At 68.1% G+C, this 55008-nt stretch carries 58 protein-coding genes and 2 tRNA genes (1 of these 60 only partly in view); 23 read left to right on the top strand and 37 right to left on the bottom strand.

Going from position 1 to position 55008, the window contains the following annotated elements; translation table 11 throughout:
• From OXI49_11355 to OXI49_11370, 4 genes are all read right to left on the bottom strand, one after another.
• The coding region (locus tag OXI49_11355) for an HlyD family efflux transporter periplasmic adaptor subunit (protein ID MDE2691102.1) at positions 1-1162 on the bottom strand (1162 nt) is incomplete at its 3' end.
• Positions 1159-2358, bottom strand: a complete 1200-nt coding sequence (locus OXI49_11360) for a TolC family protein (GenBank protein MDE2691103.1) — start codon at positions 2356-2358, stop codon at positions 1159-1161. The genes OXI49_11360 and OXI49_11355, both read right to left, overlap by 4 nt.
• A gap of 61 nt (positions 2359-2419) precedes the next feature.
• Positions 2420-2797 carry a hypothetical protein gene (locus OXI49_11365; GenBank protein ID MDE2691104.1) on the bottom strand — a complete coding sequence of 126 codons (378 nt, stop codon included), beginning with the start codon at positions 2795-2797 and terminating at the stop codon, positions 2420-2422.
• A 32-nt stretch (positions 2798-2829) separates the two neighbouring features.
• The gene (locus OXI49_11370; GenBank protein MDE2691105.1) at positions 2830-3060 is read right to left on the bottom strand and encodes a type II toxin-antitoxin system HicB family antitoxin; all 231 of its coding nucleotides are present in this window, start codon (positions 3058-3060) and stop codon (positions 2830-2832) included.
• A gap of 183 nt (positions 3061-3243) precedes the next feature.
• Here OXI49_11370 and OXI49_11375 point away from each other — a divergent pair, with 183 nt between their 5' ends.
• Positions 3244-5394: a prolyl oligopeptidase family serine peptidase gene (locus OXI49_11375; protein ID MDE2691106.1), complete on the top strand. Its 2151-nt coding sequence runs from the start codon at positions 3244-3246 to the stop codon at positions 5392-5394.
• A gap of 12 nt (positions 5395-5406) precedes the next feature.
• On the opposite strand, the gene OXI49_11380 is transcribed toward OXI49_11375, so the two are convergent.
• From OXI49_11380 to OXI49_11400, 5 genes are all read right to left on the bottom strand, one after another.
• Positions 5407-7521, bottom strand: coding sequence for a TonB-dependent receptor (locus OXI49_11380; GenBank protein MDE2691107.1), 2115 nt, complete (start codon positions 7519-7521; stop codon positions 5407-5409).
• A 107-nt stretch (positions 7522-7628) separates the two neighbouring features.
• Complete coding sequence (locus tag OXI49_11385) at positions 7629-9026, bottom strand: DUF3526 domain-containing protein (protein ID MDE2691108.1); 1398 nt, start codon at positions 9024-9026, stop codon at positions 7629-7631.
• Positions 9023-10471 carry a DUF3526 domain-containing protein gene (locus tag OXI49_11390; GenBank protein ID MDE2691109.1) on the bottom strand — a complete coding sequence of 483 codons (1449 nt, stop codon included), beginning with the start codon at positions 10469-10471 and terminating at the stop codon, positions 9023-9025. Before OXI49_11390 ends, OXI49_11385 begins: the two co-directional genes overlap by 4 nt.
• Complete coding sequence (locus tag OXI49_11395; protein ID MDE2691110.1) at positions 10468-11187, bottom strand: ABC transporter ATP-binding protein; 720 nt, start codon at positions 11185-11187, stop codon at positions 10468-10470. The genes OXI49_11390 and OXI49_11395 overlap by 4 nt, the downstream gene beginning before the upstream one ends.
• A 178-nt stretch (positions 11188-11365) precedes the next feature.
• Complete coding sequence (locus tag OXI49_11400) at positions 11366-11671, bottom strand: hypothetical protein (protein ID MDE2691111.1); 306 nt, start codon at positions 11669-11671, stop codon at positions 11366-11368.
• Between the two features lie 119 nt (positions 11672-11790).
• Here OXI49_11400 and OXI49_11405 point away from each other — a divergent pair, with 119 nt between their 5' ends.
• The gene (locus OXI49_11405; GenBank protein MDE2691112.1) at positions 11791-12591 is read left to right on the top strand and encodes a hypothetical protein; all 801 of its coding nucleotides are present in this window, start codon (positions 11791-11793) and stop codon (positions 12589-12591) included.
• Entirely contained in the window at positions 12581-13465 is an 885-nt protein-coding gene (locus tag OXI49_11410) for a hypothetical protein (protein ID MDE2691113.1), read from the top strand. The genes OXI49_11405 and OXI49_11410 overlap by 11 nt, the downstream gene beginning before the upstream one ends.
• Before the next feature lie 173 nt (positions 13466-13638).
• Here OXI49_11410 and OXI49_11415 read toward each other — a convergent pair whose 3' ends face one another.
• From OXI49_11415 to OXI49_11430, 4 genes are all read right to left on the bottom strand, one after another.
• Positions 13639-14157 carry an RES family NAD+ phosphorylase gene (locus OXI49_11415; protein MDE2691114.1) on the bottom strand — a complete coding sequence of 173 codons (519 nt, stop codon included), beginning with the start codon at positions 14155-14157 and terminating at the stop codon, positions 13639-13641.
• 75 nt (positions 14158-14232) lie between these two features.
• Positions 14233-14592: a DUF2384 domain-containing protein gene (locus OXI49_11420; protein MDE2691115.1), complete on the bottom strand. Its 360-nt coding sequence runs from the start codon at positions 14590-14592 to the stop codon at positions 14233-14235.
• 333 nt (positions 14593-14925) lie between these two features.
• Positions 14926-15192 carry a hypothetical protein gene (locus OXI49_11425; GenBank protein MDE2691116.1) on the bottom strand — a complete coding sequence of 89 codons (267 nt, stop codon included), beginning with the start codon at positions 15190-15192 and terminating at the stop codon, positions 14926-14928.
• Positions 15189-15605 (bottom strand): hypothetical protein, encoded by a 417-nt coding sequence (locus tag OXI49_11430; GenBank protein ID MDE2691117.1) that lies wholly within the window; start codon positions 15603-15605, stop codon positions 15189-15191. The genes OXI49_11425 and OXI49_11430 overlap by 4 nt, the downstream gene beginning before the upstream one ends.
• A 156-nt stretch (positions 15606-15761) precedes the next feature.
• Here OXI49_11430 and OXI49_11435 point away from each other — a divergent pair, with 156 nt between their 5' ends.
• Complete coding sequence (locus tag OXI49_11435) at positions 15762-16553, top strand: nucleotide-binding protein (protein MDE2691118.1); 792 nt, start codon at positions 15762-15764, stop codon at positions 16551-16553.
• A 46-nt stretch (positions 16554-16599) separates the two neighbouring features.
• Here the strand turns inward: OXI49_11435 and OXI49_11440 are convergent, their stop codons facing one another.
• Genes OXI49_11440 through OXI49_11455 form a run of 4 tightly spaced genes read right to left on the bottom strand, consistent with a single transcriptional unit; the run spans position 16600 to position 20116 of the window.
• Positions 16600-17139, bottom strand: a complete 540-nt coding sequence (locus OXI49_11440; protein ID MDE2691119.1) for a carboxymuconolactone decarboxylase family protein — start codon at positions 17137-17139, stop codon at positions 16600-16602.
• A gap of 47 nt (positions 17140-17186) precedes the next feature.
• Entirely contained in the window at positions 17187-18002 is an 816-nt protein-coding gene (locus OXI49_11445; GenBank protein MDE2691120.1) for an SDR family oxidoreductase, read from the bottom strand.
• Positions 18003-18012: 10 nt separating this feature from the next.
• Positions 18013-18552, bottom strand: coding sequence for a carboxymuconolactone decarboxylase family protein (locus tag OXI49_11450; protein MDE2691121.1), 540 nt, complete (start codon positions 18550-18552; stop codon positions 18013-18015).
• A gap of 19 nt (positions 18553-18571) precedes the next feature.
• Entirely contained in the window at positions 18572-20116 is a 1545-nt protein-coding gene (locus tag OXI49_11455) for a tannase/feruloyl esterase family alpha/beta hydrolase (GenBank protein MDE2691122.1), read from the bottom strand.
• Positions 20117-20266: 150 nt separating this feature from the next.
• Here OXI49_11455 and OXI49_11460 point away from each other — a divergent pair, with 150 nt between their 5' ends.
• The gene (locus OXI49_11460) at positions 20267-21343 is read left to right on the top strand and encodes an alpha/beta hydrolase (GenBank protein ID MDE2691123.1); all 1077 of its coding nucleotides are present in this window, start codon (positions 20267-20269) and stop codon (positions 21341-21343) included.
• 33 nt (positions 21344-21376) lie between these two features.
• On the opposite strand, the gene OXI49_11465 is transcribed toward OXI49_11460, so the two are convergent.
• Positions 21377-21748: a hypothetical protein gene (locus tag OXI49_11465; protein MDE2691124.1), complete on the bottom strand. Its 372-nt coding sequence runs from the start codon at positions 21746-21748 to the stop codon at positions 21377-21379.
• Positions 21749-21914: 166 nt separating this feature from the next.
• Between OXI49_11465 and OXI49_11470 the strand changes: the two genes are divergently transcribed.
• Genes OXI49_11470 through OXI49_11485 form a run of 4 tightly spaced genes read left to right on the top strand, consistent with a single transcriptional unit; the run spans position 21915 to position 25463 of the window.
• A complete protein-coding gene (locus tag OXI49_11470) occupies positions 21915-22559 on the top strand; it encodes a VOC family protein (protein MDE2691125.1) in 645 nt (214 codons plus the stop codon).
• Between the two features lie 34 nt (positions 22560-22593).
• Complete coding sequence (locus OXI49_11475) at positions 22594-23556, top strand: MBL fold metallo-hydrolase (protein MDE2691126.1); 963 nt, start codon at positions 22594-22596, stop codon at positions 23554-23556.
• Positions 23557-23572: 16 nt separating this feature from the next.
• Positions 23573-24334 carry an ABC transporter ATP-binding protein gene (locus OXI49_11480; GenBank protein MDE2691127.1) on the top strand — a complete coding sequence of 254 codons (762 nt, stop codon included), beginning with the start codon at positions 23573-23575 and terminating at the stop codon, positions 24332-24334.
• Between the two features lie 10 nt (positions 24335-24344).
• On the top strand, positions 24345-25463 hold the full coding sequence (locus tag OXI49_11485; protein MDE2691128.1) for an ABC transporter permease: 1119 nt from the start codon (positions 24345-24347) through the stop codon (positions 25461-25463).
• A gap of 63 nt (positions 25464-25526) precedes the next feature.
• Here the strand turns inward: OXI49_11485 and OXI49_11490 are convergent, their stop codons facing one another.
• Positions 25527-26600 (bottom strand): hypothetical protein, encoded by a 1074-nt coding sequence (locus OXI49_11490; GenBank protein ID MDE2691129.1) that lies wholly within the window; start codon positions 26598-26600, stop codon positions 25527-25529.
• 86 nt (positions 26601-26686) lie between these two features.
• Between OXI49_11490 and OXI49_11495 the strand changes: the two genes are divergently transcribed.
• Genes OXI49_11495 through OXI49_11505 form a run of 3 tightly spaced genes read left to right on the top strand, consistent with a single transcriptional unit; the run spans position 26687 to position 29317 of the window.
• Complete coding sequence (locus OXI49_11495; protein MDE2691130.1) at positions 26687-27271, top strand: M15 family metallopeptidase; 585 nt, start codon at positions 26687-26689, stop codon at positions 27269-27271.
• A gap of 54 nt (positions 27272-27325) precedes the next feature.
• Positions 27326-27769 (top strand): DUF1330 domain-containing protein, encoded by a 444-nt coding sequence (locus OXI49_11500; protein MDE2691131.1) that lies wholly within the window; start codon positions 27326-27328, stop codon positions 27767-27769.
• A 60-nt stretch (positions 27770-27829) separates the two neighbouring features.
• Entirely contained in the window at positions 27830-29317 is a 1488-nt protein-coding gene (locus tag OXI49_11505; protein MDE2691132.1) for a CoA-acylating methylmalonate-semialdehyde dehydrogenase, read from the top strand.
• A 217-nt stretch (positions 29318-29534) separates the two neighbouring features.
• Here OXI49_11505 and OXI49_11510 read toward each other — a convergent pair whose 3' ends face one another.
• From OXI49_11510 to OXI49_11520, 3 genes are read right to left on the bottom strand one after another with little or no spacing between them, the layout of a single operon-like run.
• A complete protein-coding gene (locus OXI49_11510) occupies positions 29535-29921 on the bottom strand; it encodes a hypothetical protein (protein MDE2691133.1) in 387 nt (128 codons plus the stop codon).
• Entirely contained in the window at positions 29918-31519 is a 1602-nt protein-coding gene (locus tag OXI49_11515) for a carboxylesterase family protein (GenBank protein ID MDE2691134.1), read from the bottom strand. The genes OXI49_11510 and OXI49_11515 overlap by 4 nt, the downstream gene beginning before the upstream one ends.
• 22 nt (positions 31520-31541) lie before the next feature.
• Positions 31542-32795, bottom strand: a complete 1254-nt coding sequence (locus OXI49_11520) for a PQQ-like beta-propeller repeat protein (protein ID MDE2691135.1) — start codon at positions 32793-32795, stop codon at positions 31542-31544.
• 142 nt (positions 32796-32937) lie between these two features.
• Between OXI49_11520 and OXI49_11525 the strand changes: the two genes are divergently transcribed.
• From OXI49_11525 to OXI49_11535, 3 genes are read left to right on the top strand one after another with little or no spacing between them, the layout of a single operon-like run.
• Positions 32938-33630 (top strand): epimerase, encoded by a 693-nt coding sequence (locus OXI49_11525; GenBank protein ID MDE2691136.1) that lies wholly within the window; start codon positions 32938-32940, stop codon positions 33628-33630.
• A gap of 19 nt (positions 33631-33649) precedes the next feature.
• Positions 33650-34717 carry an LLM class flavin-dependent oxidoreductase gene (locus OXI49_11530; protein MDE2691137.1) on the top strand — a complete coding sequence of 356 codons (1068 nt, stop codon included), beginning with the start codon at positions 33650-33652 and terminating at the stop codon, positions 34715-34717.
• A 12-nt stretch (positions 34718-34729) separates the two neighbouring features.
• A complete protein-coding gene (locus OXI49_11535; GenBank protein ID MDE2691138.1) occupies positions 34730-35608 on the top strand; it encodes an SDR family NAD(P)-dependent oxidoreductase in 879 nt (292 codons plus the stop codon).
• Here OXI49_11535 and OXI49_11540 read toward each other — a convergent pair.
• From OXI49_11540 to OXI49_11560, 5 genes are all read right to left on the bottom strand, one after another.
• The gene (locus tag OXI49_11540) at positions 35605-36681 is read right to left on the bottom strand and encodes a TIGR03857 family LLM class F420-dependent oxidoreductase (protein MDE2691139.1); all 1077 of its coding nucleotides are present in this window, start codon (positions 36679-36681) and stop codon (positions 35605-35607) included. The genes OXI49_11535 and OXI49_11540 overlap by 4 nt on opposite strands.
• An 82-nt stretch (positions 36682-36763) precedes the next feature.
• On the bottom strand, positions 36764-37840 hold the full coding sequence (locus tag OXI49_11545) for a phosphotransferase (GenBank protein ID MDE2691140.1): 1077 nt from the start codon (positions 37838-37840) through the stop codon (positions 36764-36766).
• Positions 37837-39642, bottom strand: a complete 1806-nt coding sequence (locus OXI49_11550) for an ABC transporter substrate-binding protein (GenBank protein MDE2691141.1) — start codon at positions 39640-39642, stop codon at positions 37837-37839. Before OXI49_11550 ends, OXI49_11545 begins: the two co-directional genes overlap by 4 nt.
• Positions 39639-40883: an acyl-CoA dehydrogenase family protein gene (locus OXI49_11555; GenBank protein MDE2691142.1), complete on the bottom strand. Its 1245-nt coding sequence runs from the start codon at positions 40881-40883 to the stop codon at positions 39639-39641. Before OXI49_11555 ends, OXI49_11550 begins: the two co-directional genes overlap by 4 nt.
• Complete coding sequence (locus OXI49_11560) at positions 40880-41980, bottom strand: acyl-CoA/acyl-ACP dehydrogenase (protein ID MDE2691143.1); 1101 nt, start codon at positions 41978-41980, stop codon at positions 40880-40882. The genes OXI49_11555 and OXI49_11560 overlap by 4 nt, the downstream gene beginning before the upstream one ends.
• 143 nt (positions 41981-42123) lie before the next feature.
• On the opposite strand from OXI49_11560, the gene OXI49_11565 reads away from it, so the two are divergent.
• Positions 42124-42762 (top strand): TetR/AcrR family transcriptional regulator, encoded by a 639-nt coding sequence (locus OXI49_11565; GenBank protein ID MDE2691144.1) that lies wholly within the window; start codon positions 42124-42126, stop codon positions 42760-42762.
• Between the two features lie 29 nt (positions 42763-42791).
• On the opposite strand, the gene yghU is transcribed toward OXI49_11565, so the two are convergent.
• The 3 genes from yghU to OXI49_11580 all read right to left on the bottom strand — a co-directional run bounded on the left by yghU (position 42792) and on the right by OXI49_11580 (position 44504).
• Positions 42792-43664: a glutathione-dependent disulfide-bond oxidoreductase gene (yghU, locus tag OXI49_11570; GenBank protein MDE2691145.1), complete on the bottom strand. Its 873-nt coding sequence runs from the start codon at positions 43662-43664 to the stop codon at positions 42792-42794.
• Between the two features lie 21 nt (positions 43665-43685).
• Positions 43686-43762: transfer RNA gene (locus OXI49_11575), tRNA-Arg, on the bottom strand.
• A 73-nt stretch (positions 43763-43835) separates the two neighbouring features.
• Complete coding sequence (locus OXI49_11580) at positions 43836-44504, bottom strand: NYN domain-containing protein (protein MDE2691146.1); 669 nt, start codon at positions 44502-44504, stop codon at positions 43836-43838.
• A gap of 273 nt (positions 44505-44777) precedes the next feature.
• On the opposite strand from OXI49_11580, the gene OXI49_11585 reads away from it, so the two are divergent.
• Entirely contained in the window at positions 44778-45422 is a 645-nt protein-coding gene (locus OXI49_11585; GenBank protein ID MDE2691147.1) for a deoxynucleoside kinase, read from the top strand.
• 12 nt (positions 45423-45434) lie between these two features.
• Positions 45435-46214, top strand: a complete 780-nt coding sequence (locus OXI49_11590) for a thiazole synthase (protein MDE2691148.1) — start codon at positions 45435-45437, stop codon at positions 46212-46214.
• 73 nt (positions 46215-46287) lie between these two features.
• Here OXI49_11590 and OXI49_11595 read toward each other — a convergent pair whose 3' ends face one another.
• A complete protein-coding gene (locus OXI49_11595) occupies positions 46288-47436 on the bottom strand; it encodes a tRNA (adenosine(37)-N6)-threonylcarbamoyltransferase complex transferase subunit TsaD (GenBank protein MDE2691149.1) in 1149 nt (382 codons plus the stop codon).
• 68 nt (positions 47437-47504) lie between these two features.
• On the opposite strand from OXI49_11595, the gene OXI49_11600 reads away from it, so the two are divergent.
• The 4 genes from OXI49_11600 (at position 47505) to OXI49_11615 (ending at position 50039) form a co-directional block, all read left to right on the top strand.
• Entirely contained in the window at positions 47505-48722 is a 1218-nt protein-coding gene (locus OXI49_11600; protein ID MDE2691150.1) for a phosphoglycerate kinase, read from the top strand.
• On the top strand, positions 48719-49495 hold the full coding sequence (tpiA, locus tag OXI49_11605) for a triose-phosphate isomerase (GenBank protein ID MDE2691151.1): 777 nt from the start codon (positions 48719-48721) through the stop codon (positions 49493-49495). Before OXI49_11600 ends, tpiA begins: the two co-directional genes overlap by 4 nt.
• A 64-nt stretch (positions 49496-49559) precedes the next feature.
• Complete coding sequence (secG, locus tag OXI49_11610; GenBank protein MDE2691152.1) at positions 49560-49931, top strand: preprotein translocase subunit SecG; 372 nt, start codon at positions 49560-49562, stop codon at positions 49929-49931.
• Positions 49932-49954: 23 nt separating this feature from the next.
• Positions 49955-50039: transfer RNA gene (locus tag OXI49_11615), tRNA-Leu, on the top strand.
• A 64-nt stretch (positions 50040-50103) separates the two neighbouring features.
• Here the strand turns inward: OXI49_11615 and OXI49_11620 are convergent.
• Positions 50104-50685 (bottom strand): peptidylprolyl isomerase, encoded by a 582-nt coding sequence (locus OXI49_11620; protein MDE2691153.1) that lies wholly within the window; start codon positions 50683-50685, stop codon positions 50104-50106.
• A 17-nt stretch (positions 50686-50702) separates the two neighbouring features.
• Between OXI49_11620 and OXI49_11625 the strand changes: the two genes are divergently transcribed.
• Positions 50703-51392, top strand: a complete 690-nt coding sequence (locus tag OXI49_11625; protein ID MDE2691154.1) for a molybdenum cofactor guanylyltransferase — start codon at positions 50703-50705, stop codon at positions 51390-51392.
• On the opposite strand, the gene OXI49_11630 is transcribed toward OXI49_11625, so the two are convergent.
• The 5 genes in view from OXI49_11630 to bshC are tightly spaced (at most 41 nt apart) and all read right to left on the bottom strand, a layout consistent with a single transcriptional unit that may run on beyond the window.
• Positions 51393-51737, bottom strand: a complete 345-nt coding sequence (locus OXI49_11630) for a DUF971 domain-containing protein (GenBank protein MDE2691155.1) — start codon at positions 51735-51737, stop codon at positions 51393-51395.
• Between the two features lies 1 nt (position 51738).
• The gene (gene yidD / locus OXI49_11635; protein ID MDE2691156.1) at positions 51739-52074 is read right to left on the bottom strand and encodes a membrane protein insertion efficiency factor YidD; all 336 of its coding nucleotides are present in this window, start codon (positions 52072-52074) and stop codon (positions 51739-51741) included.
• Positions 52075-52115: 41 nt separating this feature from the next.
• Entirely contained in the window at positions 52116-52493 is a 378-nt protein-coding gene (locus tag OXI49_11640) for a hypothetical protein (GenBank protein MDE2691157.1), read from the bottom strand.
• Positions 52490-53671 (bottom strand): N-acetyl-alpha-D-glucosaminyl L-malate synthase BshA, encoded by a 1182-nt coding sequence (gene bshA, locus OXI49_11645; protein MDE2691158.1) that lies wholly within the window; start codon positions 53669-53671, stop codon positions 52490-52492. The genes OXI49_11640 and bshA overlap by 4 nt, the downstream gene beginning before the upstream one ends.
• An 11-nt stretch (positions 53672-53682) precedes the next feature.
• Positions 53683-55008, bottom strand: partial view of a bacillithiol biosynthesis cysteine-adding enzyme BshC gene (bshC, locus tag OXI49_11650; GenBank protein ID MDE2691159.1) — the 3' portion only. It continues 366 nt past the right edge of the window; the window shows 1326 of its 1692 coding nt (coding positions 367-1692); the start codon falls outside the window, past its right edge; its stop codon occupies positions 53683-53685.

Below are 55008 nucleotides of genomic sequence, written 5' to 3' on the forward strand. Positions count from 1 at the left end.
GCCCGCTCTCCGGGTCGTCGAGCACCAGACCGCGCAGGCCCGCGTCCATGAGCCGCCGCGCATCCTGCGGGGGCAGGGCGACCTCGATCCACACGACGTCCGTCCGCACGAGGCGGGCGAGGGCTTCCCCGGCAGAGACCGTCGCCCCGGGCGTCGTGGTCACGGCGGCGATCCGGCCGGAGAACGGCGCCCGCGGCGAGATGCCGGCGCTGTCCGCTCCGCCTTCGCGCGAGGCACGTGCCGATTCGAGGTCCCGTTCCGCCGCCCGGTGCCGCGCCTCGAGCATGCGTGCGCGGACCCCGGCCTCCTCGACCTCCCGCTCGCTGACCGCTTCGAGAGCCAGGAGTTCCCGGAGTCGGGAGCTGCGCGACCGCGCGCTCTCCAGCTCCGTCGCCAGCGCCTCGAGCTCGCCTTCCAGAGTCGCCAGACTCCGCTCGGAGGCGACCAGCGGAACCACCCGGAACAGGGCATCGTTCCGTTCGACGCGGCGGCCGACGAACGGCCAGGAACGGGCTCCCGCTGGTGGCTGGACGACCCCGTCCACCTGCGCGGTGATGGTGCTCTCGCCGCCGGCCGGCGGGCGGAAGGAGGCGACGCCGGCGACGCTCCGGGCGAGGCGGCCCTCCCGCACCCAGGCGGCCGCGAAGCCGCCCTGCCACTGTTGTTCCTTCAGGAAGGAAACGGGCTCGCCGCCGTCGGACCCAACGGGGAGCGACCGTACCTTCAGGAGGCCTTCCGCGTGGTCCGCCGTGCCAACGCGGAGCCCGCCTCCCGGGATCTCCTCGACTCCGTTCCCGTCGTCGATCCGGAAGAGCAGGTCCGCCTCGCCGGCACGTTGGGGCGTCACCTCGATGTCGAAGACCCCAGGAGCGGCGGGCTGGTCCGCGCGGAAGATCTGCTCGCCGGACCCATCGACAAGGACGATCTCGACCGTTCCCCGTAACAGCGGTGCGAAATCGGCCAGGCGCGTGACGTGCGTGTGGGCCATCGCCGTGTGACCTGCCGCCAGCGCGTCGATCTCGGGGAAGACCTCGAACCGCTCCCCGAGAGCCGTGACCGACCAGCTTTCGTGGGAATGATCGTGCTCTTCGGCGGGCGGCGAGCCAACGCAGGCCGTCAGCAACAACGCCGCCAAGGCAATCCGCGCTTCGCCCCACCTCATGACCCCGGCCCTCCCTCCCGGCTAGCCGCCAGCCGTTCCAGCTCCCGGTGCGCCGCCAGCGCCGCCTCGTGCAGATCGAGCACCGCCAGCTCCGCCTCGGTCACCGAGCGGTGTGTCTCGAGCAGATCGGTCAGCCCGGCCTCACCCTGGCGAAAGGCTGCCTCCGCGCTGTCCAGCATCCGTTCCGTGGCGCCGAGTTCCTCGCGGGCCTCGGCGAGGGAGGCCGCGAGTCGTGCGAAGTTCGTGCTGGCCGCGTTCCGCGCGGCCGCGGACTCCCGCTCCGCGAGTTCGAGCCGCGCCCGAGCGGCCTCCAGGCCGGCGCCGGCGCTCTGCCGCGCCGCTTGCCGCCGGTCGAAGAGCGGAACGGACCACGCGACACCGAAGATCGGCCCGTCGACGGCGCCGGGAGTCAGATCCTGCCGGCGCCAGCCCACTGTGACCTCCGGCGAGGCCACGATCGGCCGGGTCGCAAGCTGGGCCAGCTCGGCCGCCGCCAGGTCCGCCTCCGCGGCACGCACGCGGATGTCCGCACCATCCAGCGACGGCGCAGCCGGCAGTTCGGGCAGAACCGGCCGCGCGTTCGCCGGCAAACCGGGATGCCAGGCTGCCGCTTCGGCTCTAGCCCGTTCGCTCGCCCCGGCGGCGAGCGCGACGCGGGACCGCAGCGTAGCGGCGGCCAAACCCAGCCGGCGGGCTTCGAGTCCGGACGCTTCCCCCCTCTCCGCGCGAACGGCCTCGCGTTGCGCAAGCGACCCGACCCGCTCGGCCTGGAGCGTCAGTCGTTGCCGCCGCGCGTCGGCCACCGCCCAGCCAGCGTAGGCCTCCCTCATCGCCAGGCGGTAGCCCAGCAGGTCGTACGCCAGGCGACGACGGGCAGCCCCGATCTCGCCTTCGCGGGCCTCGATCTCCGGGGCGCGGGCGGCGTCCGGCATCTTCCAGGAAACGAGAACGTCCGTCTGGCCGATCGGACCGTCAGGATCCTCCCGCACAGCCTCGACGACGGGATTGTCGAGTGTCCGGGCCGCCAGCAGACGGGCCTCGGCGAGCCCTACGACCCCGGCGCTCTCGCGAACGGCGGGGTGCGTCTCGTCGAGGACCGAGAGGAACTCAGCCTCGGTGACGACAGGCCGGTCCTGTGCCGCTCCGGCGACGGCGAAGAAGCCTCCAAAGAGGCCGATCAGGATGGAACGATGCATGCTGACTCCTTTCCACGTCCAGGTTCCGGGCGCGAATCGCACCCGGGCCTAAGGCCGCGGATCAGAGCAGCAGTGCGCAGTGAGACCGGAAGAGTGGCGCCGGCGGTCCGCGTCGTGAGGCCGCTTCGTAGAGCGATCCCTCGGCGAACGTCACCGACGACGAGAGCGGCGCGGCAAGGACAGCCGACGACGACGGGCAGAGACGCAGCAAGCCGGCGTCGGCGTCCAGCGTGACGTCGTGGTCGTGGTCGGGCACGACCTCGTCGTCGTGGTGGTGCCCGTGCGTCGCCGACCTGGCGAGGGCAGCGGTGTCGTGCTCGTGCTCAGACGCGAAGAGATGAGCCGCCAGGTCCACCCCGGCGGTGAGCGCGAAGGCACCCGGCGTCTGGCATCCGAGCAGGACGGCGACCGCGACGACACGCTTGAGCGGAGTGCTCACGCTGATCACTGTGCCAGACGCGCGGCTGTTGGTCAACGAGACGCGGGCGTCACTCCTCGTTCCTCGAGGAAGGCCATCCACCGGTTCTCTTCGAGGCAGTGCTCCATCACCAATTGGAGCGCCTCTTTCAGCATCTTGATGGCGTCCTCCGGATCGTCTCCCTGGCTGGCGATGTCCAGGGCCGGGCAGTTCGCCACCCAAACGTCGTTCTCTTCATGGGTCTGGATCGCCAGCTTCAACGTCCAGACGCAGTCGACGCCCATCGTCCCTTCCTTCCTCCAAGTCCGCGGTTCCACACCGCGATGGGGCACGAACGGCAGTTACCCGCCTGGACGACATTCTACGGAATGCCCGTCGAGACCGTCTTGCTGACGTCCGTCTCATGGTCGAGTCTCCCGAAGGTAGGGTGAACGACCTCGACGAACCCACCAAGGATCGTACTCACCATGATGCCAAGCCCCCTGTGTTCGCCAAAGCTCCGGTCCTTGACCTGTGCCGCCCTGCTTCTCCTCGGCCTCGCTGCCTGCGGCGGGGACTATCCGCCACCCCCGGAGACGGAGCAGATTGCCTTCACCGAGACGCTCCACGGCGTCGAGTTCGAGGATCCCTACCGCTGGCTGGAGGACCAGGACAGCCCGGAGACCCGCGCATTCATCGACCGGCAGAACGAGTACGCCGAGCTGATCGTCGGCGAGCCGCCGGAGCGAGACTGGGCGCGGCGGCGGTTGAGTGAGCTGATCGATACGCCGGCCGTCGGCTCGCCGAACAAGGCCGGCGAGTACGAGCTCTTCACCCTGCGCCGGACGGGCGAAGAGCTGGCGGCCATCGTGCGTCGTCCGGCGCCCGAGGATGCCGACGCCGGGCCCGCGAAGATCGACCCGGCCGGTGAGTACGAGGTCGTGATCGACCCGGCGGAAGTCGGCAGCGAGTACGCGCACCTCGGGATCGTCTCCGTTTCGCCCGACGGGAAGCTCCTGCTCTACAACGTCCGCATCGGCGGCGAGGACGAGACGACGGTCCGCCTGCGGGACCTCGAACAGAACGTCGACCTGGACTTCGAGATGCCCAGGGCGCTGAACGACCAGGCGTTCTTCGCGAAGGATGGCAGCGGCATCTACTACACCGTCCGCGACCGGATGGAAGGACCGCGCGTCCGCTTCCACCGGTTCGGCACCGAGCGGGCAGAGGACGCCCTCGTGTTCGGCGAGGGGATCGGACCGCGGGCCTTCGTTCGCGCCGAACAGCTCGACGAGGAGAAGCTGCTCGTCGGGGTCCAGCACGGTTGGGCCCGGAGCGACCTCTACCTGGTCGAGGTCGGAACCTGGCGCGCGACGCCGATCGTCGAAGGCATGGAGGCCCGCTTCAACACCCACCACAACGACGGCCGTCTGTTCGTGCGCACGAACCTGGGCGCGCCGCTCAACCGGCTGATGGAGATCGATCTCGACCAACCCGAGGTCGCCAACTGGAACGAGGTCGTGCCGGAAGCCGACGACGTGCTCCAAGGCGTGTCGGTGATCAACGGCAAGCTCTACCTGACCTACCTGCACCACGTCGCGAGCCGGATCCGCGTCTTCGAACTCGACGGCACGCCGGCCGGCGAGATCGAGGTGCCAGAGCACCACAACGCCAGCATTCGGGGGGCCGGCGAGGGCAAGGCGCTGCTATCGCTCGTCTCCTACCTCCAGCCGTCCGTGACCTGGCTGCTCGACCTCGAGACGGGCACGCGGGAGGTCTTCCGGGAAGCGCAACTGCCTTTCGACGGCACCGGCTACGTGCTGAAGCAGGTGCGCTACACCTCGAAGGACGGCACGTCAGCGCCGATGTACATCGCCCACAGGGAGGACTTCGAGCCCGACGGTACGACCCCGGCCCTGCTCAACGGCTACGGCGGCTTCAACGTCTCCCTGACTCCGCGGTTCAACCCGCTGGCCGCTCTATGGCTCGAGGCCGGCGGCGTTTACGCCGTCGCCACACTGCGCGGCGGCAGCGAGTACGGCGAGGAGTGGCACCAGGCCGGAATGCTCCACAACAAGCAGACCGTCTTCGACGACTTCATCTCGGCCGGCGAGTGGCTGATCGCGGAGGGCTACAGCGACCCGGACCGTCTGGCGATCCACGGCGCCAGCAACGGCGGACTGCTCGTGGGCGCCTCCCTGACCCAGCGCCCCGATCTCTACCGCGCCGTCCTCTGCGGCTTCCCCGAACTCGACCTGATCCGCTTCTACACCTTCTCCGAAACGAACAACATGCCCGCCCTGCTCGAGTACGGCGACGGCGAGATCCCCGACCAGTTCGAGTCACTGCGCGGCTTCTCGCCGTACCAGGCGATCCGCGACGGCGTCGCGTACCCCGCGGTCATGCTGACCCAGGGCGATCTGGACACGCGGGTGCCGCCGCTGCAGGCCCGCAAGGTCGCTGCCCGGTTGCAGGCGGCCTCGTCATCGGGACTGCCGGTGATCATGCGCTACCACCCGTATGCCGGTCATGCCGCCAGCCGCGGTCTGCCGATGTCGGAGCGGGTCGAGTTCGTCGCCGCGGAGGCTACGTTCCTGCTGACTCAGACGGGGTTGACGGCACCGGGCGGTCAGAGCTGAAGAAGCCGCCTCTCAGAAGTTGTAGCTCACGCCAACGCCGACTCTGCGTCCGCGGGCAATCGTGCTTGCCGGAGCATTGAACACGATGCCGGACATGTAGATGTCCTCGTCCAGCAGATTGTCGCCCCAGAAGTAGATCTCGCGCGGGCCCATCCCAAGACCCACACGCAGACCCACCCTGTCGTATGCGTCGAACAGGAGACGGTTGGCCGGGTCCGCGAAGCGTTCCCCCAGGTGGTTGTAGTTGAGGTGGCTCCGGAGCTCCAGGCCACCCGGGCGAGTCGAACCCAGCGGCTGGATGTGCGTGAGTGCCAGTGAACCGCTGAAGTGGGCGCTGTTTGGCACCCTGCTTCCGACGGGCACCCGCGCGAAGCTGTTCGCCGGCACGCCCGTGATCTCCGCCTCCGTGTAGTTGAGGCCGGACCGCAGAGTGAGCGTGTTCGTGATTCTCCAATCCAGCTCCAGTTCGGCTCCGCTCGTCTCGGTGTCGAAGTTCTCGGGCGCCGTTTCCTGGGTGAAGAAGTTGAAGGTGAAGATGTGATCGTCCTTGACGTCGTTGAAGTACACGGCCCCGGTCAGGAGGACGTCGCCGCTCCCCACGCCGCTCTTGAATCCAACCTCGTAGGAGTTCACCCTGGATGGCGCATACGGCGCGTCCAGCCGGCCCCGCGTGACGTTGGCGCCTCGGTCGGCAAAGCCACCGGCCTTGTAACCCCGGCTGTAGATCCCGTACAACGACACACGTTCACTGACGTGCAGGTTGAGGCCGGTACGTCCGGTGAGGTAGTCGTCGCTCAGGTCCTGCTCCAGTTCGACGAAGCGAAGCGGGTTCGGATTGAACCGGTTGGGTGCCCAGACGATGTGGAAGTCCTTCTTCTCCCAGGTGTGGCGAACGCCGGCGGTCAACTCCAGTCGATCCGTCAACGGATACGTCATCTCGCCGAAGACGGCGTTCGTCGTCGTATTGAAGTCACGCTCGTTGATGTCCGCGTTCAGGGCGACAAAGGGGAAGAAGAACGGGTCCTCGTAATCGAACGACGCTGACTTGCTGGTGTCGTCGTAGTAGTGCGCGCCTGCAACCCAGAACAGATCGCTCGTTCCCCTTGAGTTCAAACGGAACTCCTGGTTGAAGAACTCGCGTTCGAAGCTGTTGTTGACGACGCCGTAGTTGGCGGGGACGAAGCCCAACTGGGGCAGGAAGATCCTGCCTTCGTAGAGAATCCCGGTCGACCGATTCGCGGTCTCGTCGTACGCCGAGATCGAGGTGAAGTCGAACCCGCCAAGGTTGGCGGTCACCCTCATCGTCCACTGATCGACGTCCTTGTCGCCATCGACGGCGCCGGGAGGGGCATCCATCTGCGGCGGATCGGTCTGAGGATGGAGCGAGTAGATGAAGGGGGAGTCGCGCAGGCGGGCGTGGCTGCTCGTCAGATTGAGCGCAACCCTGTCGGTCACGTCCCAGCGGAGCTTCCCTCGGGCATTCAGACTGCTCGGCGTGGTAATCGGCTCGGAGTCGTTGGGGTTGATGATGTGGTTGTCCTCACTCCGGTAGTTTCCGGCGAAGCGCAGGGCCACCCTGTCCGAAACCGCGGCGTTGAACGCGCCTTCCACCCGGTACTGGGCCTCCTCCCCGTACTCGGCGCGGGCGTAGCCTCCATTCTCGAAGACCGCCGGATTCGTCACGATCTGGATCGCCCCGGCCTCACTGTTGCGACCGAACAGGGTGCCCTGAGGACCCTTGAGGACCTGGGCCGATTCGAAGTCCAGCGTGCCGAGGGTCGAAGCGCCGATCGGCTGCGGCACTCCGTCGATGTAGATCACCACGGAACTGTCGTCACGACTCGTCTTGTTGATTGCGCCCACGCCCCGGATCCGGACATTGGCATTCGAGGTGTCGTTGAAACTCGTGATTTCCACTCCCGGCACGCTGAGGAACAGGTCCTCGAGAGAGAGGAGGCGGTTGAGCCGAATCTCCTCCGCATCGACGACGTTCACCGTGAAGGGTACGTCGCTGATGTCCTCTTCGACGAAGCGGGCCGTCACGACGATGTCGTCGAACACGACGACATCCTGCGAGCGCGCCGCGTCGTCCTCCGAAGCCGCAGCGGCGTCATCGCTCGCGGACACCTGAGCCGCCGGAAGCCAGGAGAAGAGGAGAGCAAGTCCAAGAGAAGCGAGACCGACACGTCGGGAGCTAGAGGTCATGGTCTTCGGGATTTCCTTTCTTTCGTCCGCTAGGCGAACGGGGAGTATCTGTTCCCCGGACGGCCCAGGGCTACGAACAGGCAGAGGCACGCGACCAGAAAGGCCACCGGTATGGAGATCTGCCCAAGGACAGTGGCCGGACTGTTCGACTCGAACTCGAATCCCGAGAGCGCGGCGAAGTCCTCGGTCGACATGCGGTTGCTCGCGAGAATGACCGGCCGCAGTTCGTCGTTGAGATTGGTCAGCGCGGCACGAGCCTGTGTCAGGAACGAGAGCGTCCGGTCGAAGTCGGAACCGGCGATTCTGAACAGGGCGCGCTGCGCGACAATCGCCGGAGATGTGAACTGCAGTCTGTCGACGAAGGCAGATCGACGGGCGTGACTCTCTTCGAAGGCCGCGACGATCGGCGCCGTGCTCTCGATCTCCATCACGTTCGCCAGGAAGTAGGCGTGAGCAAACTCCGGTGCTTCCATCTCGTTGGCGACCAGCTCGGGATGGTCGCTCAGATACTTGGCAGTCAGTTCAGGACGACGCTTCCAGGCATCGTTCTGCGCCACTCGCGCATCCGACAGATAGTCGAGATTCGAGGGAAGCGGGTACAGGGCTTCGCCCGCACTGTTGGCCAGAGCCGGTGCGGCGAAGGTGAACAGGGCCCACAGGCTGACGAGAACGGCGGCCGACGTTTCACTGCGGCTCGTTCTGCCCACGACCAGGTAGATGAGCCCGAGCCAGAAGAGGCTGTAGGCGAGGAACACGAGAGACCAGAGCAGCCCGAACGCCGCGGCGCCCTCGGGCGCCATCGCGATGCCGAAAACGACGGCGAGCGCGACGATGCCGCCCAGGATTCCGTTGCGAACCAGCAATCTCGTCGCGATGACTCGCTGCTTGCTGGCCCGGCTGGCGAGAAGAAGGCTGATCGTGCCGCGCGACCGATCGGCGGCGATCACGTCGAATGACAGCGCGATCATCAGGAGCGGGAGCACGACGACGATGAGGAATGCCAGGTCGAACCTGCCGAGGGTCAGCGTCGTCGGGTTCTCGAATCCATAGCGCTCCACCATCAGGTTCTGGTTCTTCAGAGGCCCGATGTTCGCGCGCGCCGGCAGCAACTCCGCGCTGCCCACCGCCAAATGTCCCAGGGGCCCCACGGGATGGGTCGCAGCGAACTCCACCTGGGAGGGGCGCGCGTCGAAGGGCGTGGCGAAGCGCTCCCCGGACTCGATTGCCACGAGCGTCTCGAGCCAAACGTCCATCTTCGCCTCGATTGCAGCCTCGTAGGCGACGAGGGACGCGGAATGAGACGCTCGCCAGGAGACTCCCGACCACACGGAGTAGAAGGACGCGAAGAGTGCGAAGGCCAGGATGGCCCACGCGGCCCTGGATCGACGGAGCCGTAAGAGCTCGAGCTTGACCAGGGCGCTGGTCATACTGCGGTCTCCATGTTCGCGGCCCGAAACGCCGCCCAACGTGCGAACAGGAAGGCCCCGCTCGCCCAGAGCACCATGACGAGCAGATAGGGGAGATAGCTCCCCGTGAAGTTCGTCAGCGGCGGCGGACCGGCTTGGTAGTCGGCAACCTCGCCCCAGAAGCTGGTCGGCGACTCGTAGACCATCGGATCGGCCCCGGAGTTGTAGAGCAGGTCTTCGTTGAGCTGCCTGATCACGACCCGCCGGTGTTCTTCAGCGCTCTTCACGAAGTCGTAGTGGTGGAGGCGGTCGGAGCCGGAGAGACCTGAGGAGAGCGCCATGACCGAAATCGTCGGGGACAACGCAGTGAGCCAGAACCGGGTGTCCTCCTGGCGGCCGTACAGGTCGTTCAGGCCGGCGTAGTAGGCGTCGTAGAGCGGGTCGGAGTACTCCTCGCTCGCCTGCAGCTCCCAGGCGCTCCACGGCACCGGCGCGTCTTCCACGTTGGCAACCTGGAACTTCTCGAGAAAGCTGGCCATTTCCCGCTTTCTGATGTCGGTGAGCGGAATGCCGAAGGCGGGAATGACTCCCCAGTACTCGGCCTTGATCTCCTCGAGGTCCTTCCACGTCTGGTAGCTGTCGGGCTGGGGCGTCGCAGTGACCGCGGCATCGTTGGCGAAGCGCGGCAGGAGCACGGTGACCAGACACCAGATGGCGAGAAGGGAGACAGCCGCGGAACGCCGACTCGGGCTGAGCGCCGAGACTCCGATGGTGAGCATCGCGAATGCAAAGAGGTAGATCCCGTAGATGCCGACGATTCCGAGAAGACGTACCGGCAGGTCTTCCTGCGGATAGCCCCTGTCGAAGACGAAGACCGCGATGGCGATCAGCGCGAACACGGGCAGGAGCAGCTTCAGCAGCGCTGACGACGCTCCTCGCAACTTGCCTTTGAAGACGGCGCCCGGAGAGACGCCGTAACTCATGACCTGCCGTAGCGTTCCGTCTTCTCTCTCCCCTGCGTAGGACCCGAACAGGAGGAGGATGACGATCAGCGGCATGATGACCTGCAGCACCCAGGCCGGGCTGAGCCCGACAAACCTCGACAGGTCGCCCGTGCTCTCCGCGCGCCTGAACCGGGACGGATTCTGGATGTGTGCTTCCATCCAGACGGCGATGCCGCCGAAGTCGATGGCGCCGGGATCGAAACTCGCCAGGGTGGGGATCGGCTTGAATACGTATCTTGAGAAGTGTGCTGCCTTGTGCGGGTTCCTGACTCCCTGGTCCAGCCAGACCGCCTTGTCGCTCTCCGCGGCAGCGGCACGCTCCGTTTCGAAGGTTGCCGTCCGGTTGAGCCCGATCGCCATCGAGGCAACCATGACGGCAATCACGCCAAGACTCAGGGCCCAGAGTCGCTTGCCCCTGCGGGCAACAAGCGCCTCCTTCGCTGCAATGACTCTTGCCTTCATGCCGCGTCCTCCCTGCCTTCGTGCATGTGTTCGAGATAGAGCGTCTCGAGCTGAGCCGCCGTCACGTCCGCTGCGGCAATCACGTCGACCAGTTGCCCGTCTCTCAGGATCCCGATCCGGCTCGCGACTTCACGAGCCCGGAACAGGTCATGTGTAGCCATCAAGCCGGCAACGCCCTGACTCCGCATCTCCCTGAGCAGAGAGCAGAACTCGTTGGCCGCCTTGGGGTCCAGCCCGGCCAGGGGCTCATCGAGGAGCAGGATCTCCGCGCTCTTCGCAAGTGCACAGGCAATCCCGACCTTCTGCTGCATGCCCTTGGAGTAGGTTGAAGCAAGCTTGTGGTTGGCATCACGCGGCAGCCCCGCCGTGTCCAGGCACTCCAGGAGTTCGCTCTCTTCCAGACGCTTCCCGGCGAGCTCGGCGAAGAACCTCAGGTTCTCGTAACCGGAGAGGTCGGGGTACAGCGCCACTCTCTCCGGGATGTAGGCAACGTGTTCACGGGCGGAAACCGGATCGGAGCGGACGCTCTTCCCCTTGACCAGCGCCTCGCCCCTCGTTGGCTCGAGGAAGCCCAGAAAGAGGTTGATGGCGGTTGTCTTCCCGGCGCCGTTTGCGCCGAGGAAACAGAGGATCTCGCCCTCCTGGACCTCGACATTCAGGCCGTCGAGTGCGACGACGCCGTTGAACGACTTCGACAGTTCTCTTGCTTCGAGCATGGAAAGTCCCTTCAGTTTCTTGGCGGTCTCGTTCGGAGACCGAGTCACTCCCGACCCCCGCGTGCCAGCGAAGAGGCTCAGGCGCGCGGCAGGGCGCTACGAACGGCGGGCGCTCGGCAGTCGTGCGACGAATCGCGCGAGCGTCCCGCGAGACTGGCTCGCTGGATCGAGAGGCGGCCTAGGCGGGTGACGGCGGACCGCGGGGCGGCGCAGGCAGGTAAGGCCGATCAACGACCGGACGGTCGGGCCCTGCGGCGCCGCAGGATGCCCCGAGGTCGTCAAGGACGAGCGTCGGAGCATCGAGTTCCTGGAAGCACTGGGTCTGCTGGAGGTGACAGGCGACGCAGTCGTGTTCGCCGACCTCGAGCTCATCGTGTCCGTGCCCGGCCGCCAGGAGCGAGCCGAGCAGTACGAGGCAGACCAGAAGGACAAAGGCGCACTGGCGACGGCCAGCCTCGCCAAGAATGGTCTTGGATCGGATCACATGCTTACCTTGGAGCTACGATCTAGCATGTAGGGACGACTGACTCGCTGTCAAGCCCCTCGGCTGATCGTCGGCGCGGCGTGGCTATCTACACACTTGAGGACCGGGCCGACGAACTCATGACAATGCCGAGACCCCTGCCCCTGGGCGAATCAAGGCGGCTTCTCGCCCCACTCGTCGACCAAGCCTGGCAGGCCTTCGACCGAGCCGGCAATCTGCCCTCGCACGTCGCACCGGCCGCACCGATTCTGTTCTTCGGTGACCTCGACGCATACCTGGCCTCGCCCTTGCGCGTGCTGACGGTCGGCCTGAATCCTTCGCTCCACGAGTTCCCTTCAAGTGATGCCTTCAATCGCTTTCCGCTGATTCAGGACAATGGCGAGCGGGAGCCGGGCCGCTATCTCGACGCGATGTCGGCCTACTTCCGTACCAGGCCCTACAAAGGCTGGTTCAGCTCCTATGAAGCGGTCCTCAATGGCGCGAGATCGAGCTACTACGCCGTGAAGCGCTCGACCGCACTCCACACCGACATCTGCACACCCGTCGCAACCGATCCGACCTGGAGCAGACTGGGCCCGGATCGCCCGGAACTCCAGGCAGTCGGCGTCCCGCTCTGGCACGAACTGCTGAAAGTGCTCCGTCCTCAGATCGTGCTGCTCTCGGTGGCGAAGTGGCACCTGAACCACATCCGGTTCCAGGCCATGGGCCCGTGGCAGGCTCTCAGAGTCTTCGACCGAACGGGCCAAGGCGATCTCCGGAAGCGCCCGTACGAGGTGCGGGCGCGGTGGTACGAAGTCGCCAGCGAACGGTCCCTGTTCGCTTGGGGACGAGCAGCTCAGAAGCCGTTCGGGCATTTGGCAAACATCCAGAAACGCGAGGCGGGCGCAATCATGGTTCAGGCATACGAAGATGACCGGTAGCCGTTGCTTCGTCCAGCTCTCGCACCCCGGACGGGAGCACCAACCCGATCGCGGCCTTGAGAAGGCCTGGAACACGCAGAACCACGGCCACGCACGGAAGTTCATGCAGTTGCACGGCCAGTGGGTCGACGAGAACCGCAATCGACAGACCGGTGATCTGTACGCCTGGGGCGAGTGGGAGCCGGAGTCCGAGCTAGTCCGTGCCCTCGATCCCCCGGACGGCGACTGGCTGCATCCGAGGTGGCTGTGGCGCCCGTACTACGTCCCGAAGACCAGCTATGAGGGACTGCACAACACCGACCCCTTCATCTTCGGGCCTCGATTCCTCTACTCCAACTGCTTCCAACCGAGCAAGCCCGGCCTGAGGCAGCTAGATGAAGGGTCCGTCATTGCGTTCGGGAGCAGCAAGAAGGTAGACGGCGAGTGGCAGTGGATGCTCGACACTGTGCTCGTCGTCAGAGACTTCAAGGACTACCACGGGTCCGAAGCACACACCACACTCCGGGACTGGACTTCGTGCACGTTCCTCGATGTGACCATCCGGCCCTTGACCGGTGACTCGCCGCAGCGGAAAGCCTGCGCATCGGCCCGCGACCGGCTCCGGCTCTACCGGGGAGCGACACCCGACGATCCCGTCGAAGGGATGTTCAGCTTCTTCCCAGCAAGTCCCGAATGCGGTGATTCGGGCTTCAGGCGACCGGTCATCGATCTGCCGGTCGAGTACATCAACCCGCGCGCCTTTCGAGCTCCGAGGGGGTTCCGGCGTGATCGAAGGCCCGACGAGCTCCGGGGAGTGTGGGACCTGCTGGTCGAGCAGGTTCACGAGGCTGGCCTCGTACTGGGGACGTTCGCCGAGTTGCCGGAGCGGCGCTGATCGTCGCGTTGCGGCGTGGCGCTCTGCGGTGATCAGGCGGTTCCGCGCTGACGGCGGGCGACTGACCGCGGGACCGAAACGCAGAGCTATGCAGAACCTCGACATCGCTCCGAAGGCAGTATCGAAGGTCTGCCTAGAGCCCGTTCCATCCTAGAGCCGTGCGCGCGGAGAGTTCAGTCCCGCCACGAGAACTCGACCGATTCCACAGCCTCTACCACGCAGTCCTTGTCGAGGTTCTCCGTGAACACGATCAGGTTCTTCCCCTCGTAGCGCGCGGACGGAACGATCAGCCCATCGCACGCCAGACGGTTGAGAGCCTCGGCAATCTCCTGGGTTCGCGCATACTCCCGGCCACCGAAGTCTGCTCTTCCGACCCCGAGCCGTTCCAACTCCTCGAAGCCGAGTTCCACGACGCGCTTCAGGCGGAGCTTCAACTTCCAGCTCGAGGCCCGTCTATCCGGCCGCTGCTCGAACAACGACCAGAACGCTTCGAACTCAGCCGCCGCGCCGTCGCGTTCGAGCGACGTGTTGAGTATCTCGAACCGCCTCGCCGGATCATTCCAGCGCCCCCCGCTGGTGCTCCCCTGAACGGCGCAACGGTCCCGCCAGACGACCCTGTACGCGACTCCCTCGAATGCGCGTCTGTCCAGACCGTCCAGTCGTTCCAGCAAGTCGGGATCGCGCTGCGTCACGTTCGTTACTCAACCTGGCGCGTCCCTCCCTGCGACCGTCTCGACGCATCGCGCTCGTCATCCAACCAAAAGCCCTCAGGTGTGGCCGGGGTCGGCCATCGCGTGGATCGCCTCCAGAACTTCCTGGGCCCGCCCCTCCCGGACCAAGTCCGCCGGTCGAAGGCCATCGAAGTACCTGTGCCTGGAGTACAACCATGCGCGCGCGGTCCTCGGGTCCGAGTAGAACTCCGCCAGACGTTCCACGATGTACTCCAGGTCCGCCAGCAGGATCTCCTTGCCTGGCCTGGGGTTCGCGTGCCCCTGGTTCCACCGGGACACGGTCCTTGGAGTCGTGCCCAGCATGTTCGCCACGTCAACCGAGCGTATCGCCGCCCTCGTCCTCAGTAACTCCAGCTTCTCGACCACCACGCTTCTTTCCGCGACCGCGCTTGGCATCGTTTCCTCCGACAGCTTTTCTCTTGCCCGCCAGCACCCAACCGCCGGGTCGTCCGGTCCGTGACTCGGGCGCTTCCCGCGCCACACGTGGCGAACCCGAATAGACATTACGATAGACACATCCATGGACGTTTGTCAACAAGTGAAGGGAGCGCGTCGCCGCAGCTGCCAGATCGTGCCGCAGCGCATCGCCGGGCTCGCATCGAGGCACAAGTCCACCTGTCAACCCTCCAGACGCGGTACCCCGCTCACTTGGTCGGTCCGGCACCGGAGCACAGCGCCGGGATTGCAGCCGGGGGCACCGAGAAGGCAGCAAGGCTGAGATCAGGTGCTTCAGGGAGTCACCTTTCGGTGGTGGCGTTTGCGGTCCTGTTGATGCCGGAGGTTGCGGTCGCCAACATAGCCTTGGCTGTCGGTGACTACGGGATACGTCAACTTCACGGAAGCGGTTCCGTCCTCTCTGACAGGGCCAGTCAACTCGATTCCGCGGATGGTGTTGCGCCCACCAACACTCTTCCCGTCGACGAACTCCAGCACGCCCGGCGTGTCAGTGGCTACGGCAACGGGACGCTTGTCGGCGTGGTTTCGCTTCTTGCTCATCGCTCGCCTTCCGCTCGGGCCTGCCGGACGGCATCGCCGCAGTCGTCCATCGCCGCGCAGATCTGGTGGACGGACTCGCGGACGTAGTAGTGCACGATCGCCGCGACCTTTCCGTTTCTGTCGTGGTTGATTTGCGAGATCGCCGAACGAGCCCCATCCGCCGCAGCCTCTTGCTCCATGCTCCTCGCCCCGTCACCGGCTTCGGTGACGTCGAACCCCTTGCAACGGTCGAGCAGTTGAAGGCCGCTCAGCGTCTCGAAGCCACCGTGGTTGTTGTCCACGTAACCGCGCACGACGTCCACCGCGATCCATCGCGGCTTGGCGTCGCACTTCTTATCCTGCCCCGCCGCCGGTGCGGCGAGCAGCAGCAGCGCTGCGACCAGCGCGACAGGGATTGGTAGTTTCGGTCTCATCACGATGCGACTCCTCTCCAGTTGCCCAAGACGCTTGTGGTGACGCCGACGGTCGGCTTCTCACTCTACTTGAGGGCTCACAGCACGAGGCGGGCGTGGGAGCAGGCGTCTGTCACCTAGAGCCTCTCTAGATCAAGGAGCTGCTACGGTACTCAAATGAAGCAGCCACCGAAGAAGAAGTCCTTAGAACGAATAGGCCGCTGCCTAGATCACATCTCCCAGCTACGAAGCGGAGCGGCAGACTCACCAGCGCTCGGCAAATGGCGTAGAGACACCGAAGTCGCCATATCAAACACGTTTCCAGGCAAGGAAGAGTACGTCGAGCGTTTCCAGAGGATCCACTACTACCCGATGTTCGCTCCGAGCAGCGCCGCAGACCGTCAGGAATCGTTCCTTAGCGGTCTGCAGTCCGCGGAGAACATGCTCGCTTCAATGGTCTCGGAAATCGAAGAGTACTGGGAGGAGGATGGGCTCCTTGAACACGTACTCGGTCCTACGCCTTCGGTGGCTACAACCGACGTGTTCATCGCTCACGGCCACAGTGTGATGAGAACCGAGGTAGCCAGGCTGATTGAGCGTCTAGGCCTGAATCCAATCGTTCTCCAGGAGCAGCCGAACAAGGGCCGCACGATCATCGAGAAGTTCGAGGAGCACTCACACGTAGGGTTCGCGGTGGCTGTTCTCACGCCAGATGATGAGGGACGCGCGAAGGACACGAAGGACCTAAGGCCACGAGCCAGACAGAATGTGATCTTCGAACTTGGGTTCTTCGTCGGAAAACTCGGCAGGAAGCGCGTGTGCGCTCTGGTGGACAAGACAGTAGAACGACCGTCGGACTACGACGGTGTGGTCTTCGTCAGCTTGGACGATGAGGAGGCTTGGAAGTTGAGACTGGCGAAAGAGCTAAGGGAGGCGGGCCTTGACATCGACCTAAACCGACTTGTTTGAGGTCTATCGCCACACCCAAAACGGAACGCGGGCCGGCCGCCAGCCGCTACCGTAGCGGGAACTCGTCCATGTAGCGCTCGTAGCCGGGCTCGACATCGATCTCGAGCGACCGGAGCATGCGGACGACGGCGTTGTAGTACGAGACGATGATCGTCAGTTCGACGAGGAGTTCATCGTCGAGGTGACGCCTCAGGGCGTCGAAGGTCTCGGGGCTGATGCTGAGACCCTCGGTCACCTCGTCGGCGGCGGTGAGGACGAGCCGCTCGAGTTCCGGTAGCTCGCCGGCTTCCGGTCCCGCGAGGACGGCGCGGATGTCGTCGTCGGACATCCCGAACTGGCGGCCGAGTTCGATGTGGTGGCTGTACTCGTAGTCGGTGCGCGTGATGACGCCGATGCGCAGGATGGCCATCTCGCGCAGCCGAGTATCGAAGCGTGCCTTGTGGCGGATCCACGCGCCCGTGTGGCGGAAGGCGCGCGTCCCCGCGGGACTGTGGGCGAGCATTCGCGCCAGGTTGATCGGCCGGTCGAGCAGCTCCCGGTCTTCGGGAGCTAGATCGTCCACGTCGAGGTAGGTGAGTCGAGCCATCGCGTTCCTCTCTTGCGGGTCGGCATCGTCAGCGCCGGCGGCGCCAGTCAGCGGACGGGAGAGAGTACCGTCACGCCGCCGTCGACGACCAGCGCCTGGCCAGTGATGTAGCGGGCGTGTTCGGAAGCCAGGAACACGACGGCGCGACCGACGTCCCAGCCGGTCCCTTCGATTCGCAGCGCCGAGGCGTTCTTGCGCCCCTCGCGGATCTCGGGCGTCATCGTCGGCCGCTGGACCATCGGGGTCCAGACCGGCCCCGGGAGCACGGCGTTGACGCGGATTCCGGCACCGGCGTGGTCGACGGCCATCGCCCGGGTCAACGAGATGACCGCGCCCTTCGACGCCGAGTAGGGGGTGAGGCCCTTGGGGCGGATCGCGGAGATCGAGCTGATGTTGACGATCGAGCCGCCGCCGGCCTCGTGCATCGACGGGATCAGGGCGCGGGACGCCTGGACCATCGACCGGACGTTGACTTTCATCACCCGGTCCCAGAGCTCCGGCTCGGTGTCGAGGACGGTGCCCGGCGCTCCGATGCCGACGTTGTTGATCAGCACGGTGGGCGGCGCGGAGCCTTCCCGGGCGAAGGCCGCCAGGGCAGCGCAGTCCTCGTCGCTCGTCACGTCGCCGACGAAGAGGCGGGCGGCGCCGCCCTCGCTCTCGATCATTTCGACGGTGCCGCGACCTGCTGCCTCGTTGAGGTCCACGACGACGACCTCGGCGCCGGCGCGCGCCAGGAGGATCGCGGCGGCGCGGCCGTTGCCGATCCCGTCGCCTCTCGCTCCGCCGCCCGTGACGACGGCGGTCCGGCCGCTGAAGTCGACTCGATCCCCGCTCGAGGGGGTCTGCTCCAGACGTGTGGTCATCGATTTGCCGCTAAGGCAGCGGGAACTCCTCCAGGTAGCGCTCGTAGTCGGGCTCGACGTCGATGTCCAGCGAGTTCAGGATCCGAACGACGCCGTTGTAGTAGGAGAGGGTCATCGTCAACTCGACCATCATTCCCTCGTCGAGGTGACCCTGCAACGCCTTGAAGGTCTCGGCGCCGATGCCGATGCCGTTCGTCATCTCGTCGGCCGCGGCGAGGACGAGCCGTTCGACCTCCGTCAGCGACTCGTCGTCCGGCCCCGCGACGACGGCCCGGATGTCGTCGTCGGACAGGCCGAACTGCCGGCCCAGTTCGATGTGGTGGCTGTACTCGTAGTCGGTGCGGGTGACGGCGCCGACCCGGAGGATCGCCATCTGGCGCAGGCGCGGATCGAGCTTCGTCTTGAACCGAATCCAGAGGCCCAGACGGCCGAACGCACGGGCGCCCTCAGGGCAGTAGGCGAGAACCCTGAAGATGTTGAGCGGCGGATCGAGAAGTCTCTGGTCCTCGGGAGCGAGATCGTCTACGTCCAGGTACGGGAGTCGAGCCATCGTGATCCTCTCTCGCGGGTCAGGGCCGGTCAGCGAGTTCCCTGCACTCGAAGCTGGCCGCGTCCTTCGGGTCACCGTTGCCGGAGTAGACGGCCGTTCTCGGGTAGCGGCAGATGGGCCGCGATTCCAGGACCTGGCCATCGCCGCCCCGACGCGCGGCGCCCAGGGTGTCGGGTGGAACGCCCTCCTCGACCCAGCGGACGACCGCGGCGAAGGGATTCTCGGGGGTGATGCCGGGCATGTCGCGGCAGTGCCTGGCGCCCGGCACCATGAACAGGCGCAGGAAGTCGCCGGTGTCGCCCATGCGGTCTTCGACGCCTTCGAACCAGTCGACCGTGCCCTGTGCGTAGATCAGGGGGTCGGACCAGCCGTGCCAGACGACCGCCTTGCCGCCGCGGTCGCGGAAGCCGGAGAGATCGGTGCGGTCCGTGCCGAACACGCGCCCGAACTCCTCGACCGACTGGTCCCAGTAGTGCTCGTAAGAGGCGTGGGTGAGGCCGGTCCAGTCGAAATCCGGGTCGCGGGCGAGGAAGTAGCGGAACCAGTCGAGGGTGATCCGCATCGGCCGGCCCGCGGGCGGATCGCCGGCCGTTCCGTTCAGAGCCGTGAAGTCGGTCCCGGGCGCCAGGCCGTACCAGAGAAAGGAGCCGTCGCGCCGCCGGGGGCCTTCGAGGATCTTCCGGAGGACGGCGACGTCGGTCTCGGTGATTACTCCACAGCCTTCGGGTTCGGCGCCGAGAAGTTCGGCGGGATCGAACGGGCACTGGCGGGGCTCCGGGATCACGCCGTCGGCCAGGCCGTCCTGCAGGTCACAGGCTTCGATGGCCTTCGCCTGGACGAGCCGGAACGCGCAGGGGCGCACGAAATGGCCGGCTTCCAGCATGACGAGCTGGCCCCACATCTGGGCGAGATGCAGCCGGTCCCAGTTGATCGCCGGCGCGCCGGAGAGGATGCCGTCGTAGTCGTTCGGGTACCGCTGGACCTCCATCAGCCCCTGGCGGCCGCCGGTGGAGCAGCCGCGGAAGTAGGAGTACCCAGGCGGCCGGCCGTAGAAGGCCGCCGTGAGTTCCTTGCCCACCCGGGTCATCGCGTGGATGCCGAGGTAGGCGTTGTCGCGGATCAGCATCCACTCGAGGGCGCCGTCCGGGCCGAGCGCGAAGCTGCCGCTGTTCTCCTCGTGGCCGGTGTCCGTGGAGGCAGCCGCGAAGCCCTCGCGGACAGCGGCCGGGAGTGTGCGCGGACTGCCGCCGGAGAAACCGCCGCCGCCGGTGCCGAGGAAGCGGCCGTTCCAGGTCTCGGTAGGTAGGGCCACCCAGATCGTGATGCGGTCGTTGGCTGGCGGGTGAGTGGCGACGGCGGTTACGCGGCAGTAGGGAGGGCCGGTGGGGCCGGCGGTTTCGAGGACGGCTGAGTCGACGGTGGCGTCGGCGAGTTGGATCTCGGCGAGGCTCTCGCAGCTGCGGGCGGGCTCGGCGGCGTCGTAGAGGGGCGGCGGTGGCCACTGCGCGGCCGCGGGGACGGAGAGCGCTACTACACAGGCGCCTGTTGTCAGGGAGTACTTCACCGGTCGGTCTCGGACTACGCAGTATGGTCGCCCCTTCGCGGCGCGTCCTTCTCAGAAGCCGGCGGGGACGCCGGCGCACCCAGTGTGGATCGACGCAGAGGGTATCGTCCGCCGCACACTGCATTCCCGTCGCACTCAAGGAGAGTCCCAGTGAAGAGATCGATCCCCCAAGCCCTGCCGGCCGTCGCACTGGCTTCGAGCCTGGCCCTCGTGTTCACCGTTGCCGGTACGCCGGCCGCAACAGCCCAGGAGTCGGGCTCCTGGACGATCGGCGAGCGCGTGGTGCCGGCGCCCGCGGGTGCGAGCGACGTTCTCCGCTCAGCTCTTGCCGCTACGCCCGCCCCCAGCGTCGCCGCGTCGAAGCAGCAGACGCCGCAGAGCGACGAACAGTGGCTGGTGATGCAGAAGGCAACGGCCAACGCCAACCTCGACCAGATCGCGAGCGGATTCGGCGTCTCGATCGAGAAAGCCGAGGTCGAAGGCGTGACGGTCTACCGGGTGGTGCCCGAGAAGGTGCATCCCCGGCATGCGGACCACCTGTTTCTGCACGTACACGGCGGCGGCTACGTCCTGAACGGCGGAGACGCCTCCGTCACCGAGGCGGCCATCGTCGCGGCCAGCGCGGGTATCCCGGCCCTCTCCGTCGACTACCGCATGCCGCCGGAGCACCCGTTCCCGGCCGCCGTCGAGGATGTGGTCTCGGTTTACAGGCACCTGCTGGAGAGCCGGTCCGCGAAGTCGATCGCCATCGGCGGTACGTCCGCGGGCGGCGGACTGTCGCTGGCCGCCGTGCATCGTTTCATCGCCCTGGGCCTCGATGTGCCCGGAGCGATCTACGCGGGAACGCCCTGGGCCGACCTGACCAAGACCAGCGACAGCCTGTTCACGAACGAAGGGCTGGACCGCATCCTGGTCACCTACGACGGGTTTCTGGGCGCGGCAGCGCGGCTGTACGCCGATGGCCACGACCTGAAGGACCCGCTGATGTCGCCCGCCTACGGCGACTTCGATGGATTCCCGCCGACGTACCTGATCACCGGCACGCGCGACATGTTCCTGAGCGACACGGCGAGGACCCACCGCAAGTTGCGGGCGGCCGGCGTGGTTGCGGACCTACACGTCTACGAGGGTGTCGCGCACGCCGACTATCTGATCTTCCCGGCGTCGCCGGAGTCGCAGGACGTGTTCCAGGAGGTCAGCGCGTTCTTCAAGAAGCACCTGGAGTAGGCCGGCGCACCGACAGGTGCACCCAGTGTGTGACTACTCGTTGCGAGTCGCGGTGAACTCACGCTCGCCGCGGGGAGTGATCATCTTTCCGGTCATCGTGTCGCCGTCGACCGTCGCCTCGAAGTTCAGGTTGAAGGTCTGGCCGCCCCTTCCGATCTCCCGGCCGAACTTGAGCGTCTCGCCGTCCCAGGACACGTTCTTCAGATCGCCGTTCCGGCGCGGGTTGGTCCAGGTGCCCTTGAGCTCGCCGTCGACCTCCGTGAACTCGTAGACGACCTCGAAGGTGCCCTGGGGCGTCTCGGTCGTCGATGCCCACTTGCCGAGAACGGGGGCGTTGTCTGCGGCCAGCGCCGCAGGGGCGAGCGCCAGGGCGACCGCTGCGGCGATCAGGATGGACTGTCTCATAGGGGCTCCTCAGTTGAGTTCAGAATGCTCGTACACTGCTTTGATGACAAGGACGACCGCCGTTGCCGTTTTGTTCCTGCTCGGCTGGGGTTGCGCCGGGGATAGTGACGAGGTCACGGGTGCGTCCGTAAACCAACCGAATCCGAAACCAGCCGGAGAGCTAGCAATGAAGATCGATCACTTCATGTACGCGGTTGCCGATCTCGACGAGGGAATGGCATGGGCCGAGGAGGCCTTCGGCGTGGCGCCGGCGTTCGGCGGCTCGCACGAGGGGCTCGGCACGCGCAACGCACTGCTGAGCCTTGGCGACACGTACCTCGAGATCATCGCGCCGGATCCGGCGCAGTCGGTCGAGAGCCAAATGGTCACGGGCATGGCCGCGATGAGCGCCGGGGGGCTCGTGACGTGGGCGGCGCAGGGCGATCTCGTCGTCACGAAGGGGTTGCTGGAGGAGGCGGGGATCTCTTCGGTGGGTCCTGTGGAGACGCGGCGGCGAACGGCCGACGGCGGGCTGCTTGTTTGGGACCTCCTGTTCCCGCAGGGAGGCGGCTACGGGATGCCCTTCTTCATCGACTGGCGGGGTTCTCCGCACCCGGCCACGACGACCCCCGTGGGCGGCGAGTTGGTGTCGTTCGGGATCTCTACGCCGGAGGCGGGGGATCTCGAGGCTGTGCTGGCGGGTCTTGGGCTGGATGTCGCAGTGGCGGACGGAGAGCCGGAGATGAGCGTCGTGATCGAAGGGGCGAAGGGGCCGGTCGTGTTGGCTGCGACGGAGGAGAGCCGGAGGTTGCAGCCGTCTTCGCGACGATAGGGTTGGCGGTCACAACCCTGAACGGGGAGGACCGATGACCAAGGACAACTCGAAGAACCGCATTCGTCCGACCTGCCTTTACCTCGCCATCGCGGCCCTGAGCCTCGCCGCCGCCATCCCGGCCGCGGCCCAGCTCGACATCGACGCCTGGGCCAAACAGGCGGGCGAACAGATCGTCTGGCACCAGACGCAGTTGAGCGACACGGTCTACCTGCTGCTGCCCGAGCCGGGGCTGGCCGGGAACCTCGCGGTCTCCGCGGGCGAGGACGGCATCCTGATCGTCGACGACGCGATGATGCCGGTAGTGCCGAAGATCAAGGCCGCGGTGGCGAAGATCCAGGAAGGCAGGATCGACTTCGTCGTCAACTCGCACTACCACTTCGATCACGCGGGCGGTAACGCGGGCTTCGGCGCCGACTCGGCGATCGTCGCCCACGCGAACGTCCGCAAGCGCCTGCTGGAGAACCGGCATGCCGGGGCCAACTTCTCGGCGACCCCGTTCCCGTCCGAGGCGCTGCCGATCGTGACATTCAACGAGAGCGTCACCCTGCACTGGAACGGGGAGGCGATCGACGTGATCCACTTCGGCAATCCGGCCCACACGGACGGCGACGCGGCGATCTTCTTCCGCGACTCGAACGTCGTCCACGCCGGCGACCAGTTCCCGAATCTCGGCGGCTACCCGTACATCGACCGGGACGTCGGCGGCAGCGCGCTCGGCCTGCGCGACAACATGGCCCAGCTCCTCGCCATCGTCGACGACGAAACGAAGATCATTCCCGGCCACGGGCCGCTGGCGACGAAGGCCGACCTGCAGAAGTACCACGACTACGTCGCGGAGACGATCGACTACATCGACAGGCAGAAGAGCGCCGGCAAGTCGCTCCAGGACGTCCAGAAGGACGGCCTGCCCGAGAAGTACGCGCCGTACGGCAACGGCCCGCTGTCGCCGGAGCCGGTCTGGATCGGCTACGTCTGGGCCAGTCTCGACGACTGAGACCGCGGCCGCGGCGATGGCCAACGACGTCGTCATCGACGTCCGGGACCTGCGCAAGAGCTACGGGGAACTCGTAGCCGTCGACGGGGTCTCGTTCCAGGTCCATCGCGGCGAGATCTTCGGCATGCTGGGCCCCAACGGGGCCGGCAAGACGACCACGGTCGAGATCCTGGAAGGGCTCCGCCAAACGGACGGCGGCGAGGCGTTCATCGACGGCGTCGGCGTGAAGAAGAACCGGCGGCGGGTCAAGAGCATGATCGGCGTCCAGCTCCAGCAGAACGCCTTCTTCGACAACCTGACGCTCCGCGAAACGGTCCAGTTGTTCGCGACGCTCTACGGCTCGGACGCTTCGGCGGACGAGATGCTGGCCAGGGTCGACCTGGCCGATCGGGCGACGTCCCGCTACAAGCATCTGTCCGGCGGCCAGAGGCAACGGTTCTCCATCGCGGTCGCCATGGTCAACGAGCCGGTCGCGATGTTCCTCGACGAACCGACGACCGGGCTCGATCCCCAGGCGCGCCGCAGGATGTGGAAGCTGATCGACGGCCTGCGCTCCGACGGCATGGCGATCATGCTGACCACCCACTACATGGAAGAGGCGGAGGTTCTCTGCGATCGCGTGGCGGTCATCGACCGGGGCGCCATCGTCGCTGTCGACGCGCCGCAGGCGTTGATCGACCAATTGGCGAACCGCGGCGGCCAGTCGGTCCGCCGGGACGGCGCCCTGACGCTCGAAGACGTCTTCCTCGATCTGACCGGGCACCAGCTCGTCGAGTAGGGATCCCGGGGTGAAGATCTACCTGGCGTTCATCGGCGCCGAACTGAAGATGTTCTTCCGCGACCGGGCGGCCCTCTTCTGGTCGCTGGCCTTCCCGACCGTGATGATGGTCGTGTTCGGCCTCTTCGATTTCGGCAGCTTCGCCCCGCCGCAGGTGGGCATCGTCGACCAGGCGAAGAACCAGGCGTCGACCCTGCTGGTGTCCGTGCTGAAGGGCGAACTCGGCGGCGAACCGCTGTTCAACGTCCCGGAATCCGACGACGCCGCGTATCTACGAGCGGAGGTCGTGGCCGGCGACATCACGGCGTTCCTCGTGATCCCGGAGGGCTTCGGCGAACTCGGCGCCTCTTCGACGATCGACCTCACGTTCGACGGCCGGAAAGCGCAGGAGGCGCAGGCGGCTCGATCCATCCTCGAGCAGGTGCTCGAGGGCGTGTTCAAGTCGGTCGCCAACATCCCGGCGGAGTACCGCGTCGAGAACTGGGCGACGATCTCTCCCACGGAAGTCGCTGGCCGCGGCCAGGGCTACAAGGGATTCATCGTGCCGGGAATCGTCTCGCTGGCGATCATGCAGAGCGCGCTCTTCGGCGTCGTCTTCACGCTGGTGCGTCTGCGCAACCAGGGCGTGCTGAAGCGCCTCTACGCCACGCCCATCGGCCCGAACCACTTCCTGGTGGGCTCGCTCACCACCAGACTCCTCCTGCTCGTGATGCAGACGAACGTCCTGCTGCTCGTCGGCATCCTCGTGTCCCGCGTCGACGTGGCCCCGGGCTACCCGCTGTTCTGGCTGGAGGTCATCCCGCTCATCTTCCTCGGCGGTCTCGTGTTCGCCTCACTGGGCCTGGCGATCTCCGGCATCGCGAAGACGGAGAACACGGCGGCGCCGCTAGCGAACATCGTGTCGCTGCCGCTGATGTTCCTGTCGGGCGTGTTCTTCCCCCAGAACGTGCTGCCGGACTGGCTCCTCGCCTTCGCGAAGTGGCTGCCGCTGACCTTCCTGGCGGACGCGATGCGAGCGATGGTGAACAGCGGCGAGACGCTGTTCGCCCAGAGCGGCCCGATCCTGGGGCTGGCCGCGTGGGCCGTCCTCTGCTTCGGGCTCGCCGTGTGGGCGTTCCGGTGGGAGTGAGGTAACAGGCGCGAGTCAGACACTCGCGCCAAAGCCGGCCAGAAGGCCGGCGCACCCAGTGGCTTACTCTCCGCCGGAGCTCTGGGGCTGGTCGTACTCCGACTCGAGCAGGCGGGCGCCGCGCAGGACGTTGCCCATCGCGTAGTTGCCTTCGTGGCAGGCGTACTCGTAGACCAGGCTGTCCTTCGCCTGCCACGTGTACTCGCCCGCCCAGGGCGCCGTCCAGGAGTTCGGGTCGTCGACGCGGAAGTGGTAGAGCAGGTTCCCGTCCTCGCTCCGGCTGAAGCGCTCCTCCACCACCATCGTCTCACTGCCCCCGGGCAGGCCGGTCTGGTTGCGGAAGTTGCGGGTGGTGACGACCAGGGTGTCGCCGTCCCAGTGGCCGACGCCGTCGCCGAGCCACCAGTTGATCCCGTCGGGACCGTGCTCGCCGTCGATGGGGATGATCCGCGCGTCGTGGACCATCTCCGCCATGATGACGACGTGGTTCTCGGTCTGCATGATCCGCGCGTAGTTGTTGTACAGGCTGGGCAGCAGCGGCGGTCCGCCGACGAAACCGAGCAGGCAGCGCTCGGCCAGCGCCAGGGTCTCGGGACCGTCGAACGGGCCGGGGCCGTCCTGGTCCAGCCAGGAGGCGGTTCCGTCGTTGTTGTGAATGAATGACGCGAAGTTCGTCGCCATCCGGCGCATGGCCGCGGGCGTCATCGCGGGGCGCCGGCCGTTCTTCGGCTCGTAGATGATCGACGTGCGGAACTTGCCGTCCACGATCACCGCCTCGGAGCCGGGGTCGATCCAGAACGCGTTGTAGCCCCCGACGCCGCCGCCGCCGAAGCGGTTGTCGCCGTCGCCGCCCTTCTTGGGCGCGGTCCGATCGGCGCCGCCGCCCTTTCGATCCTCTTCGAGGGACCGCCAGAGCCTGTCCCTTTCCTCTTCCATCTCCTTCGCCTGCTCCGGCGTCAGGTAGAGGTTGTCGCCGTACTGCGGCGGGCGATCGACGGGAGTGATCGTGCCTGCATCGTAGACGCCCGACAGGTCGGGCTTGCCGTTCGGCATCCGCTTGATGCCGTCTCCGTCGGCGGCGAGCGCCGGGAGGCCGACGAGAAACAGGGCGAGCGAGAAGAGGGTGAGCTTGCGCATGGCTTGAGTCCTTGTTCGGGAAGAATGGACCGATGCTTGAAGGGACCCGAATCCTAGCAGCCGCGGGCACACAGAGGGCGCGTCTCTTGGCGGCCGTCGGCTTCTGCTCGTCGGTTCTGGCGCTCCCCGGGGCCGCGCGGCCGCAGGAGCCGGTCGATCCGGCGGTCGAACGGGTCGAACTGAACGGCCAGTCGTACGACGTGCCGCCGCCGTGGCGGGGCAACCGCATCGAGGAGGCCACCGACCCGGCGGAACTCGTGAAGGTGCCCGCCGAACTGACCGGAGAACTCGGCATCTACGTCACCCCGGAAGCGCGTGACGCCGTCGTCGCGATGGCCGCAGCCGCCCGGGAACAGGGAATCCGGCTGGAAGTGGACTCGGGTTTCCGCAGCTACGGCTTTCAGAAGAGGGTCCTGGAAGGCCTGCTGGTGGACGGACGGCCGTTCCTCAACGCCGTCCGCTGGACCGCGCCGCCCGGCTACTCCGAGCACGTCACCGGCCGCGCCCTCGACTTCGTGCCCAGCGACGCCGACTTCAAGGACACACCGGCGTACCAGTGGCTGAAGCGCCACGCCGCCGACTTCTGCTTCACCGAGAGCTACCCGCTGGGCAACGCCGGCGGCTTCGACTGGGAACCGTGGCACTGGCGCTACGACGGCTGCGACGAGTAGCGTCGGCCGCCGGGCGAAGCGCCCGCCATCTCCCCATCGCACAGGAGCACATCCATGCCGACCTTCGAGAACGACGTCTACCCGCAGGACTCCGAACAGATCGCCGCGATGCAGGAGCCTGGCCCCGAAGGACCGATCTACATGGTCAATCTGCTGAAGTTCAAGGAGAAGGCCGAATACAGCGACGGCCGCGAAACGGACCTGACCGGGCGCGAGGCCTACCAGATCTACGGTCAGGCCGTGTCCAGAATCATCCAGGACTTCGGCGGCCACATCGTCTTCGCCGCCGACGTGACGCATCTCTCCCTCGGCCGGGTCGACGAACTCTGGGACGAGGTGGCGATCGCCTGCTATCCCAACCGCGCCGCCCTGGTCGCGATGTCGACGTCGGAACCCTGGCGCAAGGCCGGCGTCCACCGCGAGGCGGGGCTGGCCGGTCAGTTGAACATCGAGACGGTGCTGATGCCGGGGTTCGAGGGGGTTGCGCTGGCCGGCTAGCGGCGGCCGGCGCCTCGATGTGGCGCCTCGCTAGTAGGCTGCAAGCAGGAGAACGCAGTCATGAGAACGATCGAACATCACGTCAACGGAAACCGCCTCACCGCCGGCTCGGGCAGGACCCATCCGGTGTTCAACCCGGCCACCGGCGAACAGACCGCGGCGGTCGGTCTGGCGAGCACGGCCGAAGTCGACGCCGCGGTTGCCGCGGCCAGGGACGCGTTCGGCGACTGGCGGCGCACCTCGCTCGCCGTGCGGACGAAGCTGATGTACGCCTTCCGGAACCTGGTCGAGGCGCACACGGACGAACTCGCCCGACTGCTGACCGCCGAGCACGGCAAGGTGCTCGCCGACGCCGCCGGCGAGGTGGCCCGGGGGATCGAGAACATCGAGTACGCCTGCGGCCTCGCCGACCTGCTGAAGGGGAGCTACAACTCCCAGGCCTCGACCGGCGTCGATGTCTACTCGGTGCGGGAACCGCTGGGCGTGGTGGCCGGCATCACGCCGTTCAACTTCCCGGCCATGGTGCCGCTGTGGATGTTCCCGAACGCCGTGGCCTGCGGCAACACGTTCGTGCTCAAGCCCTCGGAGCGCGACCCCTCGGCGCCGCTGCTGCTGGCGAAGCTGTTCGACCAGGCCGGGTTCCCGCCCGGTGTGTTCAACGTGGTCAACGGCGACAAGGTGGCGGTCGACCGCCTGCTCACTCATCCGGACGTAGCGGCGGTGAGCTTCGTCGGCTCGACGCCGATCGCCCGCTACGTCTACGAGACGGGGACCGGCGCCGGCAAGCGGGTCCAGGCGCTCGGCGGGGCGAAGAACCACATGGTTGTCCTGCCCGACGCCGACGTCGACCTCGCCGCCGACGCCGCGGTCTCCGCCGCCTACGGCTCGGCCGGCGAGCGCTGCATGGCGGTTTCGGTCGTCGTCGCGGTCGGAGGCGTCGGCGATCCGCTGGTCGGCGCGATCCAGAACCGTATGGGGAAACTCTCCATCGGCCCCGGCATGGACGGGAAGTCAGAGATGGGGCCGCTGATCACCCGCGAGCACCGCGACCGGGTGGCCGGCTACATCGGCGCTGGCGCCGAGGAGGGCGCCACCGTGGTCGTCGACGGCCGTAACGCGACCTTCGACGGGGACGGCTTCTTCCTCGGCGTCTCGCTGCTCGACAACGTCACGCCCGACATGACGGTCTACCGCGACGAGATCTTCGGCCCGGTGCTATGCGTCGTCCGCGCCGACAGCTACCAGGAGGCGGTCGAGCTCGTCGAGCAGAACCCGTGGGGCAACGGCACCGCGATCTTCACCCGCGACGGCGGCGCCGCCCGCCAGTTCCAGGAGGACGCCGACGCCGGCATGGTCGGCGTCAACGTGCCGATCCCGGTGCCTGTCGGCTACCACTCCTTCGGCGGCTGGAAGCAGTCGCTGTTCGGCGACACCCACATGTACGGCCCGGAGGGCGTCCACTTCTACACGAAGGCCAAGGTCGTGACGGCGCGCTGGCCGGACCCGGCAGAAAGCCAGGTCGACCTGGGGTTTCCGCGGAACCGGTAGCGGGCACCCGCCTGCCTGGGTCCGGGGGGAGGGTCCCCATCGGACGCTCGCGCTCTCTCAGTTCAGGGAAGGTCAGCGCTCGCTTCGGTCGGCTGCGCTCCGGTCAGGCGGCGTTAGCTGACAGTGCGTTGCCCGTCGCTTGCCTCCAGCCCGCTGGGGACCCTCCCCCCGGACCCAGGCAGGCTGGATACCGTCGTCTTCCGATGGACGAGAGGGACTAGTCGAAGGTCCACTCCCGGGGCTCCTTGCCCTCTTCGGGCTGGGCCTCGCGGACGACGATCGGTGGGGTCTCGCCCTGCTGGTACGTGAAGACGTACTTCAGGGCCTTGCGGTTCTCTTCGGGTACCGGGTCGACGTGGGTGGCGAGTTCCGGACCGTCGAAGACGTTGATCTTGCAGAACTCCTCGGCCTGGCAGACGAACCTGGCCATCTGGACCCAAGCCTCCATCTGCGTGTCGGGCTCGACCCAGGCGCCGAACGAAAGGCCGGTCAGGCCGATGATGTTCAGCGGCGGCGGGGCGTCGCCTCGCTGCTGCGCCGGGGCTACGGCCGGGACGGAGAGGAGGAAGGCGATAGCGATCGCTACGGGCGCGCGTCGATTCATGGCTGGGTCACCTCGAAGAAACGATCCCATAATGCCATGCGCTCTCGGTGGAGGTGGCTGCCGGCCTCGATCATCGATCCGAACTCGAGGTGCCGGGCCGTGTCCGGCTTGAACTCCGGCCATGCCGGCAGGCCTGAGCCGCCGAGCGGATTCGGGTCGCCGCTTGAGGCGAAGGCAACCCAGTAGCCGGAGATCGCCTCGGCGAGTTCGTGGTCTTCCTCCGCGTACTCGAAGTCCAGCTTGTCCAGGTTGTCGAACGCGTAGGCGATCTCGGCCGCGTGGTAGGCGCCGTAGTAGTCCTTCTCGGGGTGTGGCGGGGCATGGCTGAAGAAGTACAGCCAGGCCGGCGAGGGCACGGTCTCCGAGAGCATCGCCCAGGTCTTCATGTGCCAGGCGAACACGCGGTCGGAGAACGCGTCGATGAAGGCGCGCCTTGCCGCCGCGTCATCCGGCACCGGATAAGCCTCGAAGAACTCCTCCGCCACATCGGGGAACTGGCTCTTGACCAGGAACTCGACCCCGGACTTGTTCGACGGGAGCATGCGGCCCATCAGGCTGGTCGCCTCGTCGCGGTTCGATCCGACCAGCACCGGCACGTCCGCCTGCTCGCCGGCCCGGTAGATCTCGGCGACCTGCTTCGGCAGCACCCAGCCGTCCACGTTCGGTCTGGTCGCGAAGGCGCCCTGCTTCGAGGCCTCGGCGAGGATCGCCCCGGCGTCCAGTTCGCGCAGGCGGGCGGCCGCGTCCTCGCCCTCGACGCCGAGCCGCTTCGCGAAGGCCTCGCCCGCGCTCTCGGCCGAGCCGTCCTCTGAGGAGCGAAGCACCGGCAGGCCGTCGAAGAAGCCGCCGCTCTGGCCGATCGCCCGCTGGAACAGGCCGCGCGCCAGGGGCGAAGCCTGCAGCACGTTGACGCTCCAGGCGCCCGCCGATTCGCCGAAGATCGTCACCCGGTCCGGGTCGCCGCCGAAGGTCGCGATGTTGTCCCGCACCCACTCGAGGGCGAGGATCTGGTCCAGGACGCCGTAGTTGCCTGATGTGCCCTGGTCGGACTCGGCCGACAGGGCCGGGTGCGCTAGATAGCCGAAAGCGCCGAGCCGGTAGTTCACCGTCACCACGACGACACCCTTCCGCGCCAGCGCCGTGCCGTCATAGAGGGGCAGCGAGCCCGACCCGCGGGTGAGCGCGCCGCCGTGGATCCAGGCCATCACCGGCAGGCGATCGCCCTCGTCGGCCGCGGTCCAGAGGTTGAGGTACAGGCAGTCTTCGCTCAGTTCCCCGAGGGGCTGGGCATAGAAGCCGCCCTCCCGGTAGGGCGCCTGCATGCAGGACGGCGGCTCGAAGAGAGCGTCGATGGGCAGTCGCCCGGGGATCGCCGGTTGGGGCGGTCTGAAGCGAAGGTCTCCGACCGGCGGTTCGGCGTAGGGAACGCCGAGGAACACCCGGACGGAGTCGTCGTCCTCGGAGTCGTAGCCGATGACGTAGCCGCTCGACGTCGCCCTCACCAGTTGCGGCAGGGTTTGGGCGCCGGCGGCGGCGACGGCCAGCAAGAGCGTAAAGGCCAGAACCCAGCCGAGACGACCGCGCACGGAAACACTCATCGGTCCGATTCTCCTCCTTCAGCTACTTTGCGACATCGTAGGACGTCAGCGACTCCTGATCGCGGATGTAGAACGCCCCGTTGGCGACCACTGGGTGGGCCCAACTGGGGCCGCCGCGATCCTCGATCTCGAACCGGCCCCGCTCCTGGTAGCCCTCCGGCGTGGCGACCGCCAGACCGACCTTGTTGCGCTCGCTCAGCAGGAAGAGCTTGCCGTCGGCCATCACCAGGGAACCCTTGCCGACGCTCCGGGCTCGCCAGTGGACCTCTCCCGTCCTGGCGTCAACCGCGGTGAGCGCCGGACCGAAGAAGCTGTAGAGAGTCCCCTCGTGAGCGATGACGCCGCCGTGGTGGTTCTGAAGGCGGGTTCCGAAGTACGCCTCCTCGCTGTGGAAGGACCCGCCCTCATTCTCCGCGGTGATCGCGAGCGCTCCCCCGCCGATGCCGTAGGACGCCGTGTAGAAGACCAGGTTGTCCTCCAGCACCGGAGTCGTGATGTTGATGGCGTTCACCGTCGACGGCCTCTCGTAGCGCCAGAGCAGCTCCCCGTCTTCGGCGCGAACGCCGACGCCGGCCTCCCCCGTGAACCCGAGGAGCACCTCGGTCCCCGCGATCTCACGCAGGATGAGTGACGAGTACGAGGCCACGTCACCGAGTTCGCTCGAACGCCAGATCGTGCTGCCGTCGGCCGCCGAGAGTGCGGCGATCGCGCCCTTCCTGCCGCCCGGCATGACGAAGACACGATCCCGCACGACCAGGGGGGACTCGCTGATGCCCCAGTGGGTGTTCGGGCTGCCAAAGCGGTCCAGCATGTTGAACTGCCAGACCACTTCGCCCGAGTCCTTCGCGATCTTCGCCACCTCGCCCATTCCGTTCAGAACGAAGAGCGAATCGCCATGGACGGTCGGCACCGAACGCGGACCGTCGCCCCTGTCCGGGTGGTCGTAGAGGGGGCCTAGCGTCCGTACCCAGACGTCGCTGCCGTCGCCGGCCCGCAGACGGAAGACGGCGCTCTGGCCGTCTCGGGTCCCCTGGACGTAGATCGCATCGCCCTCGACGGCGACGGTCCCGTAGCCCTGACCGAGCGTCTCGATCTGCCAGTTGACGGCGGGGCCCTCCGGCGGCCACTCGTCGAGCAGGCCGGTCTCGGTCGAGATCCCGGCGCGATCCGGCCCGCGCCACTGCAGCCAGTCGTCGGCGTGCGTTGCCGTCGCGAATCCGGCGGCGAACACGGCCGCAACGAACACCTGTGTACCCCTGCTGAACATATGCGCCATGACCGCTCCTCAGATTTACTGGCTGGCTGGCCAGCATTATACTGACCGGCCGCGAGCCGGATCGTACTCGCTCGGGTTTCGCTGCTGAGCGGAATACGGGATCCAGGGACGCCGCCTGACGGCGAAGCAGAAAGTAGGTCGAGTGCAAGGCGACAACCCGAAGCTCAAGGCCGTGGTCTTTGGGCCGACGGGCCTGGTCGGCATGGGCGTCACCCGGGCATGGCTCGACGATCCCCGGGTCGCCGAGGTGCGCGCGGTTGCCCGGCGTCCATTGCCGTACTCCGCGCCCGGCCTGCGCCCGGTGGAGTGCCGGGACTTCCTGGACCTCGCACCGCTTCGCCAGAGTCTCGAGGGAGTCGACGCGGTGTGCTATTGCCTGGGGCGGTCCTCGAGCGAGGTTCGGGACCCGGCCGAGTACCGCCGGATGACGTACGACTTTGCCCTCGCGGCCGGACGAGCGGTGCTCGCGGCGAGCCCGAACGCGACCTTCCACTTCGTCAGTGGCTCGGGCACGAGCCTCGAGAGCCGGATGAACTGGGCCCGCGTCAAGGCGGAAACCGAGCAGGCCCTGAGCGAACTCGGACTTGGCGGCTGCGTCTGCTGGCGGCCCGCCGGCATCCTCCACGAGGTGAAGCCCGACCGCATGACGGCGTACCACCGCATGGGCGCCGCGATGGGGGCCCTGCTCCGCGCGTTTCGGTCGCTCACCGTTGGCAACCGGGCGATCGGCGAGGCGATGCTCCAGGCGACGCTGGACGGACGCCGTGAGGGGATCCTCGAGAACCGGGAGATTCGCGACCTGGCCGACGGATATCGTGCGCGCTCACGGGACTGAGCAGGAAGGAAGACGCCCAATGGAGTTCTGGACCGCAACCGTCGCCGCGCCGACCCGGAGTGCCGAGTTCGCCCGTCAGGCGGAGGCCAGGGGCTGGGACGGCATGAACGTCGTCGACTCGCAGAACCTCTCCGGCGATCCCTACGTTTGCCTCGCGCTCGGCGCCACAGCGACGGAGACGCTGCGGGTGGCGACATCGGTGACAAATCCGGTCACCCGCCACCCGGCGACGACGGCCTCGTCGGCGCTCTCGGTTCAGCGGGTGTCGCGGGGCCGCATGGTCCTGGGCATAGGTCGCGGCGACAGCGCGCTGGCGCACCTTGGCCGCGCGCCTGCCCGCCTCGGCTGGTTCGAGGACTACCTCGTCGTCCTGCAGACCTACCTGCGCGGCGAGGAGGTGGACTTCGAGAACACGGGGATTGCGGACGAGGCCGCGCCGCTCGCGGAGAAGCTGGGGCTGGCGCACGGGCCCTCCGCGAGCAGCATCCGCTGGATCGGCGACGGTCCGAAGGTCCCGGTCGAGGTCGCGGCCACAGGGCCCAAGGTGATCGGCATTGCCGCCCGTCAGGCCGACCGGGTCATGCTCGCCGTCGGCGCCGACCCGAAACGCATCGCCTGGGGAATCGAGACGGCGCGCAGCGCCGCCGCGGAAGCCGGCCGCGACCCGGAGTCGCTGGAGTTCGGCGCCTATGTGAACGTCGTCTGCTGCGACGATCCGGAGGTCGGCCGCGAACTCGGCCGTGCCTCCACCGGCCTCTTCGCCCGCTTCTCGGTCATGTACGGCGAGATCTCCGGCCCGGCCGACGAGCAGCAGACGGAGGTGTTCCGCAACATCCACGACCGCTACGACATGACCGCCCACGGCCGGGAGGGCGGGCAGCAGACGACCGCGCTCACGGACGAGTTCATCGACGGCTACGCGATCGTTGGCAGCCCCGAGCACTGCGCGGCCAGGCTCGAGGCTCTGCTCGACCTCGGGATCGAGAAGTTCGCGGTTGCCGGGCCGAACTTCCTGGCGCCGAGCGCTCCCGGCCGGGAAGCCGCGGGGCGGTTCACCGAAGACGTCCTGCCGCGGCTGCGGGCATAGGAGGCACGGAACATGGAAGTAGCCGGCACGTCGGCAGTCATCACCGGCGGCGGCAACGGCCTCGGCCGCGCCATCGCCCTCGCCCTGGCGCGGGACGGCGCGAACGTCGCGGTCGCCGACGTGGAGCAGGACGCCGCGGAGAGCGTCGCGCGTGAGGTGGAAGCCCTCGGTGCCAAGGCGCTCGCGGCGCGCGTCGACGTGACCCGCGAGGAGGATCTCGAGCGCTTGGCCGACGACGCCTGGGCGGCCTTCGGTTCCGTCGAGCTCTTGTTCAACAACGCCGGCGTCGGCGCGGGCCGGGCGCCGGCCTACGGGTTCAGCGCCGACGACGTGCGCTGGATCCTCAGCGTGAACGTCGAAGGCGTGCTGAACGGCATCCGCGTGTTCGCGCCCCGCTTCATCGAGGGCGGCAGGGAGTCCCGCATCGTGAACACGGGCTCCGAGCACAGCCTGGGCATCCCGTTCCCCGGTTCCGCCGTCTACACCGCCTCGAAGCATGCTGTGCTCGCCATCTCCGATGTGCTGCGCGCGGAACTGCCCGAGCACGTCGGCGTCAGCGTCTTCTGCCCGGGCTGGGTGGCGACGAGCATCTGGCGGTCCTCCGAGCGCCGACCCGCGCACCTCGGCGGACCCCAGGAGGCGAACCCGGCCGGAGGCAAGCTCAGCGCGGAGCACGCCATGTCCGCGGACGAGGCCGCCGACATGGTGCTCCAGCAGATCCGCGAAGACCGCTTCTACCTGCTGACCCATCCCCACGTCATCGACTACGCGCAAACCAGGTGGAACGACGTCGAGGCCGCGTTCGCCGAGCAGGCGCCCCGCTACGAGGGGGACGACAGGTACGACGTGGCGAAGGCGATCGCGCGGATCCGGGCGCAGCGAGCCGGCTAGCCTGCCGGGTTGGGCGCCAGGTGGGCGAAGCGGCCCGCGTCGCGGCGCTCGCGGTAGCAGTCGACGATCGGTTCGAGGTCGCTCGGGCTGGCGCCGTGGAGGATGACGCCGTCGGCGCCCAGGTCGAACTGGCCGCGGATCTTCTCGACGCAGCGGGCGGGTGAGCCGGTGGCAGCGGGGGCCAGCCACTCTTCGGGAATGAGCGTGGCGATCCGTTCGAGTTCCTCCGTCGTGGCCAGGCTGTCGATTGCGCCGCGGAAGCCGGCAACGAGGGGATCGGCGCGGAAGCGCTCCAGGACCTTCGGGTCCCAGCGGTTCGTCTCGACCATCAGGTCGCCGTAGGCCTGCAGGTAGGTCGCCATCCGGCCGACCGTCTTCTTCAGGCGCACCGGCTCGGACAGGTGATCGCCGATCGTCGCGAAGCAGGACCAGACCCGGACCGAGGCCGGGTCGCGGCCTGCCTGTTCCGCCGCCCGCTTCACGGTGTCGACGCAGCGGGCCAGGGTTTCGTCGGTGAAGAACGTGTGGAGCACGACCGCGTCGAAGGCCCGGCCGCCAAGGGCCAGCGAGTTCGGGCCGAAGGCGGTCAGGGTCATCGGGATCTCGTCGTGCGCCTCGGCACCGAGGCGCAACACGGGGAAGCGGCCCGCCGGCCCATCGTGGCCGACGATGACCTCGCCCCGCCACATCCGCCGCATCAGCCCGACGAAATCCTCCATCTGCGCGGTGGTGATCCTGGGCAGGCCGAGCGCGTCGAAGACGCGGGCGATGCCGCGGCCCAGGCCCAGCGAGAAGCGACCGCCGGTCAAGCGGTGCATCGTCAGCGCGTAGGAAGCCGTGATCAGCGGGTGCCGGGTGTTCTGGTTCGTCGCGGCGGTGGCGATGCCGAGTTCCGTTGAACAGGCCGCGGCGGCGCCGGAGAGGGTGGCCGCCTCCTTGATGTTGAAGCGCTCCGAGATGAACACGGAGCCGAAACCCATCGCCTCGCCGGCGCGCACCTCCTCGAACAGCTCGGCCGGGGACTCGGGCTGGCCAGCCAGGGTGTAGAAGGCGAGTTCGTTCATCCGCTGCATCGCGGCGATCCTTCCATGGCCGCCTGCGGCGGAAGCCGGCGGGGACGCCGGCGCACCCAGTGTGCGACCCCGTGCGGACTTCCTACAGCAGTTCGGCCGAGTCCAGGTCGAGGGCGTGGCGGGTGTGCCGCCTGGTCATCGCGACGAACATCTCGTTGCCACGCTCCGTCTCGCGGACCATCATCGAGGCGATCACGCAGACGCCGAAGCCGGCGAAGGCGCCGAGCCGGTAGTCGCTCCAGCAGGCCTCCCGGGAGTAGCCGTCGATGCCGGCGGCGATCAGCCGCTGGTGGTATGCGCCCACGATCTCCTCCTCACAGCGCCGGCGGAGGGCCGGGTCCAGGCTGCCGCCCAGGAAGTAGGCGACATCGCCCAGCGGACGCCCGATCGTGATGCTCTGCCAGTCGACTGCCGTGATCGCCGGCGGCGAGGTGCGCGGGTCGATCAGCAGGTTGTCGAGCCGGTAGTCGATGTGGACGAGGGAGAACGGGTCGGGCGCGTCGCCAGTCCAGGCTGACTCGGCCTCGCCGTAGACGCTGAGGACCTCCCGCGAGTCGTTCTCGAGCCGGTCGCCGTAGCGGTCGAGGAAGCCGGGCAACAGGGTCTGGTAGCGGCGGTGGTGGGCCGCCGAGAGTTCGGGGCTCGGCCGGCCCAACCACCCCGCTTCGAGCAGGGAGGCATCGTTCCACACCGGGCCGTGCAGGCCGGCGAGTTCGAGCACCGCCGCCCGCGCCACGTCTTCCTCGCAGCCGGCGATCTGATCGCCCTGCTCCGCCGGCGCCTCGTCGCTCATCAGGACGGCGAAGTGCGGACCTTGGCCCTCGATCTCGGCGAAGTAGCAGCGCGGCGTCGAGATCGCGAGACGGGCCTGAATCTCCTGGTAGAAGCGCACTTCCTTCAGGTAGTTCCGCAGCACGACGCCGGTCGCCCGGCTGGACGGATCGTCGGACGGGAACTTCCCCACCAGGGTGCGGGGCGCGCCCGCCGCGCCTTCGCCGTACTCCAGGCGGTAGCGAATGCAGCGTCCGAGTTGCCCGGTGCCGATGTCGGAGGCCTCGAAGCCGAGCACCTCGACCTCGTGGCCCGCCGCGCGGAGCTGCTCGGCGAGCCACGCTGCGCTGACTTCCTCAGCCGTGGGAGTGAACGGCGCCGAAGTCACTCGGCCGCCTGGCGCTCGCGCCACCAGCCCGGACCGGTCCGCGACGGCCAGCCCTCGGGCGCGGTCGGCCACAGGAGGATCGTGCCCATCGGACCGAGTTCGACGCCGCGGATGTCGTCGTTGAAGACCCAGAGGAAGCTGACGTGGAACAGGAACAGGACCGGCTGGTCGCGATAGACCTCGCGGTGGATCTCCCGGTAGATCGCCGCGCGTCTCTCGCTGTCCTGCTCCCGCTTGCCGAGTTCGAAGAGCTCGTCGACCCTGGGGTTCGAGTAGCCGCCGCTGTTGCGGCCGCCGTCGTAGGCGTCGGTGGCCAGCTGGTTGCGGAGAGCATTCGGGTCCTGGGTCGTGCCGACAATCGTCCCGAGCGCCTGGAACTCGTGGGCGAGCCGCCTCTCGTTGAGCGAAGCGCTTTCGTAGGCGCGGGTGACCATCTCGACCCCGAGCCGGCGGAAGTCCTCGCGCAGGATGTCGAGCGTCCGCGGCACGTAGGTCAGGCCGGCGGTGTACGACAGCTCGAAGCTGAAGCGGACCCGCTCACCGTCGATCTCCTTGTAGCGCCAACCCGTGTCGGGGTCGGCGAGCCAGCCGGCCTGGTCGAGAAGCTCGGCGGCGCGCTCCAGGTCGTAGTCGAGCGCCTGCTCCAGGATCGCCGGCTCGTAGTCCCAGCGGCGTTCTTCCACCATGTAGCCGTAGGAACGCCGGTACAGGCCGTGGCCGACCCGGCGCAGGACGGTCTCGGCATCGTAGGCGTGGGCGAGCGCCCGGCGCACCAGGGGGTCGGCGAAGAAAGGATTGCTGCCGTCCATGTTCCAGAGGAGGCCAAGCAGCAGCGCCGACGCGTGGCGGCCCTTCACGCCTCTCTCCTCGAACAGCTCCCCTTTCGCCTGCCGGGCGAAGATGTTCGCGTCGACGTAGACCTGGTCGTACTCGCCTCCCAGGAACTGCAGGAAGGCGAGGTTCCGGTCCGGCTGGAACTTGAAGATCATCGTCTTCGCGGCCGGCGGCGCGCGGTCGAACAGGTAGTGGTCTTCCCACCGCTCGAGGACGACCCGATCGTTGTTCCGCCATTCCACGAAGCGGAACGGGCCGCTGCCGATCACCGCCTCGCGGCCGTAGCGGTTGTAGTAGGGCGAGGACCGGAGCGTCGGATCGGCGGCGCGCTCGGCGGCGTCGCCCACGATATGGAGCGGCATGATGGGAAAGGCGAGCGCCTCCAGGCGAAGCTGCGGCGCCAGGAGCCCGGCGAAGTCGAAGCGCACCCGGTGCTCGCCTGGCGCCGTGGCCCCGACGACGAGGTCGCGCGTCGTCGGCCAGTAGCTCACCGGTACCCGTTCGTCGCGCAGGGCTTCGAGCGAGAACACGACGTCGTGCGCGGTCCAGGGTGCGCCGTCGTGCCAGCGCAGCTCGGGATTCAACTCCAGGGTGACGGAGCGCAGATCCTCGGACGGTTGCACCGCGAGGACGACGTTGGAGTTCCAGTCGTAGTCCGACGGGTTGCCGTGGCGGACGACGAGCCACTCGAAGAGCATCCCGAACATCGTCCACGCGGAAGCCGCGCCGGAGGGAAAGAGTGGATTGAGCGTCGCAGGCTGCGAGAAGTCGTGCCGGACGATCGTCGTCGCGGTGTCGGCCCGTTGCCGCTCGGTGACCGGGTACAACTCGTGCAACGACGGCGGATCGACGAGAGGATCGGCCAACGGGTCGTAGTCGCCGCCGGTCTCGACCACGGGAAGCGGATGGCCGCAGGCGCCGGCCAGCAGGCCGGCCGCCACTGCCAGCCACCGCGCCCGGGCCTTCACGCGTTGCGCTTGATGTCCCGGAACGGGCCCTGGTCGGCGCGGTACCCCTTCGGCATCCCCAGCACGCGCTCGGAGATGATGTTGCGCTGGATCTCGTCCGTGCCGCCGGCGATCGAGATCGCCGGCACCGAGACGAGGACTTCCGCGATGATCCCGTCCGCGGCGGAGTCGGACCCGCTCAGCAGGGCGTCGGCGCCCGAGATCATCGTGTGGACGTGGGAAGCCTGGCGCGCGATGACGCTCGCCGCGAGCTTGCCGATCGACCCGGCGGGGATGATCTCCGTGGTGCCGGCTTTGCGCTTGGCCTCCGCGCCGTCGGAGGCGAGCCTCGCCCCGGTGTACAGGCAGATCAGCTTCGCGATCTCCTGCCGCGTCGCCGGATCGTTGATCGCGCCGGTCTCCCGGGCGCGGGGCAGGACGAGATCCACCCGGCCCTCGCGTTGTGGATACCAGGTGTAGGGCTCGGTCGCGATCCGGAGTTCCTCTTCGTACTCCGCGTAGATGGGCCCCTGTTTCCGCCCGTCAAGCGAGGATCCCCGGACCCGGCGGCTGAAGCCGCGACGTTCGAAGGAGAGCGTTGTCTTCGCCACGTGCCAGCCGTTGCCCTCGCCGCCGATCAGGTCCTCGGGCGCCACGACGGCATTCGTCATGAAGACCTCGTTGAACGACTGGTGGCCGTTCATCTGCCTGAGCGGCCGCGCCTCGACACCGGGCTGGCGCATGTCGAGCAGGAAGTAGCTGATCCCCTGGTGCTTCGGCACGTCCCAGTCGGTGCGCGCGACGAGCAGGCCGAAGTCCGCGTGGTGCGCGCTCGTGTTCCAGACCTTCTGGCCGTTGACGATCCACTTCCCGCCCTTGAACTCGGCCCGGGTGCTGAGGCCCGCTAGGTCGGAGCCGCTGCCCGGCTCGCTGAAGAGCTGGCACCAGGTGTGCTCGCCGGTCAGGATGGGTCGCAGGAAGCGCCGCTTCTGGTCGTCCGATCCGCAGGCCAGGATCGTCTCGGAAGCCAGCCCTCGCGGGCCGACCTGAGCGGCCGGAACCACGTCCCTCTCCCTGAAGACTTCGTTGACGACCATGGTCTGGTCGAGCGTGAAGCCGCGTCCGTACCACTCCTCGGGCCAGTGCGGCGCCGCCCAGCCGCCTTCGAGCAGGATCTCCCGCCACTCGATCAGGGGACGGTCGACGCGCCACTTCTCGTCGAGCCAGGCCGAAACCTCGCGCCGGATCCCCTCAGGAGTCATGCCGCGCCCTCCAGCATCGTCATCATCCGTTCCCGGTGGATCGCCGGCGTGCCGAACAGCACCTCGGAACCCTTGGCCCGCTTGAACCAGAGGTGGGTGTCGTTCTCCCAGGTGAAGCCGATCCCGCCCCGCAACTGGATACCGGCTCTCGCGGCGCTCATGTAGGCGTCGGCGGCTGCCGCCTTCGCCATGCTGGCGGCGTAGGGCTCCCCCTCGCCGGCGCTGAGGCAGCGCGCCGAGTGGTGGGTGAGCGCCCGGGCGATCTCGATCTCGAGCAGCAGATCGGCGCAGCGGTGCTTGAGCGCCTGGAAGGAGCCGATCGGCCGGCCGAACTGGTAACGCTCCTTCGTGTAGTTCACCGTGGTCTCGAAGAGATGCTGCGCGCCGCCGATCATCTCGTGGGCAAGAGCGGAGCAGATCCGGTCCCAGATCCGATCCAGGGCGTCGCCGGTCACATCGCCGACGCGGCGGGCCGGAACGTCGGTGAACACGACCCGGGACAGCTTGCGGGTCGGATCGACGACCTGGAGAGGCTCGACCGAGAGACCGGATGCGCCGGCTTCGACCGCGTGAAGCCCGAGTCCGCCGGCGCCGCTTGCTGTGACCAGCAGCAGGTCGGCGACGTGGGCATCGACGGCCATCCCGGCCGTCCCGGACAGCTTCCCGTCCTCCGCCGCGCGGATCGACCCGCCGACGCCGGCCGGACCGTTCAGGTCGTCGAGCACCAGGGTGGCGATCGTCGAGCCGTTGGCTATGCCCGGCAGCAGCGCCTGCCGCTCCGACTCGCTCGCCGCCTCGAGCAGCGCGGTCCCGGCCATCACCGCCGAAGCGAACCAGGGACCGCAGAACAGCGTCCGCCCCATCTCCTCTGCGACGATGCCGAGTTCGACCGCGCCGCCGCCGGCGCCGCCAAAGGCCTCCGGGACGTGGACGCCGGCCAGCCCGGCGTCGCCGCAGAGTTCCTGCCAGACCGCCTCGTCGTAGCCCCGATCCGAGGCCATCTGCTCGCGGACGGCCGTCGCCGGCGACTTGTCGCGCAAGGCGCGCGACACGACGTCGCGGAGAAGGTTCTGCTCCTTCGAGAACTCCGTCTGCACGCTACCTCCTGTCGCCACGCATCAGCCTGGGTCCGCAGCGTACCCGAGGGGGATAGAGTCGCGATGGCCCCGGAGCCAGCATCTCCTGAGTGACCAGCCACCACTTTACTCGCGCCAGGCCAGGCATGACAGAGTCCAGCCCCTTGAATTCGAGAACCGACGGCCAGGCCGCGAGGCGACCACGCCGTACCCAGGCCGAACGGCGGGCCGAGTCGGAACGCGAGATTCTGCGCGCGGCCGCGACGCTGTTCGGCCGCCAGGGCTACATCGCAACGACGCTGGAGCAGATCGGCAAGGAAGCCGGGTACTCGAGCGCCCTCGTATCGCTCCGCTACGGCTCCAAGGAAGGGATCGTCGAGGCGATCGTCGATCGCTCCCAGACCAGGGCGAGCGACGCTGTCTTCGAACCGGAAGAGGGCGTGACCGGCATGGCCGCCCTGAACCGCATCTTCACCGGCTACTCGGAACTGCTCCGTGACGCCGAGCAGTGGATGCGCGCGCTGTTCATGCTGATGACGGACTCGCTCGGGCCCCTGGATCGGAAGATCGACCTGTTTCGCGCCGCCAACGACCGCTTCGCCGCCGCCATCGAGCAGGCCGTTCACGAAGGGCAGGAGGCCGGCGAGATCCGGACCGATGTCGATTCGACCGGGACGGCGTTCGAGATTCTCGCTTCGATCAGAGGCACGACGCTCCTCTGGCTGCTCGACCCGGAGAAGATCGATCTCGTCGCGGCCGTCGAGGATCTCCGCGCGAGCGTCGAGGACCGACTGTCGACCTGAGCAGGCGACGCCTCCTCGGGCGTCAAGCTTCAGTCCGCTTCCGGCTCGAGCTTGTCCTGAGTCTTCGTCTGGAAGTCGGCCGCGCCGTGACGCTCGCGTAGCTGGGTTTCCGGCGGTCCCCACGCGCGGTTCACCATCCGGCCGCGCTTCACGGCCGGACGCTTGGCGATCTCGCGGCCCCACCGGTTCACGTTCTCGTAACTCTGTCCCTCGATGAACTCGCCGGCCTCGTACAGATGACCGGCGGCCAGCGCGCCGTACCAGGGCCAGATCGCCATGTCGGCGATGGAGTACTCGTCCCCCGCCATGTAGCGGGCGTCCGCCAGGTGACGGTCGAGCACGTCGAGCTGACGCTTCACTTCCATCGTGAACCGGTCGATCGCGTACTCGATCTTCTCAGGCGCGTAGGCATAGAAGTGGCCGAAGCCGCCGCCCAGGTAGGGCGCGCTCCCCATCTGCCAGAACAGCCAGGACAGGCACTCCGTTCGGGGGCCATGTTCCCGCGGCAGGAAGTCGCCGAACTTCTCAGCCAGGTAGATGAGGATGGCTCCCGATTCGAAGACGCGGGTGGGCGGCTCCGTGCCGTGGTCGACGAGCGCCGGGATCTTGGAGTTCGGGTTCGCCGCAACGAAGCCGCTCGAGAACTGGGCGCCGTCGCCGATGTTGATCAGGTAGGCGTCGTACTCCGCGTCGCGACCAAGCTCCAGGAGCTCCTCGAGCATCACCGTGACCTTCACTCCGTTCGGAGTGGCGAGCGAGTAGAGCTGAAGCGGATGCTCGCCCACCGGCAGCTCCGCGTCGTGCGTTGGGCCGGCGATCGGCCGGTTGATCTTGGCGAAGCGGCCACCGCTCTCGGTGTCCCACTTCCAGACCTTGGGCGGGGTGTACTGCGAGTCGTTCATGGCAGTGCCTCGTGAAGACGGTGGTGCACCCTGGAGGAGTCGAACCCCCAACCTTTGGATCCGTAGTCCAACGCTCTATCCAGTTGAGCTAAGGGTGCATTTCAGGCCGCCGCACCGAGCGAGTGCGGAACCCTAGCAGCTTGCCGATGAGAAGGGGAGCGGCGCCGGCTCCTAGCCGGAGAGGTCGATGAAGCGGTCGCACTGGGCCCGCACCAGCGCGTCGCCTCCAGCACCCCCGAGACCGATCACGGTCACGCCGTTCTGTTGCAGCTTGGCGACCAGAGGCAGCATCTGCACCGACGTCGCGCCCAGCACCACCGTGCCCACGCCGCGCTTCGTGTAGCAGAGTTCCAGAGCATCCACGACGATCCGCACCGCGGCGGAGCAACCGCGCACTTCCGTGCCCGAGGGCACGTCGACGACTTCGACCCCTCCGCCGTGGAGCGCCTTGCGATCGAGTCGCTCGTCGCTCGCATCGGCATAGACGCGGCGCAGGACGAGCTGTCCGAGTTCGCCGTCCAGCCGGGCGAGCAGCCCCTCCGTATCGAGCTCCGACTCGCCCTCCAGGCTGCGCTCCAACCCGCCGAGGTCGAGAAGTGCGGCCGCGCGGCCCGCTTTGCCGGACCTCGCTGCCGGCGGGGTGGCGCCGCCGCGGCGCCCGCCGCGGCGCCGACGCCGGCGTCGTTTTGCCGGTGCGGGTGCCGCGGCCTCAGCGGCCTCCGTGGCTTCAGCGGCCTCTGTGGCCTCCGCGGCCTCCGTGGCCTCCGTGGTCACCTGGGCCTCCGTCATCGCCTGGGCCGGCTCCGCCGGTTCGGTCGCCGCCTCCAGCGCGGCGGACACGGCGGGCTCTACGGGTTCCGCCGGCGCGGCGTCCTCAGCCGCCGCCTTTGAGCTGCCTTCCTTAGCCTCCTCGGGCTGGTCCTCGCTCTCGGCGCTTACTGCTGCCTGTCGCGCAGGTTCACGGCTCTCCTCCGCCGCCGGTCTCCGCCACCAGGGATTCACTCTCTCTTCCCCCTATCGGAAGTCCTGTTCGGGGTGCTCCGGCGCGGGCTGAAACCGGCGCCGACACCCTGCTCGTCGCCGCTGCGGGATTGTATAGTCCGGGCAGTGCCCGTGGACGCGCTCCCGTATCGGTACCTGGCCGTCGACGGACCGATCGGCGTAGGCAAAACGACCCTGGTCGAGATGCTCGCGCAACGCTTCGAGGGGGTGAAGATCCTCGAAGACGTGGATAACCCGTTCCTCGAGGCGTTCTACCGCGACCGGCCCGGCACCGCCTTCCAGACCGAGCTCTACTTCCTGCTGACGCGCTACAAGCAGCAGCTCGACCTGGCCCAGGAAGAGCTGTTCGAGCCGGTACGCCTCGCCGACTACACCTTCGCGAAGAGCAGGCTGTTCGCCTACCTGAACCTGACGGACGGCGACCTGATGCTGTTCGAGAAGCTCTACGATCTGCTCGAGCCGCAGTTGAGCCAACCGGACCTGCTGATCTTCCTGACCGCCGACATCGACACCTGCATGGCGCGGATTCACAAGCGCCGCCGCGCCATCGAGCAGAACATCTCGGCCGACTACCTGGGCGAGCTGATCGAGGCCTACAATCACCACTACTACCACTACGATGGGTCGCCCCTGCTCGTCGTCGACAGCCGCAATCTGGACTTCGAGCACAAGCCGACCGACTTCGAGGAGCTGCTTCACCACATCTCGCGGCAGATCCGCGGTACCGAGTACTTCGTGCCCGCGCGCAGCACCTGAGACCCAAATGAAATGACCACTCCAGAGCCTCTAGTCATCGCCGGCCGCGAGTTCCATTCGCGCCTCATTCTCGGCACCGGCAAGTACAGCGACGAACAGGTGATGGTCGACGCCTTCGACGCCTCGGCTACCGAGATGGTCACGGTGGCCCTGCGGCGCGTCAACCTCGACGACCTGGGCAAGGGCTCCCTGATCGACCACATCGACCAGGACCGCTACCTGCTGCTGCCCAACACCGCCGCCTGCTACACCGCCGACGACGCGGTGCGGACAGCGCGGCTGGCGCGCGAGCTGGGCGGCTGGAACTGGGTCAAGCTGGAGGTGATCGGCGACGAGAAGACCCTCTTCCCGGACAACGAGGAACTGCTTGCGGCAACCCGCGAGCTGGTCGCCGACGACTTCATCGTGCTTCCCTACACGACGGACGATCCGATCACCTGCCGCAAGCTCGAGGACCTCGGCGCGGCGGCCGTGATGCCGCTTGCGGCGCCGATCGGCTCGGGGATGGGCATCCGCAATCCAGCGAATCTGCGGATCATCGTCGAGCAGGCGAACGTACCGGTCATCGTGGACGCCGGCGTCGGCACCGCGAGCGACGCCGCCCTGGCGATGGAGCTGGGCGCGGACGGCGTGCTGATGAACACAGGCGTCGCCGGCGCCCGGGATCCGGTACGGATGGCCCGGGCGATGAAGCTGGCCGTCGAGGCCGGCTGGCTGGCGGCCAACGCCGGCCGCATCCCGAAGAAGCTGTACGCGACGGCGTCGTCGCCTGCGGAGGGCGTGTTGGGCTAAGGCCACGGCCTAGCCCCGCCTAGTGACCCGGGTCTTCTGACCCGGGCACCGCAAGAGCGCCGTCAGGGGCGCGCTAGAAAGGGATCCGGCTCTCGGCGTCGGCCGAGCGGGGATCGTCGGTGTCGCCGCGACGGAGGCGCAGCAGACCGGCGTGGGCGATCATCGCCGCGTTGTCTCCGCAGTAGCGAAGCGGGACGAGCAGCACGTCCGCGCCGCGGCGCTCGCCCCAGAGGGCGACCTCCCGCCGCAGCAGGCGGTTCGCCGCCACGCCGCCCGAGACGGAGAGCCGCTCCACCGGCCGCTCGTCGCTGAGCCGGTCCAGGCGGTCGATCAACTGCGCAACCGCGGCGCGCCGGAAACCCGCGAGGAGATCGAGCACGTCCCGCGGCCAGGACTCGTCGTCGCGCTCGGTACCCGCAGGGTCGGGACCGCCCACTGGGTGCGCCGGCGTCCTCGCCGGCTCCGCTTTGGCGGCCGGCTCATCTCCGTAGCCGTCGATCTCGCCAAGCGCGCGCAGCGCCTGGCTCTTCAGTCCGGAGTACGAGAACGCCAGCTCGTCGGACTTGATCCTGGCCACGCGGAACGGCTGGGCCGCCGGATCGCCGAGCTCGGCCAGCCGATCGACCTCGGCGCCGGCCGGGAAGGGCAGGCCGACACGGTGGCCGATCTTGTCGAAGGCCTCGCCGATCGCGTCGTCCCGGGTCTCGGCGAGGCTGGTCACGGCGCCGGACGGACCGTCGACGGCGAGCAGGCTGGTGTGGCCGCCGGACACGACCAGGCCGACCATCGACTCGGGTACCGACCGGCTCGCGCCGTCGGTCCGGAGCAGGGGCGAGAAGAGGTGGCCCTCCAGGTGATGCACCGCAAGGAAGGGCACGCCGAGCGAGTAGCTGATCGCCTTGCCGAGAGAGAGCCCGACGAGAAGCGAGCCCACCAGGCCGGGCCCGCGCGTCGCCGCGACGGCGCCGACATCGGACCAGTCCACGCCCGCTTCCTGAAGCGCCGCGGCCGACACCCCGGGCCAGTTGCGGAGGTGTTCCCGAGACGCCGCCTCGGGTACCACGCCGCCGAACGGACGGTGTACGTCCAGTTGGCTGGAGACCACGGACGAAAGCACACGACCCTCCGCGTCGAGCACCGCGCAGGCGGTGTCGTCGCAGGACGTCTCGATGCCGAGGACGAAGCCCTCGAACGGGGTGGCCGCTCCGTTGGCCTTGGACATGCCGGCGACGTTATCCTCCCCCTCACCGACGCCGGCTGGCACGGCGGCCCACCGAGATCGCGACCTTGATCTTCCCACCGAGCTTCCGTGACGGCTCACTCGCCCTGCGAGGCCGGCGAGTCATCGTCCGCGTCGACTTCAACGTGCCGATGGCCGGCGAACGGGTGCTCGACGCGACGCGCCTGCGGGAAGCGGCGCCCACGATCGACGCTCTCCGGGACGCGGGCGCCCGCGTCGTCCTGCTGTCCCACCGCGGCAGGCCGCGGGGCGTGGCCGACCCGGGACTCAGCCTGCGGCCGGTCGCCGGCGCCCTTTCTTCCATCCTCGGCCGGCCCGTCGACTTCGCCGCGGACTGTCTCGGGACGGCCGCCCGGAACGCCGCCGCCGCTCTTGGCGACGGGGACGTGCTGCTCTGCGAGAACCTCCGCTTCCACGCCGGCGAGGAAGCGAACGATCCGGCCTTCGCCGCCGAGCTGGCCGCCCTCGGCGAGGTCTACGTCAACGACGCGTTCGGCACCGCCCACCGCGCCCATGCCTCCACCGCCGCCATCTGCGGCTCCGTCGAGCAGGCCTTCAGCGGGCTGCTGCTCGACCGCGAACTGCGGCAGCTCAGTCGGCTGCTCGACGAACCGCCGCGACCCTTCGTGCTCGTCACCGGGGGCGCGAAGATCCGGGGCAAGATCGGCGCGCTGCGACGCCTGCTGCCGCTGGTCGACCGCGTGCTGGTCGGCGGAGGCATGTCGAACACGTTCCTGGCAGCCCGCGGCGCCGAGCTCGGTTCCTCGCTGGTCGAGTCGGAGAGCCTCGACCTGGCGCGTGAGATCGAGGCCGAGACCGCGGCAGGCGGCGCCGAGCTGCTCCTGCCCGCCGACGTCGTGGTCACGGACTCGCTCGCTGGAACGCCTTCGGAACGGCGGGTGCGCACGGTGCCCGTGGAGGACGGTGTGCCGGCCGGATGGCTCGCGGTCGACATCGGGCCGGAGACCAGAGCCGCTTTCGAAACCGCGGTCGCCGGCGCCGCGACCCTGTTCTGGAACGGTCCGATGGGGGTCTTCGAGACACCGCCCTTCGATGCCGGCAGCCTCGCGGTGGCGCAAGCCGTAGCCGCCTGCGACGGCTTCACCGTGATCGGCGGCGGGGAAACGGTGGCCGCGGTCAGGCGGCAGAACCTGTCCGGAAGAATCGATCACGTCTCGACCGGCGGCGGCGCTTCCCTGGCGCTGCTGGCTGGCGAGGAACTACCGGCCGTCGAGACACTCCACGCGCGCGGCAGGGAGGAAGCATGACGCGTACACCGATCGTCGCCGGCAACTGGAAGATGAACCTGCTCCACGCGGACATCGCGGCTTACGCCCAGGCTCTCTCCGCGGCCGGCCCGCCCGAAGCACCGGCCGACGTCGTCCTGTTCCCGACGCCCGTCTACCTGGGCCTCGCGGCGACGGCGATGCCCCACTGGACCGCCGTCGGCGCCCAGGACATCCACGCCGAGAACGGCGGCGCCTACACCGGCGACGTCGCCGCCGCGCAGATCGTCGATGCCGGCGCTTCCTGGGCGCTGGCCGGCCACTCCGAACGGCGCCAGTACCACGGTGAATCGAACGACGACGTGGCGCGCAAGGCCCGGCGGGCCCTCGACGCCGGTCTGATCCCGGTCATCTGCGTGGGTGAAACCCTGGAACAACGCCAGCGGGACGAGACGGAAGCGGTCCTCGACGCCCAGTTGGAGGCCGTCCTCGAGGTGCTCGCCGCGGCCGGCGACACCGGAGTCGGCGCCGTCATCGCCTACGAACCGGTTTGGGCGATCGGCACCGGCCTCAGCGCCTCGCCCGAGATCGCCGCCTCGGTTCACGGCCACCTGAGGGCCCGGCTGAACGGCCACCAGGCCGGGCTCGGCGACTCGACCCGGATCCTCTACGGCGGCTCGGTAAACGCCGGCAACTGCCGGGATCTGATCGGCCGGCCCGACATCGACGGCTTTCTCATCGGCGGCGCAAGCCTTGATCCTGCCTCGTTCCTGCGTATCATTCGTCTTTCTACGGGTTCCGGCGGCGGCTCCTGAGCCCTGACGAACGGAGCTGTGCTCGCGCTGCGGATACCCCGGAAGGGAGATTGACTTGATCTTCGTGCTGTATGCCGTCCATGTGACGGTCTCGCTCTTTCTGGTCCTCGTCGTCCTGCTGCAGCAGGGCAAGGGGGCCGACCTGTCCGTGTTCGGCGGCGGCGCGTCTCAGGCTGCCTTCGGTGCCCGCGGCGCGGCCACGCTTCTGCACAAGCTGACCGTCGGCTGCTTCGTCCTCTTCATCGTGACGACGCTCTCGATCGGCTTCCTGCAGAAGCAGGACACCTCATCGGTCATGAGCGGCGTCGGCTCCGTGATGGACGACGTCCAGACCTCCGAGCCGGAAACGGCGCCGGCTCAGGAATCGGAGAGCGCGCCGGCGGAAGCCGAAGGCGACTCGACCGAAGCCGGGACCGGAAGCGACGACCAGGGCTAGATCCAGCGGACGACGTGGCCAGAGCCGAAGTGGCGGAATTGGTAGACGCGCACGGTTGAGGGCCGTGTGGGGCAACCCGTGCCGGTTCGAGTCCGGCCTTCGGCACCACCCTCAGAAGAAACCCGCCGCGGCGTGACCGGCGCAGCCGATCGCCGGCCGCGTCGGCTGCCGCCTACTGGCGCTTGGCGCTCTTGATGGCGATGGTCTCGTCGGGCACGTCCCCCATGCCGTTCCTCATGCCCGTCTTGACCTTCGAGATCGCGTCGACGACCTCGAGGCCCTCGACGACCTCGCCGAACACGGCGTAGCCGAAGTCGCCGCCGGAAGCGTCGAGGCCATCGTTGTCCACGGAGTTGATGAAGAACTGGGCGGTCGCCGTGTGGGGCCCCGGGAGCCTCGCCATCGAGATCGTGCCGCGCTTGTTCGAAAGGCCGTTCTTCGACTCGTTCTCGATCTCCGGGCGGGTGATCTTCCGCTGAAGATCCGACGTGAAACCGCCGCCCTGGATCATGAAGCCGTCGATCACCCGGTGGAAGATTGTCCCGTCGTACCATCCGCGGTCCACATAGTCGAGGAAGTTCTCGACGGTGATCGGCGCCTTCTCCGGGTTCAGTTCCAGCACGATCGTGCCGTGGCTCGTTTCGAGGGCTACCCTCGGGGACGTGTCCTGGCCGAGACTCGGAGCGGCCAGCAAGACGGTGGAAGCGGCGTAGATCAAGAAACGACTCCAGGGTCCGGTGAGTGAACTGTGCATCTGGTCGATCTCCAGAAATGAAACCGCCCCGGCCGGATGCCGAGGGCGCGAAGCGCGGGGAGCCTAGCAGCCCGCGCGGACCCATCGCTGGCGTCGTCCTGGCCGGCGGCGAAGGACGCCGGTTGGGGGGCACGAAGGCCGTCCTCCGTCTCCCCGGCTCGCAAGCCGGAGAGTCGGGGCCGACCCTGGTCGACTGGGCGGTCACCCGGCTTGCCGCCGTCGCCGCAGCCGAGGAGATCCTCGTAGCCGCCGGAAACAGCGGCACAGAAGTCGATCCGGTCGATCGCCGTGTCCCCGTCCTGCTGGCGGGAGACGGACCCGGTTCCGGGCCCGCAGCCGGCGTGCTCGGCGCCGCGCGGGCACGGCCCGGCCGGAACCTCCTTGTCCTCGCCTGCGACCTGCCGCTGGTCCCGATGGACTTGCTCACCGAGCTCGCCGCCTCGAATGCCGAACTCGCGGCAGCCGCGACGGACCCCGGAGACGCACGATCCATGAACCCGACCTGCGCCCTCTGGACGCCGAGGGCGCTCCAGGTACTGGCCACACGAGTCGAACGGGGCGATTACCGGCTCTACCCGGTCACCCGGTGCGCCGACCTCCAGGTCGAACCGGTCGACGCGGGCCGCTTCGGAGACCCCGGAAGCGTCCTGCTGAACGTGAACACGGCCGCCGACTGGGAACGGGCCCGCCGGCTGGTCGAGCGGTAGTCAGCCCGGCGAACTCTGCGCGCCGGCGACTGCCCGCCGTTCGCGGCACTCCTCGCAGGGACAGAGGCTCCGCAGGAAGTCGAAGCGATAGATGCCGGTCCAGTGCCCGTCGGACCAGGCGATGCTGAGCGCGTAGTTACCGACCTGGGAAACAGTCTGCGCCGTCACCGGCCGCGGCGGCGGCTGAAAGCGCAGCGGGCCGGCGTTGTGGCCCTGGCACATGGCGCAGGGGCAGTAGCCCCGCAGGACGTCGTACTCGTAGTCGCTCCGGTGGCCGTCCTGCCAGAGCACACGCAGCAGGCGCGCCTCGTGGTCCCGTCGGACTTCGGTGGGCCAGTTCGGCATGTCAATCGGGAGCCGTCCGGAAGGCCGGCGCACCGGCAAGCAGCGTCGGTGGATCCACGGTGCCCGGCGGTGTCCACGGTCCGCAGCGGACGAGCCGGGCCAGACCACGCAGGCTTCCCGCCGCGAAACCCTGGCTTCGTATCGTCGCCCGCGTGTACTCGCTGCAAGTAGGTTCGAAGCGGCAGTGGACGCCGGCGCGCTCGAGGAGCGGCGAGACGGTCGCCTGGTAGGCGGAGATGAGAACGCCGGCGGCTCGCACCGAGAGCTGGCGTTCCGGCGGTCGGGTCATGTCGAAGGCGGCGGTGCCAGCGAGCAGGATGCCGGCAGCCAGAAGCAACCGAAAGATCGCCGCTTTGCGGCGCGGTCTCCCAGCCGAGTTCAGAAGCGGTCGACCAGCGGTGTCAGCACCGGAATCTGGAGCCGCCCGCCGTTGACCCCGCGCACGATGCAGGCGATGCGCACCAGGACGAAGGCGACGAACAGCATGAAGATGAACGGCGCCAGGAAGCAGCCGATGCCGCCGGTCGCAAACAGGGCGATCTGGAGCACGACCCACAACATGAACTCCGCGCCCATCAGGACCAGACCGTGCTTGGCGTGCCAGCGGACCTCGTCGTCCCGTTCCTCGATGAGCAGCGGTACCAGGACCAGGACCCACAGGTAGGCAAGCACCACCATCAGATTCCGGTTCGACGAGGGGCCGTCCGAAGCGGGAGGCTCTGGCGGTGCGGGCGGGGGCGTTGCCGGTTCTGTCATGCCTCTACCTTCTCGAGGAGCGGGCCGTCCTCGGATGCGGCCGCTCGGCCTATTGTCAGTGTAGCGCGGTACAACTCCCGGTACCGCGCGACGATCCGGCCACGGTCGAAGCGGGAACGTGCCCACTCGCGGCCGTGCGCCGCGAAGGCCTGCCGCCGCGATGGATCGCTCAGAAGGGCCACGCAGCTCGCCGCCAGCGCCTCCACGTCGCCGACGGGGCAGAGCAATCCGTTGCGGTTCTCGCTGACCACTTCCGGAACGCCCCCGGTGCGGGTCGCCACCACCGGGACGCCGAGAGCCAGGGCCTCGAGCGACGCCAGGCCGAAGCTCTCACTCTCCGAAGCCGAAAGGAACAGGTCGCCCTGCTCCAGGATCGGTTCCACATGGGCCTGGTTGCCGAGGAAGGTCACGTGGTCCGCGATCCCCAGTTCGAGGCACTGGCGCTCGGCGGCGGCCCGCTCCGGACCATCACCCACCATGCAGAGCTGCGCCGGCATCTCCCGCCGCACGAGCGCGAACGCCGCGATGACGTCCTTCGCGCGCTTGACCGGACGGAAGTTCGAAACGTGGACGATTCTCCCCGGCGCGCCGGCGTCCGGCGCCGGCCCGTCTCGGCGGCCTCCGGCGGCCGGCGGCACGAAGTTGGGAATCACGTCGACCGCTTCGTCAAGAGAGAAACGCTCCGTCGCCTCGCGCGCCAGGGCCTCGGACGGCGCCGTGACGCGATCGCTGCTCCGCAGCGCCCAGCCGACGACGTCCGCGTAGCTGGGCCGCGCGCCCACGAGGGTCACGTCCGTGCCGTGGACCGTGGTGACGATCGGGCACGGCGGTTGATCGCCCCCGCCTTCCGCGAGCAGCCGTCTGGCCAGCAGCGCGGCCACGGCGTGCGGCGCGGCGTAGTGGGCGTGCAGGACGTCGAGACGAGCGGCCGCGGCGACCTGGGCCAGGCGGTTGGCAAGGGCCAGCGTCTGCAGCGGCCGATCGAACAGGCCGTACTCCTGGATCTCGGATCCGTCGACGCGGTGGAAGTGAACGCCAGGCCGTTCGCTCAGCCGCGGGGGTCTGTCCGAACTGACGACATGGACGATGTCGCCGCCCTCGGCCAGCGCGAGAGCCAGCTCCGAGGCAACGACGCCGGAGCCTCCGAAGCTCGGTAAGCAGCAGATTCCTACTCGCATCGGATCCTCTTCTACGCGCGCGGAGGAAAACCGGTTTCGTTCTTGGCCGCTGTTTCGTCGGCGGCCCGGCGAGCGCGGGCCAGCGACAGGGGTTGCAGGTGGCGCGGATCCCTGTCGATCGACCCGAGTTCCCGAACCAGCGCGCGGCCATACGACGCCAGACAGTGAAGGGACGTGAACTCCCGCTCCTGGAGCTTGCCGTTCGGCAGGCAGTGCGCACGCAGCCTCATGACCCGTCCGCGCAGCACCTCGTCACGGCGGGCTGCCGCGGCAACGACGCGCCGCTCGAAGAGCGCGAAGGTCCGTTTCAGGTTCGCTCCCGTCTTCTTCCACGCGACTCCCAGAGACTCGTCGACCGAGGTCTGTCCCGCCGCCAGATCGTCGATTGCCGCTTCCAGCTTCTCGCTGGCGGCGCCGAGGAAGTCGAGGTCGAGGCGGGAGGCCAGGAGCTCGTCGAGTTCATCGGGCCCGGAGAGCACGGCCGCCAGGTCGATTCCTTCCGCTTCCAGTGCGTCCAGCCAGCGACGTTCCCGGGCACCGAGCAGCACGACCTGGGGACGAAGGACGATGGCCGGGGGAGGTACGTCGACCGCGCCGTAGAGAACGCGCGCCTGGGTCATGTAAGCGAGTTCGCCCGGGCCGAGGACCTGAAGCGCCGTGCCGAACACCGCGTCCTGGACCAGAGGACGCGCCAACACGCCGGGGCTCAGGGACTCCGGCTGCCGGTCGAGGCCTTCGAGCAGAGCGCCGACCTCACCGGCGCCTCCGCCGCGCAACCGGTAACCCCCGTTCTCCGTCCATGTGACCCGCCGCCGCTCGCCGGCATCGTCGATCAGGAACAGGGGCGCTTCGCCCCGGCGCGACCGGACCTGCAGCCGGACTCCGCGCCGGTCCAGTTCCGCCCCCGCCGACTCGAGAACCGCGTCGACCTCGCGCCGGCCTTGGATCAGCCGGCGCAGCACCGGCACCGACGCCTCTTTCAGCGCGGGGAGCTGCGAGTCGACGAGCAGCGGGCAGCGATCGCCGAGAAACCGCGCCATGAGCCGCGCGAAGGACTCCGTGAAGCAGCGATCCGGCTCCAGGTCGTTCCGGCAATCGTCCAGCCGGCGGCGGTAGTCATCGTTCGGCGCCGCGTCCCGGACCCTGGCCAACAGGGCGGCGGCCCCGGGTCCGAGATGACGGCCGCCGACCGGCACGAGCGGCTCCGGATCCTCGCCCAGGGTGAGCGCTTCCGGACCCGCCGGCGGAAACCAGGCGCGGGCCACCTCGGCATAGTCGTGGTCCTCGGACGCCATCCAGAACAGGGGCACGGCGCGCCGGCCGCGGCGCGTCAGGGC

This window comes from Acidobacteriota bacterium, from assembly GCA_028875725.1.
In the GTDB taxonomy this organism is placed as follows: Bacteria; Acidobacteriota; Thermoanaerobaculia; order Multivoradales; family Multivoraceae; genus Multivorans.

Excerpts from the sequence above, each read along its gene's own strand:
- OXI49_11590 (MDE2691148.1), top strand. The coding sequence starts at position 45,435 with ATGACCACTCCAGAGCCTCTAGTCATCGCCGGCCGCGAGTTCCATTCG.
- yghU (MDE2691145.1), bottom strand. The coding sequence starts at position 43,664 with ATGAACGACTCGCAGTACACCCCGCCCAAGGTCTGGAAGTGGGACACC.
- OXI49_11595 (MDE2691149.1), bottom strand. The coding sequence starts at position 47,436 with ATGTCCAAGGCCAACGGAGCGGCCACCCCGTTCGAGGGCTTCGTCCTC.
- OXI49_11520 (MDE2691135.1), bottom strand. The coding sequence starts at position 32,795 with ATGGCGCATATGTTCAGCAGGGGTACACAGGTGTTCGTTGCGGCCGTG.
- tpiA (MDE2691151.1), top strand. The coding sequence starts at position 48,719 with ATGACGCGTACACCGATCGTCGCCGGCAACTGGAAGATGAACCTGCTC.
- OXI49_11505 (MDE2691132.1), top strand. The coding sequence starts at position 27,830 with ATGAGAACGATCGAACATCACGTCAACGGAAACCGCCTCACCGCCGGC.
- OXI49_11620 (MDE2691153.1), bottom strand. The coding sequence starts at position 50,685 with ATGCACAGTTCACTCACCGGACCCTGGAGTCGTTTCTTGATCTACGCC.
- OXI49_11385 (MDE2691108.1), bottom strand. The coding sequence starts at position 9,026 with ATGACCAGCGCCCTGGTCAAGCTCGAGCTCTTACGGCTCCGTCGATCC.
- OXI49_11475 (MDE2691126.1), top strand. The coding sequence starts at position 22,594 with ATGACCAAGGACAACTCGAAGAACCGCATTCGTCCGACCTGCCTTTAC.
- OXI49_11440 (MDE2691119.1), bottom strand. The coding sequence starts at position 17,139 with ATGGCTCGACTCACCTACCTCGACGTGGACGATCTAGCTCCCGAAGAC.
- OXI49_11500 (MDE2691131.1), top strand. The coding sequence starts at position 27,326 with ATGCCGACCTTCGAGAACGACGTCTACCCGCAGGACTCCGAACAGATC.
- OXI49_11530 (MDE2691137.1), top strand. The coding sequence starts at position 33,650 with ATGGAGTTCTGGACCGCAACCGTCGCCGCGCCGACCCGGAGTGCCGAG.
- OXI49_11360 (MDE2691103.1), bottom strand. The coding sequence starts at position 2,358 with ATGCATCGTTCCATCCTGATCGGCCTCTTTGGAGGCTTCTTCGCCGTC.
- OXI49_11390 (MDE2691109.1), bottom strand. The coding sequence starts at position 10,471 with ATGAAGGCAAGAGTCATTGCAGCGAAGGAGGCGCTTGTTGCCCGCAGG.
- OXI49_11410 (MDE2691113.1), top strand. The coding sequence starts at position 12,581 with ATGACCGGTAGCCGTTGCTTCGTCCAGCTCTCGCACCCCGGACGGGAG.
- OXI49_11510 (MDE2691133.1), bottom strand. The coding sequence starts at position 29,921 with ATGAATCGACGCGCGCCCGTAGCGATCGCTATCGCCTTCCTCCTCTCC.
- OXI49_11515 (MDE2691134.1), bottom strand. The coding sequence starts at position 31,519 with ATGAGTGTTTCCGTGCGCGGTCGTCTCGGCTGGGTTCTGGCCTTTACG.
- OXI49_11465 (MDE2691124.1), bottom strand. The coding sequence starts at position 21,748 with ATGAGACAGTCCATCCTGATCGCCGCAGCGGTCGCCCTGGCGCTCGCC.
- OXI49_11640 (MDE2691157.1), bottom strand. The coding sequence starts at position 52,493 with ATGACAGAACCGGCAACGCCCCCGCCCGCACCGCCAGAGCCTCCCGCT.
- OXI49_11430 (MDE2691117.1), bottom strand. The coding sequence starts at position 15,605 with ATGAGACCGAAACTACCAATCCCTGTCGCGCTGGTCGCAGCGCTGCTG.
- bshA (MDE2691158.1), bottom strand. The coding sequence starts at position 53,671 with ATGCGAGTAGGAATCTGCTGCTTACCGAGCTTCGGAGGCTCCGGCGTC.
- OXI49_11540 (MDE2691139.1), bottom strand. The coding sequence starts at position 36,681 with ATGCAGCGGATGAACGAACTCGCCTTCTACACCCTGGCTGGCCAGCCC.
- OXI49_11630 (MDE2691155.1), bottom strand. The coding sequence starts at position 51,737 with ATGCCGAACTGGCCCACCGAAGTCCGACGGGACCACGAGGCGCGCCTG.
- OXI49_11370 (MDE2691105.1), bottom strand. The coding sequence starts at position 3,060 with ATGGGCGTCGACTGCGTCTGGACGTTGAAGCTGGCGATCCAGACCCAT.
- OXI49_11435 (MDE2691118.1), top strand. The coding sequence starts at position 15,762 with ATGAAGCAGCCACCGAAGAAGAAGTCCTTAGAACGAATAGGCCGCTGC.
- OXI49_11425 (MDE2691116.1), bottom strand. The coding sequence starts at position 15,192 with ATGAGCAAGAAGCGAAACCACGCCGACAAGCGTCCCGTTGCCGTAGCC.
- OXI49_11420 (MDE2691115.1), bottom strand. The coding sequence starts at position 14,592 with ATGCCAAGCGCGGTCGCGGAAAGAAGCGTGGTGGTCGAGAAGCTGGAG.
- OXI49_11395 (MDE2691110.1), bottom strand. The coding sequence starts at position 11,187 with ATGCTCGAAGCAAGAGAACTGTCGAAGTCGTTCAACGGCGTCGTCGCA.
- OXI49_11445 (MDE2691120.1), bottom strand. The coding sequence starts at position 18,002 with ATGACCACACGTCTGGAGCAGACCCCCTCGAGCGGGGATCGAGTCGAC.
- OXI49_11555 (MDE2691142.1), bottom strand. The coding sequence starts at position 40,883 with ATGACTCCTGAGGGGATCCGGCGCGAGGTTTCGGCCTGGCTCGACGAG.
- OXI49_11375 (MDE2691106.1), top strand. The coding sequence starts at position 3,244 with ATGATGCCAAGCCCCCTGTGTTCGCCAAAGCTCCGGTCCTTGACCTGT.
- OXI49_11480 (MDE2691127.1), top strand. The coding sequence starts at position 23,573 with ATGGCCAACGACGTCGTCATCGACGTCCGGGACCTGCGCAAGAGCTAC.
- OXI49_11405 (MDE2691112.1), top strand. The coding sequence starts at position 11,791 with ATGACAATGCCGAGACCCCTGCCCCTGGGCGAATCAAGGCGGCTTCTC.
- OXI49_11535 (MDE2691138.1), top strand. The coding sequence starts at position 34,730 with ATGGAAGTAGCCGGCACGTCGGCAGTCATCACCGGCGGCGGCAACGGC.
- OXI49_11625 (MDE2691154.1), top strand. The coding sequence starts at position 50,703 with ATGAAACCGCCCCGGCCGGATGCCGAGGGCGCGAAGCGCGGGGAGCCT.
- OXI49_11450 (MDE2691121.1), bottom strand. The coding sequence starts at position 18,552 with ATGGCTCGACTCCCGTACCTGGACGTAGACGATCTCGCTCCCGAGGAC.
- OXI49_11470 (MDE2691125.1), top strand. The coding sequence starts at position 21,915 with ATGAAGATCGATCACTTCATGTACGCGGTTGCCGATCTCGACGAGGGA.
- OXI49_11490 (MDE2691129.1), bottom strand. The coding sequence starts at position 26,600 with ATGCGCAAGCTCACCCTCTTCTCGCTCGCCCTGTTTCTCGTCGGCCTC.